The sequence below is a fragment of the Phaeobacter sp. JH20_08 genome (assembly GCF_048056635.1).
Taxonomy (GTDB): domain Bacteria; phylum Pseudomonadota; class Alphaproteobacteria; order Rhodobacterales; family Rhodobacteraceae; genus Phaeobacter; species Phaeobacter bryozoorum.
In genome coordinates this window covers 1-56,956 of the sequence record NZ_JAYMVV010000001.1, presented here as the reverse complement: position 1 = coordinate 56,956, position 56,956 = coordinate 1, and the positions used below count along the sequence as shown (strand labels likewise).

The following is a 56,956-nucleotide window of genomic DNA, read 5'->3' as shown; positions in this document are numbered from 1 at the left end:
CCTATGGCATTTGAAGGGGTAACCATGGATATCAGTCAACTCAAGACCTTTGTCACAGTGGCAAGGGAAGGCAGTATCACGCGCGCGTCCGAGCTGTTGTTTCGCAGTCAACCGGCCGTCAGCGCCCATATCAAAACGATGGAAGACACGCTGGGCCTGACACTATTCCAGCGTACACCGCGCGGGATGAGTGTCACCATCGACGGACAGCGGCTTCTGGTAGAGGCTAGGCAGCTGCTTGATAATCATCAGAAATTTCTGGAAGAGGCCTCCCGGTTGCGTGGGCGTTTGGCCGGCCAGCTGCGAGTCGGCGCCGGGCGCAACCTGGGGTCGACCGAGGTGAGCCGCCTGCTCGCTGATCTTTCAAAGAACTTTCCAGATCTCGAAGTTGCCCTGCAACATGGCACATCTTCAAGTGTGTTGGACGATATCCGCAATGGTCGCCTGGATGCAGGTTTCTTTATCGACCCTGACGAAGCCCAGAATGACCTTGAAACCCTCGAAATATCGCGTTTCAGCGTCTACCTTGCGGCCGCTCCTGATCTGGTCCCGCCGGGTCCGGACCTCGACTGGGACAAGCTGGCGGCTATGCCTTGGATCTACCCCACTTATAGTTCGTGTTGTGGACGCATCGCGGAGCGCCTGTTTAAGGAAAACCGCATTCAACCCGCCCGGATCATCAATGTCGATGATGAGACTATTACACGCGCCTTGATCGCAAGCGGTGCTGGCATCGGTCTGGTTCACGTCAGCAGCGCAGGAACCGAACCCCCGAGTGGAGAGATCGCTCTGCTGCGAGAAGTCCGCAAATCGACACGCGTTCTCTTCGCTCATCTCGCCAACCGCACTCAAGACCCCATCATCAGCGCCGTTCGCGATCTGCTGGATACAGATAGGATGGCCATCTCGGCCTGACCAGCTCTATTGCCAGCCAAATGGTTTCACCCGTTGAGCCAGCATCACAAATAGAGGCCATGTTATTTCATCAAAATACTATATTGATGAAACCATAATGAGACGTAAGGTTTCATTATATATAGCAGCGCGATTCGAAATCAGCCGAAAATGTTAGATGCTAACTTCCCAGACAGGAGAACCTCAGTGGACCGCAAACTCTATAGCCTTTGTGGCGAAGATCGTAAACGTCACTACTCGCCACATGTCTGGAAAGTCATCATGGCTTTGGAGCACAAGAATTTGAAATATAATCTTGTCCCTGTTTCATTTGGCGACATCACTGCTATTGAGGATGGTCGCTTTACCAGTGTGCCAGTCTTACGTGATGGAGAAACGGTGCTGGGAGAAAGTTTTGATATCGCTCGGTATCTGGATGAAACCTATACCGATACTCCCAATCTTTTTGATGGCAAGGGAGCGATCGCCTTGACCCGTTTTGTCGAAAGCTACTGCAAAACGGTCCTTCATCCCAGCCTTGCCACGATTGCTGTCATGGATATGCACAACCTGATGTCGCCCGATGACCAAGCCTATTTCCGCGCTGCCCGTGAGCGCAGGTTTGGCATGCCACTGGAAGCCATGGCCGAAGGCGCCGACGGCGAACGCGCAGCGCTGCCAGAGAAACTAGCGCCTGTCCGTGACTTGCTCGGCACGCAGGATTGGTTGTCAGGCACAACGCCTGCCTACGCCGACTACACGCTCTTTGGAACACTGCAATGGTGTAACGTCTGCACATCTAACCCGTTGCTCGAGCGTGATGATATCGTTGGCAGCTGGTTTGAGCGCTGTCTCGACCTCTTCGGCGGGATTGGTCGCGACCCGACCCGGTCCAGCTGAGACCGCAACCGGCTGTCGGCTTCCTCTCATCGACGACCGTCACCGCTATGATACCGCCTGCACGTCGGGAAGCTCGCCCGGCGTGCGAGATATGGCGCGCAGCTACAGCCTGTTTCCAGACCGTGGGATGGAGGCGGGCTGCTTCGGTTTTTATGCACCACCTTACTGGTCAGGCCTGTCTGGAAGATTTCCGCCTGTAGGTGATCGAGCCTCAGCTATAACCGCGTGAGCTGAGCGACCAGTTTCCTGCTTTTCATGTCATTATTCGAGTTATGGACTGTTCCTCACCATAGCTGAGGAACAGCATCAGTTTTTTCGAATTGTTCGGCGAAGCCATTGCCGCTTCGATGATGTCAGTGAAATGAGATTCGGCGAGCGCATATGAAGTAGAGTTGCCGCGATAAAAGGCAAAAATCAAAGTCACATATAAAATATAGTTCGAGTAGATGTTCAAATACTTATTTGAGCAAATGGATGAAATTTGGTCATTGCAAAGTTAGCATCGACACATAGCGGAAAAGATACGCAATGGATCTCCAAATCGAAAATAGCGTTAACGCTGATTATATTCCGCAATCTGAAACCTTTGGTTGGGTTAAACAGATCCATACGCTTGGCCCTACCGGAACGAATTGTGAGCGAGCAGCTATTTCCTGGGCATTACGTCGGTGTCACGGCGCCTCGGTTAAATTGCACCGGACGATGGAACAGGCCGCTGAGAGTGTAGCCTGCCAGGACGGAGCTGTATTGGTCGGGGTTGTCGCCTACCCCCATCTCCACTCCATCATCTACGCACACATCCAGAAAATGAAATTGCTGGATGTATTTATCATGAATACCGACAACATGGTTCTGGCCTCCCGCACCGGGGCTGAGCCAATGACCTGCGCGACCCATCCTGCGCCCGAAAAACTGCTCCCGGCCACGGTTGAGCGACGCTTCGTCTCCAGCAATGTCATCGCGGCACGCGACTGCGCGGCGGGCAATGTCGACGGCTGCATCACCACGCTTTGCGCGGCCGAGAAATTCGGCCTTTCCATCCTGCGGAAATTCGGCCCCGTCCCGATGGGCTTCACAATCCACGGACCGCTGGAAAAGCGGGCCTGCCAGGATTGCACCCAACACGCCTGAACCCTCGCTACATCGAACCCCAATAGGAGAGACCCCATGTCCAACAAAGCCTTCGAAACACCCGTAGAAATTCGTTACCGCGATACCGACTCGATGGGTCACGTCAGCAGCCCCGTCTATTATGACTACATGCAGTCGGCATATCTGGAATACATGCACGACCTCCTAGAGCTGCCCAAATCCGAAAAGCTGCCGCATATCATGGTCAAGACATCCTGCGATTACATCTCGCAGGCGCTCTACGGTGACAATCTGGTGGTTTGCAGCCGTGTGGTCAGCTTCGGCGGCAAGAGTTTCGAGATGGAGCATGTGATGCACATTGATGATGCAGATCGTCGCGTGGTCGCCAATGCCAAGTCTGTTCATGTCATGTTCGACTACGGCAAGCAGGCCACCTACCCCGTGCCGGATGCTTTCAAAGAAGCTGTTGCTACGTTTCAGGAAAGCGCCTGACCCCCTGTATTGAGGACGATGATATGAATTTGGAATGGACAGCCGAACAGCAGCAGACCCGAACTGCCTTTGCCGCGATCGGCAAAATGGCCGACCGGGACGAACTGCACCTTGGCCGCCGTGCGTTTGACCAGCGGACCTGGGATCGGCTGACCGCCGCAGGTCTGTGGCGGATGATCGTACCACGCGAATATGGTGGCGATGGCCGGGACTGGTGGGGCTTCACCGCTGCGTTGGAGGGGCTTGCCGCCACTCTGCGCACCCCTGGCATGTTGCTTTCGGTGATCGCCCAGGCAGGCATGGTCCGGGCGCTCGATCTTTACGGCAGCGACAGCCAGAAGCGCGAATATCTGGGCCGTATCCTCAATGGAGAGCTGAGCGCTACCGCGATTGCTGATCCGGATACTGGCACCGATGTACGTGCGACTTCCTCCTTGCTGACCCCCGGCCCGAATGAGACATTCCGTCTGAGCGGGGCAAAATACAATATCGCACATGCGCCGGTCGCAAGTTTCATTCTTGTGGTCTGCAAGCTGAGTGATCACGGCCGTGAAGGTATCTCATTGGTCCTGCTGGATGCCGACAGCCCCGGCCTCAAAATTGGCGCACAGGATCGCAAGCTTGGCAATCTGGACCTGCCGACCGGTCAGATGACTTTTGACGATGTTCCGCTGCACTACGGCCATCTTCTGGGAGAACCGGGAGCCGGGCTTCGCAATCTGGTCAATATCGTCTCGATGGGGCGCCTCTACTACGGGTTGGTGGCGGCCTGGCTCATCGAACCAATGCTTGCCGAAGCCTTTGATTTCTCTAAGAAACGCAAAACCTTCGACGTGCCGATTATTGAACATCAATACATCCAGAAGAAGCTGACGGATATCCGTATCGGCACGGAAAGTGCAAAATGGGTGTCCTACGCTGCCCTGCACCAGCTGCTGAGCGGTGCGCCTGAGGCCGCGATGACCTGCTCGATCTCGAAACTGGTCGGTGCAGATACGATCGTGGAAGGCGCAATGGAGTTGATGAAGCTCTATGGCAGCAAAGGCTACCACGAGGGCCAGGTGACCACATTCCTGCGGGACGCACTGGCCTTTTGCAGCGTTGGCGGCACCGAGGAAATGCACCGTCGCAACATATTTGGCCAGATGACGCGGCTGCATGCAAAAGCCCGGAAAGTCGCAGAGTCTACGACGTCGAAAACTCTAGAGCCCGCATAGCTGCGGGTGACTATTCAATGCACACTACTTGGAGAGAGATGATGCCCTCATCCACCTGCGCGACCGGCCTGCGCGTGTTCCCGTCTGCCGCCCTTGCCCTGGTCCTGATGTCTCTACCAGCCTTAGCGGTTGATAAACCGCAGGAGCAGGCCGTAAACCGCGTCGTCAATACCATTGATTGGGGCGCGGCCAATACCGCGCAAGCGGAAGGAAGCAAGAGCGACCAGCGATTGATCGCCGCATTTATCGACACCGCTCCTGCCGGACTGGACGATGTGACCTTGCCCGTCCTTATCCTCGGTACCGATGCAAAGGTTGAACTGCCCGCGTTTCGCGGCCAGGAAAATGCCTATAGCGCCTACTATCGGCTGGATGGCGCCCAGCTCAGTGTGATGGGCGCTCGTACACTTCTGGCAGAGGTTCCGGGCCTGTCATTCAAACATGAGGCCCGTACATATGAGTCCACCGGCGACGGTGCAGATCATATGTTCAGCCGATTTGGCGGTTTCTATACCTTGCGGATCACCTGTGATGCCCCAACCGAAGATGTACGCTGTATTGAACCCGGTTATCTCGCCGAACTGGCGCAGACCGTCACTGTTGTGAAGGGGGCGGTACAATGATGCTTCGCGCAAATAGGCTGGCGGCTGCCGCCTTCGCCATTGCAATGCTTGCCGCCGTTTCACAGGCACAGGCGGACGATCGGTTCAAGGCGCCGGGCGACCTGATCAAGGATACCGGGGTTGGCCTGTCAATTGGTGCCGTTCTTTATCCAGAGATGCGTTTCCCGCTGGAGGATGGCCCGGCCTATGCCAACTCCCATGTCTACGCACCCGGTGGTTTCAAGGGCAACGGCGGAAGCCAGTGCGACACTGTCAACTACAGCTATCCCTGGCGCGACAATTTCTGTGAACTGCGCCGGTCAAATCTGCCGGTCTGTGCGTCAGGCGGTCATCAGGGCCAGGATATTCGTCCTGCCAACTGTCAGGCCGACACCCATTGGGCTGTTGCGGTTGAAGATGGTGTGATCGCCCATGTCGGGCGGTTTGCCCTGACCCTGCAAACCCCATCCGGCACTCTCTATCGCTATGTCCACATGAATATGGACGATCTTGCCGTGGCCCCGCTGGACAAAGTTTCCAAAGGAGATCGCCTTGGAAAAGTGTCGAATGCCTGGATTTCGGATTTGCCGATCCACCTGCATTTCGACGTCAAGGACACCGTAAAGATCGGCGATGAAACGCGTTCAGTCTTTGTCCCCCCTTACAGCAGTCTGGTGACCTCGTATCGCCAACTGACAGACTGATCTGCCTGGCGGAAGAGGGGGCCCCTGACCTCTTCCGCCGTTTCCAATTCGGGGGTTTCAGCGCGACCGCTTCAAGGAATAAGAAAATGTCCGATACACTTTGGGTCTTTGCCTATGGATCGCTGATCTGGGACCCCGGATTTGAACCTGCCGAGCAACTGCCGGCACAGCTGGCCGGATATCAAAGACGGTTCTGCCTGAACTCTCTGAGATATCGCGGGACTTTTGCACGACCGGGTCTGGTCCTAGCATTGGACGCCGCGGATGATGCGATCTGCAACGGCGTCGCTCTCGCTGTGCAATCCGGCCAGGAAACCGAGGTTCTGAAGGACCTTCGCGCACGTGAGCTGTTCAACCCCGCGTATCGCGAGATTACGGCCCCGCTGACACTCGTCGACGGCCGCGTGGTTGAAGCGCTCACCTATGTCGTCAATCGTGACCACGAGCAATATGACAATCACAGCCTGGCCCGCCAGGCCGAAATCATTGCTCAGGCAGCCGGGGAACGCGGCCCCAACTGCGACTACCTGTGGAACACTGCCGATCATTTGCGCGCGCTTGGTATTGCCGATAAACACCTCGACTGGCTGTCAGCCGAGGTCAAGACCCTGCAAGCACAGGGCGCCGGCAGCCACCTGCTCTAAGCCACCGCTCCCATAGGGCTGAGCCGCAGCTCACCGTCCGATAGAAACCGAATGTCGTGACCCAGGGCTGCCGCCACCTTGGGATCATGCGTAAACACGACCAGCGCAAGCCTTTCGGTCACCATCAGACTTCGAAACAGGCGCACGATAGTGTCGCGGCTACCGCTGTCCAAGGAGGCAGTGGGTTCATCGGCAATCAGGCAGAGCGGCCGCGCCAAAAGCGCGCGTGCAATGACCAGGCGCTGTGCCTCACCTCCGGACAAATCCGCCGCGCGCTGCGACAGAAATCGATCGCTGTGCGGAAGGCCGACCTTATCGAGCTGAGCCTGCACATCGTACCGGTCGCCAACTGGTCTGGTCCGCAGATAGAGCCGGACGGCGTCTTGCATGACCTGATCAACAGTCATGTGGCGGGCCAGCGCCCGATGGGGATGCTGCGACACCAACGCCAGTTCACACATCCGGCACGCTCTGGGCTGCGCGGCGTTTGCCTCGCGCCACATGACGCGACCCGCCTGCAGCGGCTCATAGCCAGAAATCAGACGCGCCAATGTGGATTTGCCACAACCGCTCGGACCTGAGACAGCCAGACAATGACCCGGTCTGACCAGAGTAGAGATGCCGCGCAACAGGGGCGTTCCGTTGCGCCAGTAGGACAGGTCCTGCACGACCAAGCCCGATGGATCCGCTGGAAGCGCCTGAGGACGTGGGACCAACGGAGCAACTCCTCGACCCTCAGGCCGTCGTGGAACGGAGGCCAGATTGCGCCGCCGTCCGCCGACCCTGGATCCAATAATCGCCCTATCGTGATCGCGCAATTTGCCATTTTGCAGCGTCACCGTCCGGTCTGCCATTCTGTCGGCCAGATATAGGTCATGGGTTATGAGCAATTGGCTTCGTCGCGGTCTGCCCTGCTCCAGCGCGGCTACGGCCAACCCCATATTGCCATGATCCAAGGCCGCTGTAGGCTCATCGAGGATCAGAACCGATGGATCGCGAGCCAGCGCAAGCACTGTCAGCACGCGCTGAATCTCTCCGCCGCTGAGATTGGCCGGATAACGATGTAAGAGACGCTGAGGAATATTGAAGCGCTTACAAAACCTTATCGCCAGCGATCTCCGATCGCGAGAACGCGGCAGCAGCTCCGCAACATGTTGCAAAACTGTCTGATGAGGGTTCAGCGCGTCAGACAGCGCCTGCACAATGAGGCCTATGTCTGTCTGGCGCAGCCGACGCCGCTCGGCCACCGTCGCTCGCAGCATATCGACGCCCAGGACTTCAGCCCGTCCCGACCAACGAAATCCGTTGCTGTTGCGGACGGCCTGCTCGACGTGACACCCGGGAAGGATCCCCACCAGCAGCCGCGCCAGACAGGTCTTGCCGCTGCCAGAAGCCCCCAGAAGCGCAAGCGTACGTCCGCGTGGCACCTCAAAAGAGACACCCTTGAGGATTTCCCGACCATCGTGCCAGAGGCAGAGATTTTCGACCCGTATCACAAGGAAAACTCCGGCACAGCAGCGGAGCGTAGACTCCTGTCGCCCATGGTCAGCGTGACATGCAGCAGCAGCGACAGGAGTGCGGCCGGCGGCAACAGAAGCCAGACCCAGGCGCCACTATAAAGTTGGTCCATAGCCGATTGCATCATGCTGCCCCAGGTTAACAATCGCGGATCGGTGAGACCGAGGAACGCCAACCCGGACGATTTTAGTGCCGCTTGCCTTATGTTCTGGACCATCAATACCCCGCATAAGGGACGCAGCGCGGCAAACAGATGCCAGCGCCAGCAATAGAGCCACCCTGCCCCCATAGCGCGCGCATATTGAATGTTCTCGCGCTGTCGCTCCCGGCGCAAGACCGCAGCGGCGACACGCACGTCATCGCTCCAGCCCGTTATAACCAAAAGCAAAAAAAGAGATAAAAACCCAGGGTTTAACAAGGCTGCGAAGAGCAGAAGAACCAGCATTGTCGGCACGACCTGCACCGCATCAACGATCCGTAGCACCATTCCAGACAGAAACGGCCCGGAAAACACCACAAGGCTTGCTGCACCAATCGCAAGAGTGGAGGTAACCATGGCTGTCGCCACAGCTAGAACGAGCGTCGTTGGTGTGGCGAGTATCAGCCCGGTCAGTACATCCTGCCCGAGCTCGTTCGTACCCAGCCAATGCGCCGATCCGGGAGCAATCAGAACATCACGGCTGCTGCGATAATCAAGAAGTCCTGCCTGCCCAGCAAACCAGATGCCAAGGCAAACCACCATGACGCTGGCGGGTAACCACCATTGCCGAAGGACCAACGGCATTCAGCCACGCCTCGCGAGATGGATCACCAGACCATCGACAATCCAATTCGCCAGAAGCACGAAAGCCGCCATGAAAACGACTGCGCCCTGCAGCAGATCATAGTCACGGTCCAGGATCGCACTGTAGATGAGATAACCTGTACCGGGATAGGAGAAGACGATTTCCACAAAAAACACAGCTGTGATCAACCCGGTCAGCGTGTCGCTCAACCGTGAGAGACACGCAGGTATCAGGCTGAGGCCAATATAGGCCCATCTCAGCCTCCATGGTGAAATGCCCCGCGCACGCGCATTCAGCACGAAATCCCGTTGCGCCAGCGTCAGCGTTTCGGCCCGCGCTAAGAAATAGAACCGTGCCAGTTCATGCAGGGCCAGCGCAAGCGTCGGAAGGATGGCGTGGCGCATAATGTCCAGAGCGCCGCCCACAGGTCCGGCAGCAGGAAGCAGCCGCTCAGCCCCGGCAGTTGGCAGAACCGGCCAGAGGATGCCAAAGGCCAGGAGGAGCAGGACTGCACCGGTGAACGGCGGCAGGCTCGCCAGTAACGTGACCACCGGTGTGACCCACCGATCGACAGTACCACCCGGCAACCGACCCGCTTCGATCCCCGTCAGCACACCCCCGATAACGAAGATCGGAGTTGCTCCGAGGATCAGCAATCCGGTCCAGGGCAATGCCGTGAGCAGAAGTTGCAGAACCGGAGCCGCATGGGGAATTGAGTAGCCCAGATCACCAGCCCAAAGGCCCTTTGCATAACGCCAGACCTGGGAGGCGATATCTCCAGTCAGGCCCATACGACCCTGCAACCGGTCCAGTTCGCCCGACCCAAGACCGCGTGCCAGATCCGTTGACAGCATGACCTCCAGCGTATCGCCGGGCAACATCCGCGTCAGGATCGCGCATAGTACCAAGACAACGCAGAAAATCAGAAATCGCAGCAGAAGCCCGCTCAGAAGCCGCGTGATTATTCCAGCGGCCGACGGTCCGGCATCCAACGACTCTGCCGGTGCCAACTCCAGCGGCCTGGAAAAGACATTGGCCACCTGATCACTCCAGGAATATGGACTTATGCAAAGCCGACGGAACCCCGATTGCCACACCGCCGGGCATGAATGGCGCAGACAGTTTGTCGTTAAAAACAGTTGCCATCAGCGGGTTCACCAGCATGTAAGAGGGAAGATTATCGGCGTAGAGTTGCTGGAACTTGGCCAGCACTTTGCGGCGTTCATCCTGACTCTGTGCTACGGCTTGCGCCTTGATCAATGCCGCCATTTCAGGATCCGCCGCAAAGCGGTCGCTGTTCCAGCCCCGACCAAAGACGCGGCGCTTGATATTGCCCGGATCTCCCAGCGTACTGGACGAGAACACCGTCAGGTCATAGTCCCCGTCAGCAACGAGGCTGTGCAAAGAGGCAACCTCCATAACCCGCAAATCGACTGAAAACCCAAAAGCTTCCAGCTGTTCGGCAATCACTCTGGCCGGTTTCACCTCGCGCCCATCAGTGATCAGTCGCAGGCGAATTTCATCCCCCTGAGCCAGCCACCTGCCTGCACCGTTACGGATCCATCCCGCCGCCGTCAGCATCTTGCGGGCCAGAGCCGGATCATAGGTGTAGGCAGCGGTGGTCTCATCGCTGTGCCACCTGGAGCCGGATTGGAAGTATCCCGTATCAGCAAGTTCCGCGCCGCCCGGATATGCGATGGCGAGCAGCGCGTTACGGTCAAGCGCATAGGCAATCGCCTGACGCAGGTCCTTGGATGCAAACCGGCCGCGATGATTGAAACCCAGCCGCAACACATGATGGCTGGGGGCTGTTGCGACATGGAAGCCAGCAGTTGTCGCCTCGTCGACCCTCTCGGGAGGCAGGTATGAGATCACGTCAACTTCACCGACACCCATCGCCTGCAACGCGGCATCTGGCCCCATTCGGACGATCCGGATCTGCGAAAACCGGGGCTTACCAAGAGGATGCTCTTCGGTCGCCTCAAGCAGGTAACGCCCCTGCGCCTTGTCATAACCTGTCAGGCGATAGGGGCCGCTTCCGATCGCAGCCTCTGGCGCTGCAAACCGGAAAGGATCCGCGACGCCTTCATAGATATGCTTGGGCAGGATCGGCACTGCGGAAAACAGGCCCTCAATCAGACCGTATTCTGCGCGTTTGACGTGCACCCGCAGGTCGTGCGGTCCGCTAACGTCGACCCGGTCAACGGATTTGACCGATCCAAATATATAAGGATGTTCAGCCATATAGCGGAAAGTAAACGCAACATCCTCAGCTGTGACCGTGGTGCCATCGTGCCATGCCGCGTCCCGCTGGAGGTCGAAATGATAGCTTAATCCATCTTCGGATCGGCTCCAGGCTCTGGCGAGGCCCGGAGCCGGATTTCCGTCCGTGTCTTGCCCGATCAGCGTATCGAAGATGTAGCTGGTATAGAGATAGCCGATGCCATTTTTGCGATGAACATAAGGCGCCAGCATACCGCGATCACCTTTACTGTCAGTGATGACCAGGTGCCCAAGCCGCTCCGGCTCCGCGGCCTTCAGCTCTCCCGCGACAAGGGTAGACCAACATGCGAGCGCGAGCCCGATCGCGGCAATACGAGCAGGGCAAAGATGGCGTACAATTCGGTAGACTGAAAACATGGCATCACTTTCTTCGTTACCGAAACACTCGCAGGAGACGCGCTACCAGCCGATGGTCGCGTCTGGGCGGGCATCTTCTTCGGGAACAACAGGTTTCAGGTCGATAACCGGGGTTCCGTCGATGCAGTCCAGTCCGCTGATCGTCAGCACGCCATCGGACTGATCCAGCAGTTGCACCGCGCTCAATCCAATGGGATTTGGCCGGTTTGGCGCGCGGCTGGCAAAGATCCCCCTTGCGACCTGACTGCCTCGCGCCTGGCGTACCAAAGCGCTGCGGTCGGACTTATGCAGCCAGTAGAGAACCCAAAGATGAGAGGCGAGCTCGATGTTATACAATGCAGCCTGATACTCGGGCGCCACTTCAATCCGGCTGGTTGCCGGGTTGCGACGTCCTGACATCGGGCATTCTTTGACCTCTGCAAATCCAGTGCGGATCACACCGATCGGTCTGATTTGAAACGTGTCGGATGGCACAGTCAGTAATTGCATCACATCAGTCATGGCGTCTCGCAATCGGTCTTGGGGAGGGAAAGGGCTGGCGGACCTGAAAGCACAGGTCTGGGCGGGCCACCGTCGAACGGTTTCCTTCTGATATGACGCAGTCCGGGCATCGTAAAATCGAAAGACCGGATGCGTGACCTCCATTTTTCTGAGGGCACGCTCTAGTTGTTGTGGAACCTTGAGGTCAGCGGAGCCTTTGGAATTCATGAGACCCCTTCTCCGATAAAACGATTGGCTTCGCACCCTGATCCGGCGGCATATCGTGTCCTGATAAGCGACCAGAGGACCCTCAGACGCATGACCGATCAAAGCCACCCCGCAGCCCCGAAATCCACACCGCCAATGCCGCCGACAAGCCACACGCTACCGCAGCTGCTTCGTAGGGGGCGATCACTGTGGACATTGCTGCTGATCTTCGCCTGTGCCGGACTCGCGGCGCTTGCGACCTGGGTCCACCTCGCCCCGGATCTGGCCATCGTCGCGGCACTCGCGGTGAGCGCAATCGGTTTGTGGGCGACTGGCCTCGTCCCTGAATATTGGACCGCTCTGGCGTTCTTTCTCGTCGCCGTCGTATTGGGAGTTGCTGCACCTGAGACGATATTCTCGGGCTTTCACTCTTCTACGTTCTGGTTGCTATTCAGTGGCCTGGTCCTCGGTGCCGCGATCAAGCACACGGCCCTCGACAAGCGGGCCGCCAGCGTGCTGGCCCTGTTGCCCCTGCGCAGCTATGGCGGCCTGCTGAGTGGCATTGTCGTCTTCTCGGTCGCGCTGGCCTTTGTCATGCCATCCTCGATTGGGCGGATCATGATCCTTCTTCCGATAATCTCCGCCTTGGCTGAGCGCGTCGGTTTTGGTCCGGCATCAAATGGCCGGACCGGGATGCTGGCGGTTGCTACATTCGGCACCTTTGCTCCGGCCTTCACCATCCTGCCTGCAAATGCTCCGAACATGATCCTCGTCGGGATGGCGGAAACCATTTACGGACTCAATATCTCCTATTTCGATTATCTCCTGCTGCATTTTCCGGTGCTTGGCGTTGTGAAATCGGCAGTCTTGGTCGGGCTTGCGCTGATGATGTTCCCCGACCGGATACCGCCCCATAGCGTCGCGCCGACAACCACATCTGAACCATTCAGCCGGCAGGAGCGGGCGCTGAGCCTGGTACTGGCGCTTTGCCTGTTGCTGTGGCTCACGGACCAGATCCATATGGTGTCACCCGCATGGGTGGGTATGGCAGCTGCACTGATCTGCCTGCTGCCTGGTGCAAATCTCACACGCAAGGGGTGCATCAACACCGATCTGAGCTATGGGGCCTTGCTGTTTGTCGCCGGCATCATGGGGCTGGGCGCCGTCATTTCGTCGGCGGGGCTGGGCGAAGCCGTGGTTGGTGCGGTCACTGGAACGGTTGCCTTCGCCGCAGATTGGCCGGTCTGGAACACATCTATCCTGATCGGGCTGTCGACACTGGTCGCGATGATTACCAATCTGCCCGGTGTCCCGGCCGTAATGACTCCGCTCGCCGGTGAGCTGTCAGAAGCCACCGGCCTGCCGTTGGAAACCGTTCTGATGACGCAGGTTGTGGCTTTCTCAAATGTCTTCCTACCCTTTCAGGCGCCGCCGCTGGTCGCTGCCATTCAGGCCGGAAACCTTCCAGCCAAAGCAATAATCCGTCTTTGTCTCAGCCTGTTCTTCATCAGCCTTCTGCTGCTTGCCCCACTGGATCTTCTGTGGTGGCACCTATTGGGCATGCTCTGAGTTGCTGGCCATCTGACCGCGTAGAAGGCGCCCCCAGAAGAAAACCTGAGGGGCGCCTTCGGGACTTTCGATTTGTACGAGCGGCCAAAGCATTTCTACCTATAGCTGCACTTATCACGGACGAGGTACTCCGATGTTGACCCTGACCCCTTGGCGCTACCAGTTGCTCTCTCATGCCTCTATCGCAAGTTTGGCAACAGCCGCTCTTTTCTCTTTTAGCGGACCGGCGCAGGCTGAGCTGGCTGCCGATTGGCAAGAAACCGCGATGCGTTTCGTCGTTGAGGAAAAATGGCCCGGCGCGCAGCGCCAGCGCACGCTGGCGCTGCTGCATGCCGCCATGTTTGACGCTGCAAACGCCGTTGATGGCGCATACCATGCCTATGCCTACGACGGTGCGCAGGATCCGACTGCTGACAGACGCGCAGCGGTAACGCAAGCGGCCCTGACCATAATGCAGCAGCTGATGCCCGAGCGCGCAGCAGATCTGGCATTGGCGGCTGAGACTGTCCTCGCCGAGGTGACAGATGCAACCGCCCGCGCAGCGGGGATCCGGCTCGGTACCGCAGCTGCGCAGGCGGTGTTGGACAAACGCGCCGCCGACGGCGCTGATTTCGCAAACGACTTCACCCCCGGACCAGGCGAAAATGGCATCTATCAGCCGACCTCCGAACGTCCGATGGTTGCTCCGAAAATTCGACATATGCAGCCCTTTGCACTCACCTCCGCAAAGCAATTTGATGTCCCGCCGCCGCCACAGCTCGACAGCATGCAATTCCAGCGTGATCTGGCAGAAGTCGCGCAACTCGGCGGCTCCACCTCGCAAACCGATCCTGATCTTATCGCAATCGCGAAGCTTCACGCCGGGTCTGGATCAGGCGCCTGGAACCAGATCGCCCGTGACAGCAGCCGCGCCTGCGCCCTGCCACTGGTGGAGGAAGCGCGAACCCTGGCGCTGTTGAATATCGCATTGACCGACGCTCTGATTGCCGGGTTCGATGCCAAATACACCTACCAGTTCTGGCGGCCGGAAACCGCGCTGGCCGCGGTTGGCAACGGGTACGATCATCCGCAGCTCGACACCATGGACGGCTGGACGCCGCTGGTGGCGGCGCCGATGCACCCGGAATACCCCTGTCAGCATTGCACCAGTGGCAGCGCTGCCCAGCAGGTGATGGAAGCGGTATTCGGCGCCGATGAGTTCACCTTTAGCTTTGAAGGCAAGGATGGCTATAGCCGCAGCTATCAAACCTTTGCCCAATTTGCGGAGGAAGAAGCAGAATCGCGGGTCATCGGAGGGGTTCATTATCGACGCTCCAACACGGTCGGCGACATGCTGGGTTATCAGATCGGCAGCTATATCAGCGCTGAGTTTCTGTCACCCGTAGCCTCCGCACAGGCCGTGAGCAGCGGGGGCGGTGCCGATTGCGCCGGTATCCTCTCAACCAAATTGTCGCAATAATCCCTCCCCCGCAGCAAGTAATCTGCCTGCTGCGGGGCTACGGCCGCGGTGCTTGATCCGGTCACCGCGTGTATCCAGCCAAGGAGCCAGACCATGGCGCAGCCTAATTCTGCACAGATGGCCGCTTTCTTGAGCCTTGGGCTGGTCCTGATCGGCGATCCAGCCATCGCCCATGAACCCTGGCTGCTTACGCCTGACGAAGTTCTCTCGCTTTCTCAAGCGACGGTACCGGACCTGTTTCGCAGTCCGATCCTGCTGATCGGCTTTGCGTGTCTTGCCGCAACCGCCATCTTTGCGATGGTCCTTGCCGGGCAAATCCTGCGCCCATGGGAGGACCGCATCTGTAAGCCCCTGCAGAAATGCAGCGCCGATTGGGGGACCTTATGTCTGCGGATCGGACTGGGAACGACGGTCGGTCTGAACGCGCTTGGAGGTTTGCCGCGCCACGGAACCGAGATGTGGAGCACGCCAACGCTCTTCGTGCCAGACATGCAGTTGGCTCTGATCCCAGGTTGGGACTGGCTGGCCCTGCCTGCACTGATTTCATCGGTCTTTCTGGTGCTCGGTCTCGGCACACGGTTCGCCGCCTTCGGCATCTTATGTCTTGTCGCCCTTGGCAGTCTCCTCTTCTCGCTCGATTTCATCGCCTACTACGGCTTCCATTTCGCCGCCCCCGCGCTGTTGCTGCTGCATTTTGGCGGCGGGTCACTTAGCGTCGATTATTACTTGCCGCCAGGTTTCCCTGCACTTCTGCCCAATGCCCCCGGTTTGGTCTGGTGTCTGGTTCAAGTCACCATGGGCGGAACTTTTGCAACCATTGCCATCCTAGTGAAATTCCTTCAACCGACGCTGCTGATCGCCATACTCGAGCACGGCAACATGTGGTTCTTTGGACTGCCGCTGCCGTTTGTCGCGCTGATCATGATGGCAATCGAGCTGGTCGCCGGTGTGCTGTTGGCGCTGGGGCAGCTCATCCGGCCAATCGCAGTATTCCTGCTGTTCGCCTTCACCTTCTTTGCCGTCAGCCTGGCAGAATCTCCGCTGCTGCACGGCAATCTTTACGGCGTCTTCCTGTTTTTCCTGCTGCACGGTGGGGCGCCTGTCGACCTATTGAGACGGCCGCATCGCCTTGGTGCACCCCAGACGGTATGAGAATAGATGTTGAAATTCGTCTTCAGCGTCAGCATGCTCGCCTCGGCCCCGCTGATTGCCATTTGCGCCGGTCTGCCTCTTGTGGCGATGATCGACGAGCTGCCGGCAGCACTCTTCGCCACCCTGCCAGACGATCACCCACTACCCGAGCTTGATGTTACAGCGAGCTACACGCCAGTCGAGGGCTGGCATGTGAAAATCGAGGTTGAGAATTTCGTGTTTACCGATCTTTGCATCAGCGAGGCCAAGGCTTTGGCCCGCGGCCATGCCCATGTCCATCTGGGCGCTGAGAAGATCGTAACCGCCTACCAGCCTCATATCGTGATCGGGCATCTGCCAAGCGGGACGCATGAGATCACCGTCTCGCTGCGGGCGCAGGACCATCGCGTTCTGGGGCGACCGGGGGGAGGCATGTTTGTCAAGACGCTGTTGATCAAAGCTCCCTGACAGGCACCAAACGGCGCAGCAGGTGCTGCACCGTGTCACCTCAGATTACATGCTGCAGGCTAACAAGCCGAAGGCAAACGGCTTTGCAGAATCTGCACCACCTGCTCCGGATCAGGGAGCGAATGATGCCCATGCTGGATCTTTAGCAAGGGATCGTAGTTCTCGCGCCATACCGGCTCAAAAACCTCATAACCGTCCTCGCGCAATTGCATCACGTTCCGGCGGACCGCGGGTTTTTCCCACATGGGGCCACCCATCACAGGAAAGAGCAGAACCGGGAAAGTCGCCGCAAGGACGACGGTGGTCAGCCGGTTCTGCGAGGACCCGTGCGCAATCGCCGAAAGCGTGTTCGCTGTAGTCGGCAGGATGGCGAGAATGTCATGATCCGCTACAATACGCCCCGGCTTGTCTGTCGGCCAGTCCTTCGGGTTATCGCCACTGATCACCCGATCAAGGAACAGTGCAACCGCGTCCATGTTTACAAATTTCGTCGCTGTCGGAGTGAACAGCGCGGTCAGTTCACAGTCGATCTCATTTTTGATTGCTCGCAGATAGAGCGGCAGCATTGTGGCATCCAGAGAGCCGGTAACGCCAATCAGAATGCGCGGGCGTGACGGGGTGTCGATCTCGGTGTTCGTCATCGAAAATATCCTATCTCAGTTGAATGTCTGACTATTCAGCGGGCTGTGTGACAGACGCCTCTGGCCTATCCGATGTGACAACAGCCACAGCCGCGGTGCCGGTCCTCTCCTGCGGAACAGGCGGCCAGGTCTTCATCACCAGCGTCAGCAGATCAAAGCGCGCCACGACCGCACCGCAGGCATTCAGCACACAGCAATCCCATCGCACATCGCCAAAAGGCGCAGAGGCACGCGGCGTGATCTCCTTGCAGGTCACGCGAACATGCAGGCAGTCGCCAAAATATACCGGCGCATGAAAGCGCAGATTGTCGGAACCAATATTGGCCAAGACCGGGCCCGGTGCCGGATCGACAAGCAGCCCATTCGCAAAGGAAACGACCAGCTGGCCATGCGCCACACGGTCGTCAAAAAACGGATGCGCACGCGCGGCCTCCCGGTCCATATGAGCGTAGAAGACATCACCGGTAAAATGGGCAAACTGCTCAACATCCTGTTCGGTGATCTTTCTTGTCTCGGTGATTAGCTGGTCGCCGATGCGCAGTGTTTCCAGTGACTTGCGGAACGGGTGACCATTGCGTCTGGTTTCAGCGCCCTCGACCCAACGCCCCGTCAACGCCGTCAGCAACTGCGGCGGTGCGTGAATTTCTGTCCGCATCATATAGGCCGCAACTGCGCGGCGAATATCCTCGGCACCGCAGACCTGACTGTGATGCGTAGCGGAAAAGAGGCGCGGAACGGTTGGATCGGTTGACAGCTCCAATGCCTGACGCGCCATTTCGCTGCCGCAAATTCTGACCTGGCCTTCTGCGGAGGTCAGACAGGCGGCAGCCTCCTGCGCCAGCGGACTGTCGTTGGTGAAGACGGTCGAGAACCGCGAACAGGGCGCCAGATTGGCCAGGGCAATCGCATCACATAGGCTATCATAGGCCATCATGGTTGCAACCGGCCCCTGCACAAAGGTCTCGTGGATGACAGAGGACTGGGCAGGCTGGCGACAATGCAGCAGCACTGGTGCGAGAAATGCCCCCCCTCCCGGTGCCGCCGCGAGGATAGGACCGGATATCACATCGGCGGCGCGGCGCAGCTCGGCAAGCGCGTTCTGAGCCGTCTTCAGATGCGCCCGCGACACCAATGGGCCCATCTGCGTAGCGGGGTCATCCGGCTGTCCAATAGCGATCTCGGATAGGGTTTCGACCAAACGCTCCACCACTTCATCCTCGCGGTAGCGCGGCAGCAGAATGCGACGCACCGCGTGACGCCGTTGACCCGCCCGCAGGATCAATTCGCTGCGGATCTCGCGGAGGAAGAACTCAAATTCCGGGCTCCCGGGTGCGACATCACTGCCTAGAATCGCCGCAGACAGACCTGTCTCACAGGATTGAAAGCGTACCAGACCTGCGGCAATCCCTGGGTGCTGTCGCAACTTCCGGGCGACGTCGCGCCCTCCGGCAAAGCTGACCGCATCACCTGCGGCCAGATACTCCAACACCCCGAGGGGCGGACAATAGAGCAACTGCACTGCGCCGGTTGGCAGCGTTTGGCTCTCATGGATCAGTTTTACCAGACGTTCGCTCACACAGGCGGTGGCGGGATCAGGGCAGATGATGCAGGGCACACCGGCGATCAGCGCGGGCGCGATCTGCTCCAGCAGCCCCGATACGGGGCTATCCAACGCGGTGATATGCACGGCAACGCCAGCAAGCGGGGCCAATATCTGTTGTCGGCCGGTTGCGCCGGCCGGTCCGATAGCATCTTCAAGATGCAGCACAGGGGCATTGGGCAGGGATTTCAGCGCCTGACCTGCCAGCGCCGCAAGACGCGCAATGCCAGCGTCGACGTCCAGCAGGCAATCGTGCCGCGTCGCGCCGATCGTCAGGCTCTCACGATATAGCCCTGCGCGGCTGTCGTTCAGAACCCGTGCTAGAGACCGCAGCCGTTGCGCGCGATCGTGGAATCCCATGGCGCGCAGCGCCGGCCCGCCAATCGCACGTGCATAGTCGACCGCCTCTCGCCCGTCATCAGCACTGAAGGACAGGATCGCATTCGGTCGATCGGTCGCAGCATTGGCAAGGCTCAGTGTCTCACCCGGGCGATGCTCCCATTTATCCGCAACCAGACTTTGAAGAAAACGGGGTCGTTCTACATGATCTGTCAAGTCAAAGCCCTCTTGCTGCTGCATCGCGGGAGTTTCCGGCGACCTGACAGCAGGACGCCACATGGCTCATCCGATCTGCATCAGGAAAGTCCGGTCATTCCGTCCTAAGGTCTCAGCCAAAGCCGGTGCCACATCCAATCGAAAGTTTGAAAACAGCGCCTCAGGATTTCTGAGGCAAACCTGGGCAGCCGGCTTGATCAACGGGGTTCCAAAACGCGCCGAGGGGAAGCCTCAGGATTTTCGATGTGCAATTTCGACCGCCCGCTGCCAGCCTGCGCAGGCTTAAACAAGCGCCGCCATAATCTACCTATTAATCCGAGGGAACAGGCAATGACCGGAACCGGAGCCTCTCGATACACGCAGGAGACAACCATCCCCAGCAGGCCGACAGGTCCCCGGCATATCTGTGTCGCAGGCGCCTCCGGTCTTGCAGGCGCGCATATTACCCGCGCAGCCCTTGCACTCGGTTGGCGCGTGACCGGTACACTGCGAGATGCGACGGACAGCTCAAAAACCATTCATCTGATGGCCCTGCCCGGTGCCAAGGAGCGGCTCCGACTAGTCTCAGCAAATACTGCTGATCCTGAGAGTTTTGCCCCCGCGCTTGATGGTGCCGACACATTGGTGATCACCTGCCTGCCCTCCATCCGCAAGGCGCCTGATGGGACTGCTGCGGGTGACCTGGATCGGGAAACGGGCCTGGAGCATTGCGTAATACCCGCACAATCAGCCTGTCACAATCTGATCGAAGCAGCACATCTGAGCGGTATTTCCGATATCGTCCTACTGTCGAGCACGGCATCCGCCGAGCCAGCGAGCGCGCCCCGGATCAAAAATGAACTGCGACACCACTCCGATTTCGAGCTTCAAATCCAGCAGCGGAAATTCATCGCCGCACAGAAAACGGCAATGGAAGTTGCGGCGGCGCGCCTTGCACAGGACCGGGATCTGCGTCTGATCATCTTCCTGTCAGGGATGATCGTCGGACCCGGTGTTCTGCCCTGCCATGATCAAGGGCATATTCTGGGGCGCCTCCGTCAGATGGCGTTCGGGGCGCATCCTTGGCATCATCAGACGCCAAAGGGGTCCATGTCGCTGATCCATCCGTCCGATCTGGCGGCGCTCTGTCTGGCCGCCTTGCAAAAACCGGGGTCCGAGGGACGTTATTTCGCAGTCGCCAGAAGTTGGCAATGGACCGAAATCTACAGCGAAATCGCCAAATTTGTTCCAGTAGGTGCCTTGCCAACCGCTGTCCCCAAGGGGACAGATCCCGTGCCGCCGACGCAGTTTGACTTCACCAGACGCGACAGTCTTGCAGTGCCACGGCACGGGTTGGCAGCTATGATCGCCAGCTTCTTTCACTGGTTGGATCGTCATGACCATCCAGACTTCGGCAAGGTTACCGCCGGCGCGCATCCGACAGGGGCTACCAACCGGTAGCGGCTATCACCGGGCAAGATCAGACCGCATCGCTGAGGTCGGGAAACATGTGGCCCGCCGCCCAGCCGCCTCTTGCCAGCGGCCGATCGAACGACGGGTCTTGAACCCCGCGAGCCCGTCGGCGCCGCCGACGTCATGGCCAAGTCGCTCCAGCCCGCGCTGCATCGCCGCGACGTCAGATCGCAACATGTTGTCGACCTGTCCCCATTGACCTTGGAAATCTCCGACGCCAAACTGAATGCGGTCACCGACATGCCCCACAAAAAGCGCATAGAGGTCGCTCTTGTTGTAGTCTTTCAGCACATAAAAGTTCGGGGTGACCAGAAACGCGGGACCATTCCGCCCAGCGGGCAGCATCAGAAAGGCAACGCCGTCTTGTTCATGCTGCGGAAAGGGCCGTCCAGAACTACGCCGGACACCCAGCGCTTCCCAGTCACGGATGGTTTGCCCCTGATCCGGGCCTTCTAGGGCACATGAAACCGCATCCGGTAGGGAAACCTCAAACCCCCAGTCTCGCGATTTGTCCCAGCCATGGCGCGCCAGATAACCACCGATAGACGCAATTGTATCTGCCTCGGAACGCCAAATATCAGCACGACCATCGCCGTCGCCGTCTTCGGCAAACTTGAGAAAACTGGAAGGCATGAACTGAGGCTGGCCCAATGCGCCAGCCCAGCTGCTCTTCATCACATTGCCCGGCGCATGCCCGGCCTCGGCGATCTGCAGGGCTGCAATCAATTCCTGGCGAAAATAGGGAGCGCGGCGGCTCATGAAGCCCTTGGTGCCCAACACCTCAAACACATTGTGAGGGATCTTCACCTGACCATAGCCGCTCTCGCGCCCCCAGATCGCCAGAATAATCCGCCCCGGTACCCCGGTACGGCGTTCGGTCTGTTGCAGGGCAGCTGCATGTCGCTTCGCCATCCGGCGTCCGACCGATGTCGCACCGTCAACAGAGCCGCGATTGAAGTAGCGCCCCGGCGCGCCAAATTCCGCCTGACGCTGGCGACGGGGAGGGTTGGCCTTAGTGCCCGGGGGGACCAGATCCGGCAGATCCCAGTTTAGTTTAACCCCGGAAAACGCAGTATCGAAGGTCGTCCGTCGAACGTCGGCAGCCTGTGCCTCGGGCCATATCTCCTGCAGCAGCCAGCGCTGAAACTGGCCCTCAACCTCTGCACGATCCATAGCCGATGCGGCCCCCAAGTGGAGCACGCAACAAAACAGAAAACACAGTAAACGAGCCACCACGCTCAACCCTCCCGCCAATCGCAAAATGAACGCGCAACAGGCTGCCCTATTGCCGTCGGGACTCGTCAGACGCCCGCAGCCGCCAGTGGTCATTTCATCCGGCGGAGACCGGAACTTCAAGGCTGACTTTCTTGCGCCCCATTACAACCGAGGTCCGGAACCGTCGCACATTTGAGTCTTCGAAAAACAATCGTTTGGTCAGTTCTTCAAAGGCCTCCATATCAGATGCGGTGCAAATCAAACAGAAGTCCGCTTCGCCGGTCAGATAGTAGCACTGCTGGACCATCGGTTCGGATCCGGCCCGGCGGGTGAACGCGTCGATCTGATCGAGGCGCTCACGCTCCAGCTCGACCATCACCACAAATGTCATGGGCATACCAACCTTGGCTGGATCGACAAGCGCGATCTCACCGGTGATCACCCTGCGCTCGCGCAGTGATTTCAGCCGCCGCTGAACCGAGGCCGCAGACAACCCTGCCTGAACCGCAAGTGATTCCAGCCCAAGCCGTGTATTGCGCTGCAGGAGTGTCAGCAGGGTCACATCAGCCTTGTCGAGTCTTTCCCCCATACTTGCCCCTCATGATGCAAGAATTTCTCGTAATGTACCCAAATTTGATCGGAATACAGCAACAACCTTTCCTAGACTGGCCCCATGAACAAGATCAATGTCACGCTCGACCCCGCCCAGCCTCAGCAGATGCTGACCGCCTGCCCGGCCTATCGCCCCTCGCCGCTCCTCCAGCACGAGGTCGACGGTCAGCAGGTGTGGATCAAGGATGAAACCAACAGAATGGGTCTTGGGGCCTTCAAGGCGATGGGCGGTGTCTATGCGGTAGCGCAGTTGCTGATACGCGAAACCGGTCTGACAGCGGCGGATCTGGCCAGTGATCGCGGGCGGGCCGCTGCTTCAGGGGTCACCTTCGTCTGCGCCAGTGCCGGGAACCATGGCATGGCCGTCGCCGCCGGGGCACGTCTTTTTGGCGCTAAATGCCGGATCCACCTGGCCGAGACTGTACCTGAGGATTTCGTGCAGCGGCTCCGAGCAAAAGGGTCTGAGGTGATACGCTCCGGCGCCACCTACGAAGAGAGCATTGCAGCGGCTATCAAGGATGCCGCAGAAAGTGGCGCAGTTCATCTCGCAGATGGTTCCTGGCCCGGCTACACCGAGCCACCCCGACTGGTGATGGAGGGCTATACGGTCATTGCACAGGAAATGCGCGACAGTTTTGCGCGCTCTGCTCAATGGCCGACCCATGTCTATTTGCAGGCCGGCGTCGGCGGTCTGGCCGGTGCTATGGCTTATATGATCCGTGCAAACTGGGAAGTTCAGCCTGAAATCATCGTTGTTGAGCCGGATGCCGCGCCCTGTCTTCAGCATAGCGCGCGGGCGGGCGAGATGGTGACGGTTGAGGGTCCGGTCTCCAATATGGGGCGGCTCGACTGCAAGACACCCTCAATGCTTGCCTATGAGATTCTGTCAAAGACCGCTGATCGCTATTCCACTATTTCCGATAGGGCCGCTCTCAGCGGCGTTGATGCCGCCGCAGACCTCGGAATCCCCAGCACCCCGTCGGGAACAGCAGGCCTAACCGCCCTATTGCATGACATCAAGGTTGGCACATACCCTGAGATGCGCCCATTGGTGATCCTATCAGAAGGCAGGGTCGAAGATGCCTGATCTGGATCTTGTCGCCTTTCGTCGCGATCTCCATATGCACCCGGAGACCGGGTTTGACCTGAACCGCACCTCCGATGCGATTGCGAAGGTCCTGGAAACGGCAGGATTGCAGGTCACTCGCGGGATCGGCGGGACGGGGGTTGTCGCCACGCTCCGACGCGGCGGGGACACCACGGGGGTTGCACTGCGTGCTGATATGGATGCGCTCCCGATTGAGGAAGCCACGAACCTCTCCTATCGCTCGCGAACGCCCGGGCGATTTCATGGCTGCGGTCATGACGGGCATAGCACGATGCTCCTGGGCGCTGCCCTTCGCCTTGCAGCTGACCCAACATTCGACCGCACCGTCCATTTTCTGTTTCAACCAGATGAGGAGAACGGCACAGGCGCGGCCGCGATGATTGCCGATGGTCTATTCGACCGCTTTGACATCAGCCGGATCTACGGACTGCACAATATGCCGGGGCTGCCAATCGGCCAGTTCGCAACCCAGGCCGGTCCGTTCTGTGCCTTTGAAGATAACTTTGAAATTAGGATTACTGGGCGCGGCGGCCACGCCTCGATGCCTGAAAAAGCGATTGATCCGATTGTGACCGGGGCCGCAATCGTGACCCAGCTGCAGACCATTACTTCGCGCTCCGTTTCTGCCCGGGATCATTGCGTTGTCTCCGTCACGGATTTTGAAACCGATGGTGCGCGTAATATTCTGGCGAGTAACGTCGTAATATCAGGGGATTGTCGTGGTTTTGAGGCAGATGTCTCTGCCAGGATCGAAGAGAGGATGCGGGCCATTGCCAATGGGATCTCCATGGCACATGGGGCCGTCTGCGAAGTGGACTACTCCACGTCGTTTCAGCCTCTGGTCAATGAGCCGGAGGGCACAGCGCGTGCCGTGGCTGCGGCTGGACGGGTCGGCAGCGTTGACCCCGCTTACGGGCGTGTCGGGTTTTCGGAGGATTTCGCCGCGTTCCTACAACATCGGCCCGGGGCATTTCTCCTGATGGGCAATGGCACAGAGGGTCCGCACGCCATGCCGTTGCACAATCCCGGGTATGATTTCAACGATGATGCCATCGACGGGGGCGTCTCCTATTGGTGCGACTTGGCCCGCTCAGGATAATCCGCTGCTATTGCTCGGCTCAAACGGCAAGGTAAACACAACCCGCATGCCATTGGAGCCATCCACCTCCGTCGTGCCCGCATATTTCCCAACCATGCTGCGGATCATCCGCCAACCGAGCGACCCGGACCGCTCGGGCCTGGCATCACCCTCAGCCAAACCATGCCCATCATCAGCAATCACCAGCCGCAATGCCTCGTTCTGCTCTGTCAGTTCGATCAGGATTTCCCCATGATCCCGCCCGACAAAAGCGTGCTTGTAGGCATTTGTCAGCAGCTCGCCCGCCAGAAGGCCCAGGTCAATCGCCATCGAGCTCGGGATTTCGATGTCATCGCCGCGAACTTCGACCGCCACCTTCAGGGCCTCTGAGTTGAACGCCCCTTCGGCATTGGCCGCAACCTCCCGCAGGAAAGGCAATGCCTGCAAGTGATCGACCCGCGCGGAGCGCTGCAACTGCTCATGCACCCGGATGACGGATTGAACACGTGCCTCCAGATCGGACAGCACAGAAATCGTCTCCTCAGACTCGGCCCCACGTCGACTCATTCGGATAAGGGCACCGATCAAGGCCAGATTGTTGCCGGTGCGGTGATGCACTTCCTTCATCAGGAGATCACGCTCCGTCAGTGCCTCAAGCAACATACGGTTCTGCTCCGCCAATTCTGCGGTCGGATCTGCGCCGCGTATCTTGCTGATGGCCTCTGTCGCGGCCTGCGTCGCCTCGCTCATCTCATTGCTTCTCAACGGGCTGAGAAACAGCAGCTCTATCTCCGTACCCTCCGGGTTGCTGCGCACCGAATGATGATCCGCGAGGCGTGACAGACCGCGCAACCCCAGCCCCAGACCCGCCCGGGCTGACGCTGCTGCGGCGCGCCGTCCGCGCATGATATCATCAAGTCCCTCTATCCCCGGCCCCTGATCCGTGATGGCGGCCCGTAGCGCCACCTTGTTGCTTTCGTCCCTCAGGCCGAGCCGAACCCGCCCGCCGCTGGCATGCTGCTGTGCGTTGCGCGCAGCCTCAAGCAGGGCCGTTACCGCCCGCGTTTGGGCAAACGTGCCGAAATGCAGCGCTTTGGTAATCGCCATCGCAATAAATCGCAGCCTCAGAACATCCTGTTCCGTGTCGATTTTCACCGTTATCAATGCTGTAGACACGAGGTTAGCTCTCTTTCGCGATTTTGATGACCGCCAGACCCGCGTCGTCGCGTCCACGGAAGTTCTCAGCCATAAGTTTCCCCGCAATCAGCAAGGCTGAACGCATCAGCAAAGCGGGTTTTTCGTGCAGGTCTCGTAAAGTCAGAAGACCGTCACTGTGCAAGATAACCGTATCACCGGGCAACAGGTCTATCTCGTCCGAAAACGGCGCAACCGGACCGGCACCAAGACGACCGTCACGGGTCGCAAATCGCTTTGTTTCGCCCAGTCGGGCGCGGATTGTCGCGATATTTCCAACGGCGGCGTAGGACATGCGCCGACCGTCCGCAGCCACGGCGACACAGGCCGCAACCGCCCCGCGTGTGGCGGCGATTTCATCTGAAATATCTGTCAGCGTTGTCGCAGGGGTCCGGCCTCGCCTCTGGGCAAACCCATGCACCACGGCATCGGCGGCGTCAGCAGCGCGATGTCCATGGCCTAGACCATCACAGAGGATCAGATCCAGCCGCACGTCCGACCGCGCATTGTGACGTACACAGGCCAGATCCCAGCCGTCCCCGCAGCGCGTTTCCGCCGGATGTGTCACCAAAAGCCCCGCAACCTCCATCGCGGCAGGTCGATAGGGTGTCTGCCGGAACTCACAGGCGACCACCGTGCCTTCGTCGCGGGTCGAATAGATATCGAAATGGTCCGACAGGCGCTGCATGGCGCCAAGACCAAGCCCCGCCGAATCCTCGCTGCTGATACCGTCCCGCATCATCTTTTCCAGACTGTCGATCCCCGGCCCCTGATCGACAACAATCAGCGCCAGACGCGGGCCCTCGACCCCCGGCATGACCTGCATCAGGCAGCGACCGCGCTTGGCATAGCGCAAAACATTGGTCGCCGCCTCGCTGGCAACAATTGCGATTTCCTCAATCCGGGCGCGTGAAAACCCGGCCGTCTGCGCCAGCTGACGTGCTGTGCGACGACAGACCGAAACATCGCTTGGATCGGCAAGGGGCAGCCAGTGGGTCATATGCGAGCCATCATTGTCACGCGTGTTCCTCTACCATATTCGGTCACGACGTCGAACACATCAGCCAAGCGCTGCGCACCGCCAAGACCGCGCCCCATACTGCCTGCGGTGCTGAACCCGTCCCTGAGCGCCGCGTCCAGATCAGCGATACCAGGTCCATTGTCGATACACACCACGCTGATTGCGGTGGGGTCACTGTGCATATAGATACGCGCTTCGCCGCCGCCACCGTGCATGATAACATTTCTTGCAATCTCGCTGACCGCTGTGACAAATCGGGTTTTCTGACCCGCGCGTGCACCGCGTCGTTCCATCTCTCGGCCAGCCATTCGGCGCACATGAATAACGTCACGGTCCCTAATCAGCGCACATACGCCAACCAGAACACCATCCGTGGGCATCATCCCCGGCTCTGCGCCCGCAGATCACGCAGGGCATGTGTGAGGCTCAGCGCGGTCTTGCTTTCAGAAAGATCCATACCCAGCTCAACCAGGGTCATCGCGACCGCCGGACGCATACCCACGACATAAGTCTGCGCATCCAGCAGCTTGGAGACACCGGCCAACTGCGCCAGAATACGGCCAACAAATGTATCGACAATCTCCAATGCGCTGATGTCCATCACAACAGCCCGAGCCGCATCAGCCACCACACGTTCGGAGAGCGCTTCCTGCAGATCCAGAATATCGGTATCCGAAATATCTTCCTGGATTGCCACCAGCAGCACACCTTCGACAAAGTAGATGGCCGATGCCGCAGACATGTCAGTGGTCCTTCTTTTTGACGATCGCGTAGCCGACCCGATCCAACGCATCTGCCAACCCGTTGCGAATGGTCGAGCGGGTGGTCACTTCACCGACATCAACGCCCAGCTGCACCATCGTCTGGGCAATGGTCGGGCTGATGCCGCTGATAATACATTGCGCGCCCATCAGCCGCACAGCCGCTGCCATACGCAGCATATGCTGAGCCACCTGGGTATCGACGGTCTGCACGCCGGTCAGATCAACGATCACCACTTCCGCCTCACGACGTAAAATGGTTTCCAGCAGGTTCTCCATCACCTCCTGCGCGCGCGCTGAATCCATCGTCCCGATCAGAGGCAGCGTCAGCACCTTGTCCCATAGTTCGACCACAGGCGTGGACAGCTCCTGCATCTGGTCGCGCTGCTGTTCGATGATACGATCCCGCTCGGCGATAAACACTTCGGCGCAATAGACCGCAAAGGCATCAATCACCCGGCTGATGAACCAGATTTCTTCGACAAGCTGGCTGGGAAAATCGGCGAGTTTATCTTTCAACCGGTAAAAAATCGGCGCTTTGAGCGCCAGCACAAAGGAGGCCATATCACTGGGCGTCACACCCCGTGAACTGCGCTCCTGGGTGACTTCGACCAGCACGCTGCGCAGCTCTGCCCAAGCGTCGCTGGAGAGATCAAATCGATCACCGGTCGCACCGTTTTCGATCCCCGAGATCAACGCGCGCATCAGGCCACTGGTCTGCTCGCGCCCCTCTTTATGGCTGAATAGATCGGTCCGCTGCACACCTTCATCGCTCTGGGTCGTGATCCAGGCGCTGACAATCTCTTCAAAATCATGCTGCAAGATTGTGAGTACAGTTTCAGTAGCGGTTTCTGTCATCTCTACCTCGTTTGGGCTGGGACCCGGTATCTGACGACCCGGAAGCTCCGCTGAATTGGTCGATTGATAGCGCTCCCTTCCCCGGTCTGTAAACATAGATATTCTGCAATAACTGAGACGGCAGTGGAAATTTTCCTTTTTTTCTGTGAGGATAGAAGACTATGATTATATCCCGACACACCCGATGATCTGTCGCTCCACAAAAAAGGCAAAACATGTCCGCGCCGCAAACAGCCGCTATGATCGCCTTCGACAGCTTTCTTCTGCGCTGTTGTCTTGCCGTCGCTCTGGGGCTGCTGATCGGACTGGACCGCGAGATAAAGCACAAACCTCTGGGCGCGCGAGCCTATATGCTGATCTGCCTGGGCTGCTGTGCATTGACCATACTGACGCTTAACCTCGCCGCAGCCGCTGAAGAGGGGACCGCAGCCATTGATCCGTCACGAACCATTCAGGGTATCGTCGGCGGCATCGGGTTTCTTGGTGCTGGTGCCGTTATGTCTACGACAGAAGCGGGCAGACTTCGCGGTGTAGGGAGCGGTGCCGCAATATGGGTTGTCGGCGTCGTGGGGATTGCGGTTGGTTTTGGCTTCCTTGCCGAAGCCACAGCGGTTGCGGTGCTGTCGTTTCTCATCCTGACGATCGTGGATTGGGCGCAACAGCACCGGCCAGATCTCGACAATGCCAAGGATGACTCCCAGGACGACAACTGACCACCGCCGACCGGGCTGGCGCAAATACTGCACCAAATCACCGATCTGACGCGAGCGGCAATTGCATCTTCTCCCCTGCACCATATCTTGAAGCAAACAAAAGGGAGCACTGCGAATGACCACTCGGCACCCCGGTCAGCCCTCGGACCGCACAAGCGGCCATACCTCCGGGCTGAGCCGCAGCGAGGCACGCGCCGCGCAAAATGCTCGCGATCTCGAAAATCACCTCAGCTGGCTCGACAGCATCACCGGCACCGCTCTTGGCGTGCTGGCTGTCGCCTCGGGGATCTACACCTATCTTGGGGTTTCTTCGTTGCTGGATGATACCGGCGCGTTCTCGGTGATTGCGGCGCTCGCCTATTCGGTTGCGGTCTCGGTCGGGATTTTCGTGTTCTGGTCCTACATGATGCGGCTGGTTCCAACCGTACGCACGGCGGCCGCCCGCATTGGCCTTGTGCTGTCAATGGCGCTCGGTTCGCTCGCGATAATCGCCATGTCGTCCTGGCTCAACGCCGCAGCGCTCGCCGGTGCAGCCGCGGTTGAACAGCATCTGGCAGTAACTGTTCAGGACTACCAGACAGCCCTGGAACGTGCGGATGAAATCACCCAGAGCGGCCAGAGCCTTGCCCGTGACGTCGCGCGGGTGCGCCAGACCTTCGTCGACCTGTCCGAGCAGGAAGCAACCGGTCAATTGTCCGGTTTTGCCGGTCAGGGCGCGGTCTTCCGGTTGCTCCGTCAGAAATCAGATGAGCTTGCAGCGCTAGAAACCCAGATCACCAGCCAGCAACCGCTGGTCGAATCCGCCTTTGATGAAGGCAACGCGATCCTGTCTCGTATGCGCGCCCTGACGGTGGAACAGGGGCCGGTCGCGCAACGGTCGGTGCAGTTTTCCGAGGAAGCGGTTCGTCTGGCAAATGTGATCACCCAGTTGCGACAGCTATCGGTTGCCCCTCTGGTGCAGCGCGCGGCGCGGGATCTCTCCGATAGCGTCGTCACCCCCGAGCTGGACGGATCGGATGCCGCCACGCGGCAGGGCCAGCAAGCCACCATCGACAGCGTCCGACGTGTGCTGGCGCAGCGCGCCGACGGGCTGGGCGCTGCTGCTGCCGCCGTATTGGGCATGACGCCCCCGCGCGATACCACATATACGCCGGTCTCCGCAGCTGATGCGGTTATCCTATATGCGGGGAACTTTGTGCCTTCCTGGGCCGGCGCTATCGCGATTGATCTGCTTCCGGCCGTCCTGGTTCTGATTATCGCCATCACACAGGCTGCTATCCGCGCCGGACGCGAAGGCGCAGCAACCGAAGACACCATGACGCTGGCCGAGTTGCGGGCCGCCGTTGCAGCCATCCGCGATATCGACACCTCTCTCGACCGGGCTGCATCAATCACCCCTGCCCACCCCACTTCGACCCCAGATGTGACCTCTGGCAGCTCAGCATCGGATATAGCCAATCTGGACGATAAACGCCGTGCCGACTGACCGGGCAGACCATCAGCAGGACTTGGCAGCGACAAGGCGCAGACGGTTGCCGGAAACCTGGCGTGTGCTGCGCTGGGTGCTGGCGGCGCAATTTGGGTTCGCTGCCGTATTGCTGGGCACAGATCTCGCAAAGATCGTCCCGCAGCTGGCGTGGCCATCATCGGCACCCGCGCTGACAGCACCGATTGGTCCGGGCGACCAAACCCGGCGGTATACGCCCGATCAACTGCCGGATCGCGCCCCAGCGCCGGGCAGCAGACCGCTACCCGACACCCGGGACATGCCGGACCGATTGGACATCGCAACCCCAGAATGGGAGGGTGAGCCGGTATTGACACTTACAGGGCGGATCGCCGAAGGCGACGCCGCACGGGTCGTTGCCTATCTCGACGCTCTGGAACGCCTCCCGACAGAGACGTACCTCAACAGCCCCGGCGGGTCAGTTTACGACGCGCTTGAAATCGGTCGCGCATTGCGTGCGCGCGAGATCGCCACCGTGATGACCGCCAGCGACATATGCCTCTCGGCCTGCCCCTATATTCTGGCCGCAGGTGTCACGCGACATGCTGATCCGGATGCGATGATCGGTGTACATCAGCACTATTTTGGGCAGAACACCGTGCTCCCGGCGTTTGTCGCGGTGGAGCAGATCCAGCGCGGCCAAGGCGAGGTCATGGAGTACCTTCAGGACATGGGGGTGGATCCATTGGTCATGCGCCATGCGCTGGTGACGCCATGGGATGAAATCTATCTGCTGACCCCCGCCGAGCGCGCGACCTACCGGCTCGCGAGCGAGCCTGAAAGCCAAGGGTAGGTATGCCTTTTTCCAGCGGATGGGCTGGCAAATTATCGCCGTCGAAACCTTGCAGGGCGTCGATGATCCGCTAGTGTTGTCCCAAATGAATAACCAGCAGGCAGGCAGATGAGCATTTCACGACGCGGTTTCGGAATTGGACTTATGGCGCTTGGCCTCGGGGCTTGCAGCGGTGGCACGACCAGTAGCGTGACGTCAGGCAGGGCCAGCGGTCTGCCTGCCGATCTTCGCCCGGTACCAAACGCAGCCTACGACGCTTGGGTCGCAGAGTTCCGCCAACGCGCTGCGGCTTCAGGGATCAGCAACAGCACGCTCAGCACCGCCTTTCGCAGCGCAGGCTATCTGCCAGGTGTCATCAAACGCGACCGCAACCAGACCGAGTTCAAGCGCAGCCTCGAAGACTATCTCTCGATTGCCGCCTCGGACGAACGGGTGAGCAAAGGACGCGCGGCCTATGCACGCCACCGCAATACGCTCAACGCGCTGGAGCAGACCTATGGCGTCGATGCCGAAATCATTGCCGCAATCTGGGGTCTGGAGAGCTTCTTCGGAGAGCGCCGGGGCGACGTGCCGGTCATCTCAGCAACATCAACCCTGGCATTCGACGGTCGGCGCGGAGCGTTTTTTGAGAAACAGCTGATCGCTGCCCTGAGAATCTTGCAGAATGGTGACATCTCGGCAGCCCGCATGACCGGCAGCTGGGCTGGTGCCATGGGGCATACACAGTTCATTCCCACATCCTATCAGGCCTTTGCCGTCGATTTCACCGGCGACGGCCGCCGCGACATCTGGTCGGATGACCCCAGCGATGCTCTGGCCTCAACAGCGGCCTATCTGGCCCGCAACGGCTGGACACGGGGTCAGCGTTGGGGCCGGGAGGTGGTCGGTTCTGCGCCAACCAGTGGCACTATCATCCAGCCGCAGGCAGGCGGTCCAAGATTTGCCGTCACCAGCAACTTCCGCGCGATCAAGCGTTATAACAACTCTGACGCCTACGCGATTGGCGTCGGCCACCTCGCTGATCGTATCGGCGGTGCGGGGCCGTTGCGCAGCAGCTTTCCGCCCGATGCCAATGGTCTGACCAAGGATGATCGCATCCAGCTGCAGAAGCGCCTCACGGCAAAGGGCTTTGACACAGGCGGTGCAGATGGTGTCATCGGACCTAACAGCGAAGACGCCATTCGCGCCTACCAACGCAGCCGCGGCCTGCCAGCGGACGGCACCCCATCCCCGGCACTGCTGCGCGATTTGGGTTAGGATATCGCCAGCTCGCAGGCATGTGCACAGCCAGTCGGGATGTGCTTCGGCGGCAGAACGTAGATGCACCGCCGAAGCCGCATATTGTCAGAATATAAAATCACCGGCATCGAGGTCGCCGATATCGACCCCGAGAAGGGTGATCGTGTTCCCAAGACCATCCGCAATCACGGCGTTATTGCCGTCCTGCGTCAGATGGTTGTCACGAAGATCCGAGAGATCCGAAATTTCGACGACAGCTCGCAGATCAATTTTTTCTGCATCACTTCCCGCAGCAAAATCACGGACCGTATCATCGCCAAAATTACCACGGAAAATGAAGTAATCCGCTTGCGCGCCACCGATCAAAAGATCGCTTCCATTGCCGCCGAACAACCGATCGATACCTGCTCCACCCAATATGGTATCATGGCCAGAACCGCCTACCAGCCGATCGTTACCCGATCCACCATCCAGCCTGTCGGCACCGCCTTCACCGTATATCGTATCATGGCCTTGCGCACCGTTCAGAACATCCGCCTGACGTCCGCCCTTAAGCAGGTCCGACCCCCAACCACCGCGCAGCAGATCTGCTCCGCTACCACCGAATAGAACATCCTGGCCGGATCCTCCGTTGATCGTATCATCACCGGACCCGCCACGGATAGTGTCGTCACCGATATCTCCCTGCCCCGCGATGAAGACATCATCGCCAGCCGACAGAGCGACCTCATCGCTGCCGATAGTACCGGTGAGGATATCATCGGCTTCAGTTCCAACGGGCGTTTCACCGCCCGCGATATTCATAGCATCTACAACAAGAGTCCCGCTATTGATGCCTGCAAACTCGGCGCGCAACAGGTCAAACCCCTCGGTAATATCCGAGGGTTCAATCATCGCCACAGCGTCAAGAATGGCCTGTTTTTCTGCGGCCGTAAGCTGGTCAGAGACAAATGGCGTGTTTAGCAGCTCCGCGATCTGATTGATCAGATCCTGCCAGTTGATCGACAAAATCGCCTGCTCGGCCGCGTCGATGATAATCAGAAATTCTCCAACAGTCAGCTGCGTCACATTGCTCGCGTTGAATGCTGCAAGCAAATCGGCATTACCACTATAGGCGAGCGTACCACCAACGTACTCGAGCCACTCTTCCAGTTCCAGAATATCATTCAATACTGCGTTCAGCATCTTTACTCATCACTCCAGTATCGCAAAAAAACGCGACCCCAACCGGTCAATATATCGCAAACTCAGCATAAGTGCGCGATGGTTCACATGATAAGATGCCTCGAAAATTTTAGTCAAGGATCGATAAACGCGCGTTTCACCCGTATCGCGCTCATCGAATCCTTTCGGGCATCGCATCTATCCGGCCTACCGCCTGTGGTGACCGATCCCGGGCGAAGCAATTCTGATACCTCATCTGAGCTAATCAGTGAAGAATTGCCTGCCGGGGTTGAAAGCTTGGCTCGCACGGCCCAGTTAGTGAACGTACGTTCATTCAATTACGGACTTGGAATGCAACCTTTATCCACCGCCCGTCTGCAAGGCCTAGATCTTGCGCGCTATTTTGCCTTCGTCGGAATGGTCATCGTGAATTTCAAGATTGCCATGGGGGCTGAGGGGGGCAGCGGCCTCGTTGCGCTACTCAGTACGGTGCTTGAAGGGCGCGCGGCGGCCTGCTTTGTCGTTCTTGCCGGTGTCGGGCTTGGTCTGGCGGCAAGGAGAGCAACCGCCAGCATCACTGTGACGACGTTAAGGCGTGCTGCATTTCTGCTTAGCTTGGGGATGGTGAACATGCTGATCTTTGAGGCAGATATCCTGCACTATTATGCTGTATATTTCTTTTTCGGAGCGGTCTTACTCGGTGCGTCCACAGTGCGCCTCGCCTGGCTCATCGTGATGCTGATCCTGATGTTTCCGGCAATGATCCTCGTCCTGGACTACGACACCGGCTGGGACTGGCAGCTCTACTCCTATGCCGATCTCTGGACGATCCGTGGTTTCCTGCGCCATTTGTTTTTCAACGGCTGGCACCCCGTCGTACCGTGGCTGGCGTTTCTCCTGGCTGGCGTTCTTCTGTCCAGAATGCCGCTGCAAAACCGGCGGTTCCAGATCTATCTGGTCTTCTTCGGAGCCATCACCTATGCCGCAGTTGAAAAGACGAGCGCCATCGCCGTCCAAAGCCTGCGCCAAGTCGACCCTGACCTGGCCGATTTGGCGACGACACTGCCAATTCCTCCTATGCCGCTCTATATGGTTGCTGGTCTTTCCACCGCATGTGTGGTGATCGGTGGCTGTCTCCTGCTTGCACCAATTCTGACCCGCATTGGCGTGATGCAGGCGCTCGCGCCCGCTGGGCGCCAGACACTGACGCTCTATCTGGCTCATATTCTGATCGGTATGGGCATATTGGAAGAGATGGGGCTATTGGGCGGCCAATCCCCCGAAACGGCCGTGTCAGCAGCCCTTGTTTTTTGCGCTGCCGCGACGGTTTACGCTTATCTCTGGTCACGCTACGCCAAACATGGCCCGGTCGAGATGGCTATGCGCAGATTGGCCGGGTAGCCGACGACACCAACAACGCCTGCCAGAAGCAGCGCCTACGATTTGGCAAGCGCATTGACCAGATCGGCTTTGGACATGTCGGAGCGCCCCGAGATCCCCTGATCCTGCGCCCGTTCATAAAGCTCCGCCTTCGTATGGGCGTTCAAGGCAGCCTTGCTGCCCTTGGCGCGCCCGTTCTCATCCGTTGCCTTGCGGATCGCCATCATCAAGGCATCCTTGTCCATATCCGAGCGACCTGCGATATCAAGATCCTGTGCCCGCTCATAGAGCATGTCATAGGTTGGGCCACTTTCCTTGATACGCGCTACCTTCTCCTGCACATCCTCTGGTTGGTCGGAGAATTGTTCCTGGCCATCGCGGGTATCGCTCTGCTTCTTTCGGGTCGAGCGCCGGTATTCTTTTTCGGTCAGGATCATCCTCACCTCTTTTGGCAGATACCGCTCTCCGGTCTCGCTGCTATCGGCCCCGGATTTGGTCCCCCAGTCCTCCTCGCTCCATTGATTGAGGTCAGTATCTTCCTGATCGGGACCATCTTCGGCATAGGTACCACCACGGCGCTTGTATTCCTGGACGGCCAGCTGTGCCTTGCGGGCCGACCATTCCCCCGGTTCGCCGCCCTTGCCGCTTTTGGTGAGGTCTTCTTTCACTTCTTCCCAGAGTTCAGGGTCGTTTTTCTTCGCTGTGGTCATTGGCCTCTCCTATGTCAGGAACACCCATCGGATTTCAACGGATCATGCCCCCAGTTCATCAGCGAGTATCGCCACCGGCTGTTTTCAATGTCGTCCTCGGGTCCGCCCTGGGCGCAATGTCGTCTGACATAGCCAACAACCTTAGCCATGTGTTCATAGTCTTCCTGACTCAGGTCATCCTTGTTCGTGCGTTTGATCTTGACGATCCGACGTCCAGACGCATGTCCCGTCGACTCGCCGTTGTCACTGTCGCCAACCGATTTGCTCTCTTCGGTCTCCAGCCAGCGCTCCAATTCAGCAGGCGCCATATTGACGGCTGTTTTCCACTGGTCCCAGATTTCGGCTTTGCTTTTGGATGACATGACCCATTCTCCCAGATCCGCTCGATGAGAAACGCGCAAGAGCTGGTTTCGTTCCGATGGCCGGTACAGCCCGCCTCAGGTGGAGATAAACCTGACTGTGCCGAGATCGATTTCAGCAGCTGTCAGCCGCCCGGTTGCGAAGGCACCAGTATCCAAGGCGATCCGACCGTCGGCAACAGTAGGCTCAGTGACGATCCAATGGCCATGAACAACCCAAATATCATCCTTGCGGCGTCCCTTGCGGGCATCTGGGCAACCCCATAGCAGCTGTTGCCGGAATTGTTCTGACACAGGAGCGCCCGGATCCGCACCGGCATGGGCAATGAATATATTACCGGATTGGCAACAGGTGGGCAGACCCTCTACCCAAGCGATCATCTCTGGACCCATCGCTGCGCGCAGCGCAGCTGCTCCCTGCTCCAAGCTGGCGGCCGATGAATGCTCCGATATGCCGGTGACACCAAAACTCGCAAGCGTTTGCAGCCCGCCATTGCGCAGCCAGATTGCGGCATGTGCAACCGGGTCGATCAGAAAATCCAGCAGCATGGCTTCATGGTTTCCCATCAGGGCAGTTGTATCCGGCCGGTTCATGAGACGGCGCAGAACTGCGGCGCTCTGTTCGCCTCGGTCGATGTAATCGCCCAGGCAGACCAGAGGCAGCGCCGGATCAAGCTGCTCCAGAAGGCGGGCCAGCAGATCGTCGCATCCGTGAACATCGCCGATAACATAAAAACGCAATTCTGGATTGAGAGCTGCAAAATCTTGTGGTTTTCGCCGAATTCCGGTAATTAACCTTTTGAACATAATCGCTGCTCCCTGGGGGCCTGATGCTGTCATAACCGGCAAATCTGCTGGTCTAGTGTTAGGCGGGGTTGGGAGCAGTGTGAAGAAGCACCGCCGAAAAAGGTGGGCACGACGAGGCTGGGTGGGAATGCGGGGACACGCAATTCTTATGATTGGCTGCCTGGGTACGCTCAGCGGCCCGCTGGGTGCCATTCAGGCTCCGGCCCAGACACTATCGACATATGGAACGCCCGGATTGGTCGATATGCCGACCGCAGAGGTTCTGCCCGACGGAACCATCGCGCTGACCACCTCAAACTTCGAGAACACCAGCCGCAACACCCTGACGTTTCAGATGTTGCCGAATATCTACGGCAGTTTTCGCTATAGCTTTCTGCGCGGTTTCGACGCCGGCGTCGACCTTAGCCGGTATGACCGCAGCTTTGATATCCATTTTCAACTGCGCGATGAAACAGCGGCGGGACCGGCTATCGCCCTTGGCCTGCGGGATTTCGGTGGGACCGGCGTCTACGCCAGCGAATACCTCGTGGCGACAAAACATGTCACTCCCGATCTGACCGTCACCGGCGGGATTGGCTGGGGTCGGCTTGCCGGGCGCGGCGGGCAGCGCAATCCACTGACGGCACTCGATGGGCGGTTTGATACACGACAAGATTCAAACGCCGGCGGCATATCCACAACCGGACAACTGGACTTTGGCAATTGGTTCCGCGGCGACGCCGCATTGTTTGGCGGTCTGCGCTGGGATGTAACTCCGCATTGGTCGCTTACCGCCGAATATTCCTCCGACACCTATTCAGCCGAAGCTCAACGTGGGCTGAATGACATCCGTTCACCTGTCAACATCGGCGCATCCTACCGCTTCGACAACGGAGTCACTTTGGGCGGCTCTTATCTCAACGGATCGGCCCTCGCCGTTCAGCTGAGCTATGCGTTTGATCCGCGCCGCGCCGCTGCTCCCGGCGGTCAGGGAGCCGCCGCGCCTGCGCTGAAACCGGAAGAACAGGTCGCCCTGGCCAGCTGGAACCTCGCCCAGGGCGAAACCGGATCCGCCGAGCCTGCCCGGCTCTACGGCGTGCTGCAATCCCAGCTTGAGTCCGAGGGCATCCGGCTGCTCAGCTTCGAACGCGTGGGCAGCCAAGCGCGGATCACGGTGGAGAACATGCGCTACGGCGCCTCCGCGCAGGCTGTCGGTCGGACCAATCGCGTTATGGCAAATACCCTGCCTCCGCATCTGCAACAGTTTGAGGTCACGCTGGCCGAGAACGGCCTGCCCACGACCCGCGTCACCACGCAGCGCAACGACCTCTACGAGCTGGAAGGCGATCTGGATGGCGCCTGGCGGAGCCTTGCCCGTGCAGATATCGAAGACGCCCCAGAGCCGATCCCCAACAGCGCTGGCATCGACGCCTTCCCTCGGTTCACCTATCGCTTCGGGCCTTACACGCAGCTGTCTTTCTTTGATCCAGATGAGCCGCTGCGCTACGAAGTCGGGGCGGAACTGCGAGCCGCCTATCAACCTGCGCCCGGCCTGACCTTTGCCGGACAGCTGCGCCAACCAGTGATCGGCAATCTCGACGCCTCCTCCCGCCCATCAAATTCGGTCTTGCCGCGGGTCCGCTCGGACTGGGCCCGCTATGCGTCGGAATCCGATCTGCGCCTCAGCCATCTGACAGCCGATTACGTCTGGCGCCCGCACCAGGATCTGTTTGCGCGCGTCACTGCAGGCTATCTCGAGCAGATGTTTGGCGGCATATCGGCAGAGGTGTTGTGGTTCCCCGTTGGCAGCAGCCTGGCGTTAGGAGCCGAGCTTAATTATGTCCGGCAACGCGATTTCGACGTCCAGTTCGGATTTCAGGACTACGACGTCGTGACCGGTCATGCCTCGGTCTATTACAAAACGCGCGGCGACTATCATGTTCAGATCGATATGGGTCGGTATCTGGCTGGTGACTGGGGCACCACCGTCACCATCGACCGTGAATTCAACAACGGTTTCAAGGTTGGGGCCTTTGCAACGATGACCGATACATCCTCCGAGGATTTCGGCGAAGGCTCCTTTGACAAGGGCATCCGTGTTGAGGTGCCCGTTGCCTGGCTCACCGGCAAACCGTCGCGACAGAGTATCACGCAGGTTATCCGCCCCGTGCTGCGCGATGGCGGCGCGCGGCTCAACCTGCAGACACGTCTCTATGAAAAAGTGCGCGACAGCCGTGGGCGCGCGCTTGCCGCACAATGGGGGCGTTACTCCAGATGACGATCACCCGACAGCTCCACCACCTGGTCATCAGCAGCGCTGCTATTGGCTGCCTGATCCTCGCAGCCTGCACAAATGACGAGCGTGAGATCCTGACCCTTCAGCAGCTGCGGCAGGGCGGTCTCTCCTCTGCCATACCTCACGTCGCGGAGCTGGCCGAGGCTGGCGCAGAACAGATGCAGGTTGGATTTCTCCAGACAGGAAGAAGCGGCGTGATGCTTCGGGAGACGGAGCGGGCGGGTCTGGTGACCTGGCTGTCCTCGGACGGTGCCAGCCTGCAAACCGACCGGGGTCTGCTGCACGCAACCCGTGGCTTCGGTATCGGTCTTATGGCCGTTGAACAGGATCAATCCCGTGGACGGATTTTTGCACATGCAGAAGGTCCGGCGCTGCGCTTTCACAGCTATCTGACCGGAAACGACCAGGTTGAGACCCGGACATATCACTGCGAAATCAAGGATCGCGGCCCCCGCACCCTGACCATTGGCGACCAGCAGATTGCGAGCCGTCTGATGGTCGAAAACTGCCAAAACCCTGAGCAGCGGTTCCTGAACCTCTATTGGCTGCGGTCATCAGACAACAGGTTGATCCAAAGCCGCCAGTGGACCGGGCCGTTTATCGGCAATTTGACAACGCGACTGCGGGGAACGCCATGATCCGCACACCCCTATCGCATCCGACCAACACCACCCCACCCCGACCGGAGGAAAGACCTTGCGCCTGATTTCTATGATCTGCTGCGCCACAATTGCGCTGGCAGGATGCTCGACCATCTACCGCAGCTCTGACGTTATCCCCGGCGCCGGGGATGGCACGCAGGTGCGTGTGGTTCCGCTGAATGGCGAAACCGTGATCCAGGCCAACCGCGCGCCTTATGCGCCGCAATCCCTTCCGGATGCCTATGCACGATCAGCGGGAACCGGCGCGGGCCTGGTTGGCCGCGGGGCGGGCCGCCTGCCTGAGGCACCCTCAACTCAGGAAGGTGCGCGCAATCAACGCCTCGCCCTGAAGCCCCCCCCTTCCGTACCGCAGATGCCCTATCAGATCGGGGTTGGTGATGTCGTGATGCTGGCGACACCGTCCACGCGCAACACGCTTGAGCAGCTCACCGGCCTGCTTGCCGCGCAAAACAGCCGCAACGGTTATACCGTGCAGGATGATGGCTCTGTCAATATACCCGACGTCGGCCGCATCCGCATCGGCGGGCTGACCATCGAAGATGCCGAAGAGCTGCTGTTTCAGAAACTGGTCGAAGCGCAATTCGATCCGACATTCAGCCTTGAGATCGCCGAGTTCAATTCACGCCGCGTTTCGGTTGGCGGTGCCGTCGGCAAACCTGGCGTGCTGCCGATCACATTGACGCCGCTCTACCTCAGCGAAGCCCTTGCCGCCGCAGGCAGCGTGTCCGTCCCAGATATTGATGTCAGCTCGGTGAGGATTTACCGCGACGGCGACCTCTACCAGATCCCGCTGACGGATTTCTATGCCAGCCCCGACCTGCAGAACACGCGTCTTGTCTCCGGCGATGCGGTATTTGTCGACACGGACTTCAACCTAAACCGGGCCGAACGCTTCTTTGAACAGCAAATTCGCCTGAAGCAGACAACTCTGGCTGCCCGCGCGCAGGAGCTGAGCGAGCTGAACACCGCGATCACCCTCCGCCGCAATGATAATGCCGAGCAACGCAGCACCTTCGAAGCCCGCGAGGCTCTGGGTGCCAATGGTCGCGATTACGTCTATCTGGCCGGGGAGGTCGACAATCAGACACGATACCCCCTGCCGTATGAGCGTCAGGCCACGCTGGCCGATGCACTCTATGATGCGGGCGGTGGAATAGCCCGCGAAACCGGTGACGTCTCGCAGGTCTATGTGCTGCGCGCCTCCAGCGATCCGCGCGAATTCGGCGCGGTTACCGCCTGGCATCTGAATGCCAGCAGCGCCGCCAATCTGACACTCGCGACGAAATTTCAGCTGCGCCCCGATGACGTGATCTTTGTGGCCGAAAACCCGGTCACAAAATGGGGTCGCACCCTGCGCCAGATCACCCCGTCGCTGATCACCACACCTGTTGCGGCAGCAGTCAATTGACCGGCCTGACATCGACAGGACCGGTCACCCGCCTCATGATCATCACTTTGATGGTCCTGTCTTTGCTCGGGGCACCCGGTGCTGCTCAGACCGTTAAGCAGGACGATGATCAGCTGAAGTGCGAGGATGAACAGGATGCGGAAGAGGACGAATGTCTGCTGCTCGTTGAGCCGGTCGTGGGCCAGTTTGCCCCAATGATCGCACCTGCTATGGGCCTGCTGGGGCTTGCCTTGGTGGCGGGACTTGCGGCCTCCGGCTCGACCAGCACGACCAGTACGGATTAGTCGCGCCGATGCTTCACCGCATCTATGCGCAACCAATCGGCAGCCAGGCGAAGGTCCGCGCGTAGGCTCTCGGTGTGACGGCTGCGCTGCTCAGGATCTGGGCTCCGCAACAGATACGATGGATGCAAGGTGATCAATACCGGCGTGCCGTCGGTGCGATGTTCGATGGTTCCGCGCCGCCGCCGAATGTCCGCACCTGATCCCAACAGAGCCTGCGTCGCGGTGGCACCAAGCGCGAGGACCAACCGCGGCCGGACCTGTTCCAGCTCGGCCCAGAGCCAGATCTTGCAGTGCTGGATCTCCGATCCATCGGGCCGCTGATGTATCCGCCTGCGCCCTCTTGGCGTGAATTTGAAATGTTTGACCGCATTGGTGACGTAGGCTGCCTGTCGCGGCAGGCCGGCCTCCGCGGCCAATTGGTCGAACAGTTGCCCAGCGGGGCCAACAAATGGACGCCCCGCCAGATCCTCGTGATCACCGGGCTGTTCGCCGACGATCATCAACGCGGCATCTGTCGGCCCTTCACCGGGCACCGCCTGCGTGGCCGACCGGTGGAGCGGGCAGCGCGTGCAGCTGTTGATGGCCTCCGGCAGACCCCCAGCTGCTCCTTGCCAGACAGGGTTGGCCGCAGGTAGTCGGGCCTGTACCCGCACAGCCCGCAACGGTGGCAGAGTTGCCGCCGCCTCAGCCATCGCGCGCGCCCGCGCCGGGGCCGAGGCGATCAGGTCAGGAATAGCGACGGCCTCCGGCATGTTCTGCCAATACTTCTTGGGCATTTCCGATTGCATCGCCTGCACCTTCAACCGCGCCGGATTGAATATATTGCGGAAATAAGTGATCCACAGCGCCTCGCTCGCATCCTCCGGCAGGTCGGGCCTTGGCTGCCCCGGCTCAAACCTGAGTTGCCCACCCTCGAATATGGCCGACACGTCAGGTGTCAGAATGCGCCAGTCCATATCGGCAAAGCGGCGGGCAAAGAATGTAGCGGTCGGCTCCACCGTGTGATGTGTCGGCTCAAACCACGCCGCAAAAGATCGGCGCGGCGCGTCAGCGGCACCCAACTCCCGAAACCGCACAAAGGCCTTCATCTTGTGCTGACAGCGCGACACCGATTTTTCCATCTGGCGCAATCGCGCCAGATCCGCGTCAGCCCGATCGCTCATCAACCCGCGTTCACTGCGCAGGCGCCAGAGAAACCGGTAGAGCCGGGCAAACCGGTTCGGATCACTATGCCAGACGACCTTATCGGCGAGGGTAACAAAGCTGCGCGGGACCTGGACCTCTCCGCCTGAAGGCGGTCGCGCCTCTGAGGCGAATAGATCCGGCGCGGCGCATTCATTGTTCCACAGGATGGCGTCAGGTGGGATATTCTGCGCCAGAAACCCTCGCGCTGCCCGACGCCAGGCCTCTGCCGTCCCGATCTGGGGCATCTCGGCATGATACATCAAAACAGGGCCAATTGTTCCGGCGGCGGCAGAAACCGGGCCCGCAAATCCGCGCTGTCGGTCAAATCGCCCGGTGTCCACCCGCCAGCAACGACAAAGGCACGCGCCTTCTTCATCGAGGCCCCGATACGAACCAGATCTTCGTATCGCAGCATCCGATGCCGTCGCGTGCTGAGGATCCGCGTGACCGTTTTGACCCCGAACCCCGGAACCCGCAGCAGCAGTTCCCGGCTGGCCCGGTTCACATCCACCGGAAAGATCTCGCGATGTGCCAGCGCCCAGGCCAGCTTGGGATCGACCTGCAAATCCAGATTTCCATCCGGCGTGACCGATGTGATCTCATCGAGCTGAAAATCATAAAACCGCAGCAGCCAATCGGCCTGATACAGCCGGTGTTCACGCTGCAACGGTGGCGAGATCAGCGGCAGCTTGGCCGAACTGTCGGGGATGGGCGAAAACGCGGAATAATACACGCGCTTCAATTTGTAGCTTGCATAAAGCCGGGTCGATTGCCCCAGCACCGTCGCATCATTTGACCCATCCGCCCCTATGATCATCTGCGTCGACTGACCTGCGGGCGCAAATCGCGGCGGACGCCTGCCCGTATAGCTCGCCTCCCTGGCTGCATCAGCGCGCATCCGGACGTCTCCCATCGCCTTGCGGATCTGACCGGGATCTTTCTCCGGCGCATGTTCACGCACGGCGGCATCGCTTGGCATCTCGACATTGATCGACAGCCGATCCGCCAGAAGCCCAGCTTCGGCAATCAATTCAGGGGCAGCATCGGGAATGGTCTTGAGATGAATATATCCGCGAAAATTCTCCTCATGCCGCAGCTTTCGCGCGATCTGCACCATATCTGACATCGTCGCATCCGGGGACCGGATGATACCGGAGGACAGAAACAGACCTTCTATATAGTTGCGTCGGTAGAATTCTATCGTCAGCTTTACAACCTCATCGACAGAAAACCGCGCGCGCGGCACATTGGACGACACCCGGTTCACGCAGTAGGTGCAGTCGTAAATGCAAAAGTTGGTCATCAGGATCTTCAGCAGGCTTATGCAGCGACCATCCGGCGTGTAGGCATGGCAGATGCCCGTACCCTCATTCGAGCCCAAGCCCTTCCCATCGCGGGAGTCACGTTTTGTCGATCCCGAAGACGCACAGGACGCATCATATTTTGCGGCGTCGCTGAGGATAGCGAGCTTTTGATCCAGCGTTTGTCGAGTCATATGTTCTATATATGTTCCCGCCACAAAGAAGGCAATCCAACCAGCAGCGCATCTTAGGTCAAACCAGCAAAAGACAACCGCGACCTCACGTCCTGGCGATTGACGGGAACCCAAACCACCAAGCCACGTTGATCTTGCAAGCCACAGGCAAAGAACTCCCCTCCTGCCGTCAGAGAGAAAGGTCAACCATGTCCGACACCATTCAAACCGTGAACCCAACCACTGGAGAAACCCTCAACAGCTATTCCCTGCTGAGCGACGAGGCGATGGAAACTGCAGTACAAAGCTGCCATGAGGCCTTTCTCAGCTGGCGCCAGACCCCGGTAGAAGAGCGCGCGAAGGTCATCAAAGCCATCGGGGCCGCCCTGCGTGAGTGCAAGGATGAGCTTGCCGAACTGATGACAAAAGAAATGGGCAAGCTGCTGAAACAGAGCCATCAGGAAGTCGAGCTCTGCGCGGCCATCTGCGACTACAGTGCAGGAGAGGCCCCCTCGGCATTCGCCCCCGAAGAGCGCGATATCCAAGGTGGCAAGACAGGGCATATCTTCTATTCCCCCATTGGTGTCGTCTACGGCATCCAGCCCTGGAATTTTCCAGCCTACCAGGTGGTGCGCTACTCAATCGCGAGCTTGATCGCCGGTAACGGCGTACTTCTGAAACACGCCTCCAACGTGACCGGCTCGGGCCAGATGCTGCAGGAGATCTACGAAAGCGCGGGCCTGCCAAAGGGCCTGTTCCAGGCTCTGGTGATTTCCCACGATCAGTCGGACGCGCTGATCAGCCACAACCTGGTGCGCGGCGTGACACTGACCGGCAGCGATGGCGCCGGCCGCAAAGTTGGCGCGAAGGCGGCCGAAGCGGTGAAAAAGACCGTGCTGGAACTGGGATCCAACGATGCCTACATCGTCCTGGAAGATGCGGATATCGACGCAGCTGTCCAGACCTGCGTGCAGGGGCGGACCTATAACAATGGCGAAACCTGTATTGCTGCCAAGCGCTTCGTCGTCGTCGACGCAATTTACGACGAATTCCGCGACGCCTATGTTGCCTCCATGAAAGACGTGACCCCGGGCGACCCGATGGGTGACGATGCCGACATTGGACCGATGGCACGCAAAGATCTGCGCGATGACCTCCACCAGCAGGTCAAGGACAGTGTCGCAGGTGGTGCCAAGATCCTCTGCGGCGGCGAAATGCCAGAGGGCAAGGGTTTCTACTATCCGGCGACCGTTCTGGAAAACGTGACCCCGGGGCAGCCTGCCTATGACGACGAACTCTTCGGCCCGGTGGCCGCACTGATCCGCGCCAAGGACGCAGAGGATGCGATGCGCATTGCCAACGACAGCCGATTTGGTCTCGGCGGTGGCATCATGACCAAAGATACGGACAAGGCGATTGCCCTCGCCCGCGATCATTTCGACACCGGCATGATCTTCATCAACGGATTTGGCCTGGCAATCCCCAACATGCCTTTCGGCGGCGTCAAGGACTCCGGCTATGGCCGCGAACATGGAGGCTTTGGCATGAAGGAATTTGTGAATGTAAAATCCGTCATGGTGATGAGCTGACGCCACTCGGGCCGCCTGCACACCTGGCGGCCCGCACATTGCGGGTCCGAAGTCCCGCCAAACGTGGATCGACCTGATGAAACTGGTCTATTGCAAGGATGATCAGCCCGGGATCTCGCGCCGACGTCGCGGTCGCGGGTTTTCCTATCATATGCCTGATGGCAGCCACATCGGGGACCGTACCGAAGTGGACCGGCTCAACCGGCTTGGCGTGCCCCCTGCTTATACGAATGTCTGGCTCTGCCCATTGGCAAATGGTCACCTGCAGGCCACCGGGCGCGACGCGCGCAATCGCAAGCAATATCGCTACCATCCCGCGTGGCATTTGTTGCGGGCAGAACAGAAATTCGACAATTTGGTCAGTTTCGCCGAGAGCCTGCCGCAGTTGCGCAGGTGGATCAGCGACAGGCTGAGCGGCAACATAGGCGAAGAAGAAACGGCGGTCGCTGCTGTCCTTGCCCTGATGGATCGCGGCTCACTCAGGATTGGGAACCCGCAGTACACAGAGGACAACGGCAGTTACGGTGCCACGACCCTGCGCCAACGGCACATCGAGTTCTCCGGTCAGTCGATACATCTGCGCTATACCGCAAAAGGCGGCAAGACAGTTGAGAAGTCGATCCGGGGCGCGGCCCTGCAACGCATATTGGAGCGTTCACAGGACCTGCCCGGACGTGAACTCATCTCTTGGCTCGATGATGGCGGCAGCGTACGCGCCGTCCGGTCAGAGCAGGTACAGGAGGTTCTGACCAACCTTTGCGGTGACGGCGTCTCCGCAAAAACGCTGCGCACTTGGAACGGGACCCATGCAGCCTTTCGCACGGCGCTGCATGCCCCCAAGCTCACGATTTCAGCCATGGCGGAGGCAGCGGCGGAGCGGCTGCACAATACACCGACAATGGCGCGCAACAGCTACATTCACCCGAAGGTCATCGCATTGGCCGAACTGCCCGACGACACGCGCACCGCACGGCTCAAATCGCTCACCCGGCATAGTATCGACGGACTTCGCATGGGTGAAGGCAGACTACTCGAACTACTGACGACAAACTGATCGGGCTGCCCTCACTGACCCACCAGCCCCGTCTTGCGGCCGACATAATAAGCGCCCGCCACAGCCGCCAAGTTCGCAATGACCGCAGCGCCCAGAATTCCGGCATAGCCGAACAGCCAGACCCCCAGCCAGGCCAGCGGCACATAGACCACAAAGATCCGCATCAAGCTCAGCCCCATGGACCAGAGAGCCTTGGACCGGGCATTCATCGCGGCATTTGCTGTCACCAGGACGCCGTAGCCCAGAAAACTCCAGCTGACGACGCGGAGATATTGCGCGGTCTTCTGCGCCGCTCCCTCGTCCGAGGCGATCAGCCCGGCGATTGAAGGCGCCAGAACCGTCAGGAGAAGCGCGACAGCCAAGCCGTAACCGATACAGAATTGCCAGGACCGCCAGACCGCCAGCCGCGCACGATCCCGTTCATCTGCACCCCAGTTCTGACCGACGACCGGTCCGATGCCCGCAGAAAGGGCCAGCAGGGGTACCAGCGCGACCGACTGCACACGCTGAGCCGCCCCCAGCCCAGCCACAACCGTATCGCCCAGCGTGGCAGCAGCTGCGGTGACCATCGCCATACCGGCGGGGTTGATCGCATTGGAGAAGGCCGCCGGCAGTCCGACCCTGACGACTTCGCGTATTGAGCTGACAATGCCATCGGCGAATTCCTGCGGAGGACGAATAACGCCAATCCGCAGCGCATAAGTGAAGGCTCCCACCAAGGTCAGGACGCGCGCCAGAGCCGTCGCAAGCGCCGCGCCCGCCGTGGACATCTCAGGCACAGGACCGAGCCCATAGATCAGGATCGGGTCCAGCGCGATATTGAGCACCGCAGCAACCAGCATGATCACCGCCGAGGTTGCCCCGTCGCCATGGGCCCGAAACACCGCATTCAACAGCGCCATGCCGACCAGAAAAGGAAACGACAGGGCCCAGAATGGCACATAGGATTGCGCCTCCTCCAGCACGGCGCCCCCTGCTCCCATGAGAGAGAACAGCGAGGCAGCACCTAGATAAAACAGGATGGCGACCAGCACCGCCACAACCATACCCAGAACAATCGCATGCACCGAGAGCCTGTTGGTCTCTGCCTCGCTGTCGCCCCGGCCCAGGCTCTGGGAAATCGCCGCATTGGCTCCAGCGGACAGGCCGATGGACAAAGACGTCACCGCCGTGGTCACCGGGTAAATGAACCCGACGGCCGCCAGCGGAGCCTCCCCCAGCTGCCCGAGGAAATACGCGTCTGCCAGTCCAACGCTCAACACGCCCAAAATCCCCAAGGACATTGGAGCGGAGACCGCAGCAAGAGCGCGCGAAACAGTGCCCTGTGTTAAATCCTTCTGCGCCACGGGCCTTCTCCTCGGGTTGGGTAATAGCGGCAGCGCAGGAAACTGCGCCATAGCAGGCAAAACGCCTGAGCCTCTTGATGGTTCCACACTGGATGGCAAGACGTCGGCTCGCCAGCGTCGGCACGGTCTCCCCTTGCCCAAACCCCTGTTTGGCTTAACTTTCCTGGAACACCGCCTAGAAGTAATATGAAGGATCCTGCGCCGTGAATGCACCACGCCTACCGGAAGAGCTGCTGCATCCGCGCCCCGATGGGCTTTATTGTCCTGCTGGTGATTTCTACATTGATCCGGTCCGCCCGGTGCCCCGCGCGCTGATCACCCACGGCCATGCTGACCATGCCCGCGCGGGGCATGGCACGGTCTGGGCCAGCCCGCAGACATTGGACATCATGGCGATCCGCTATGGCGACGCGTTTTGCGACACATCGGTTCCAGTCGATGATCGCACGACGATCGCGGGTGTCGGCGCGACATTCACACCGGCCGGCCATGTCCTTGGCTCCTGTCAAATTACCGTGGAGGACGGCAACACGGCCATTACCGTCTCCGGCGACTACGCGCGGGTCGATAACCCTGCCTGTGCACCGTTTCAGCTCGCGCCATGCGATGTTTTCGTGACCGAAGCCACCTTTGGGCTGCCAGTGTTCAATCACCCGGACCCCCGGTCCGAGATCGAAAAACTGCTCCGCTCCGTTGCTGCTCAGCCGGAGCGATGCCATCTTGTGGGTGCCTATGCGCTCGGCAAAGCGCAGCGTGTCATTGCGTTGTTGCGCCAGGCAGGCTGGGATCGGCCGATCTATATCCATGGCGCACTTCAGCGCCTGTGCGACTACCACATCGCCCAGGGCATTGATCTCGGCGAATTGCGCCCGGCCACCACCAAGGAGGGCAAGGCGGCCTTTAAGGGGCAGATAATCCTCGGCCCTCCTTCGGCCTTTGCCGCGGCCTGGGCGCAGCGGTTTCCTGATCCGGTGATCTGCTTTGCCAGTGGCTGGATGCAGGTCCGCGCCCGCGCGCGGCAGCGCGGCGTGGAGCTGCCATTGATACTGAGCGACCATGTCGACTGGCCGGATCTCACCCGAACCATCAGGGAACTCGCCCCGAAACAGGTCTGGGTGACCCATGGCCGCGAGGATGCTTTGGTTCGCTGGTGTGAGCTGAACCAGATTGCCGCCCGTCCCCTGCGGCTGATCGGCTATGAGGAGGAGGCAGATTGATGCAAGCCTTCGCAGACCTTCTGGAGCAGCTCGCCTTTACCCCGTCTCGCAACGGTAAGACGGCGCATCTGCTCCATGCCTTTCAAGCCATGCCGGACCCTGAACGCGGATATGCGCTCGCAGCGATTACGGGTGATCTATCACTCCGCAATGTGACGCCTTCGCTGTTGCGCGGTCTGGTGGCGGAAGAGACTGACCCAGAACTTTTCCGCCTCTCCTATGATTTCGTGGGCGATCTGGCGGAGACCGTCGCCCTGATCTGGCCGCGCTCAGACGGCGAGGCATATCTGTCCTTGACCGAGGCGGTAACGGAGCTGTCCGAAACCGCAAAGGCCCAGCTTCCGGCACTGATCATCCGCCGCCTGTCGCAGATGACACCGTCGCAGCGCTATGCCTACCTGAAGCTGGCCACCGGCGGGCTGCGCGTTGGCGTGTCCGCCCGACTGGCCCGCAACGCCCTGGCACAATATGGCGAGGTCGATGTCGCGGAAATCGAGGAGCTCTGGCATGGGCTGACGCCGCCCTACCTGCCACTGTTTTCCTGGCTCGAAGGGGGTGACAAACCAAAAAGCCTTGCCGCCGCGCCGTTCCGACCGGTTATGCTGTCCACAGGTACAGATCTGAACGACCTTTCCAGCCTCTCTCCCGGCGACTTCATTGCAGAATGGAAATGGGACGGTATCCGCGTGCAGGCCGTGAATGACGGCGGCACCCGGCGGCTCTATTCACGCACCGGAGAGGATATCTCAGGCGCTTTTCCCGACGTCATTGAAGCGCTGAACTTCAACGGCACGCTCGATGGCGAATTGCTGGTTAAGCGCGACACCATCATCGCGCCCTTTGGTGATTTACAGAAACGGCTTGGTCGCAAGAAGGTGGGCAAAACCATGCTGGCAAGCCATCCCGCCGCGCTGCGCGCCTACGACCTGCTGTTCTGGGAGGGTGAAGATCTGCGATCTTGGACATTGGATGAACGCCAGGCCCGGCTGCATCGCTGTGTTGCGGACCTGAACGATCCGCGTATCGACATCTCTCACCCGCTCACCTTTGGCACATGGGAGGATCTGGCAGTTCTTCGCGCCAACCCACCCGAAGGCGTAATCGAAGGCGTCATGATCAAACGGCGCGACAGCGCCTACATCGCGGGGCGCAAACGAGGAAACTGGTTCAAATGGAAACGCGACCCTATGCTGATCGATGCCGTCATGCTCTATGCACAGCGCGGCCACGGCAAACGCTCAGGCTACTATTCCGATTTCACCTTCGGCGTCTGGGACGGCGATAAGCTGGTGCCCGTCGGCAAGGCCTATTTCGGGTTCACCGATTCCGAGCTGAAGGAACTGGACCGCTTCGTGCGCAACAACACGACGGACCGGTTCGGCCCAGTCCGCGCGGTGAAGCCCGAATTGGTCCTGGAAGTGGCCTTTGAAGGTCTAAATGAATCCAGCCGTCACAAAAGTGGTCTGGCCATGCGGTTTCCCCGTATCAATCGCATTCGGACCGATAAACCAGCGTTAGAAGCGGGAACATTGGAGGAGCTTCGGAGCTTTCTTTAAGACTAGATAAGCAAATCGGAATAGCCACAGATGCCGCCCTCAGTTGGCGCCTACATACGAAAGCGAGTTCGATATCATGAGCAAGCAGTCCATGGCCTATCTTACACTGGCCCTTGCCCTAGCCTTTGCCGCCGCGCCGCTGATAACCGACCCGTTTACCGGCTATACAGCTGATCAACTGCCCTATCCACAGCCCGACCCGGTCATTCAACCCATCGGTCCGGCCTTTTCAATCTGGATCGTGATCTACATCTGGCTGATCGTTGGAGCCGGATTTGGCGCGTTTCGCGCGCCGGAGGGCTCAACATGGCATGAGATGCGAAAACCCCTCTCTATCAGCCTGGCCATCGGGGTGTGCTGGCTTTGGGTTGCGAACAGCTCACCCATCCTTGCCACAATCCTGATCATCGCGATGACAGTCACCGCGATCCTGGCTATGCGCCGCGCAGGCCGCAACAAACGGGTCTGGAAACGCGGTCCTGTAGGGCTCTATGCCGGATGGCTGACCGCAGCATCAGCGGTATCCATCAGTATCATTCTTCCAGGATATGAGTTGATGAACCCGCAATTGGCGGGCGTAATCTGCCTGACGGCGGCGCTGGCGGTCGGGCTTTTGGTCCAGGCAGACAGCCCCTCAGCCTGGACTTACACCGTCGCAATCTGCTGGGCCATCGGCGGGATTATCATTAACCAATGGGGAAGCGATAATTGGCTCATTATTGCTTTGGCAGGTCTCGGCTGGATCGCTCTTGCACTGCGCGGCCTGTCCGGTGCCGGGTTGATAAATACTACTGAGTAGTATAATCTCCATAGTCACCCACAAGAGCCTCAGGTGCGCAAATGAGTGTAAAAGCCTCCATCTCCCTGACCGAAGCACAGGACGACTTTGCCCGCACATTGGTGGCAGAAGGGCGATATGCAAGCCTCAGCGCGGTGTTGCAGCAGGGTCTGGAACTGCTGCGCGAAGAAACGGAAGCCCGCCGCGCCGAGACATCCGCCCTGCGTGCATTGATCGCCGAGCGCCGCGACGGCTCTTTTGTCAGCGGTGCTGAGGGGCGTCGAAGGACCGCCGATCTTCTGGCGCGCAAACGGGCAGAACATGGTCTTTCGGGTTGATCGCGCCGAGGCGATTGATCAGGATCTTGACGCCATATTCGACTTTCTCTTTGATGCGGCAATCGGCTTTGGCGAGGATCCGGACACCGCATTCAGCAGGGCAGCCGCCCGCCTGAACGAGATTGACGCGGCCATTGAGGCACTGGGCAACGCTCCGCACCAGGGCACCCTGCGCAGCGATATCGCTCCGGAACTGCGCAGCGTGACAAAGGGGCGCGCCATCCTCTATTTCGACCTGAACGAAGCCGAACAGCAGCTACGCGTATTGGCGGTGTTCTTTGGGGGGCAGGATCATCAACGCCGGATGTTGCTCCGTGCGCTCGGCGACGAGCAAACGAACCCGATGCCCTGATCAGGCGCCAATCTGATCATGATTTGTCAGGCATTCGGAATGATCCCGCAAAACCTCCAGCACCCGGCACTCGGCAACGGTTCCCCCGGCACACTCACGGATCATGCGCTGTAATTCAGTCTGCAAGGCCTCCAGCCGGGCAATCCGATCAGCGACGTCTTTCAGCTGTCTCTGCGCGATGGAATCTGCATGAGAACAGGACTGACCCGGATGATCCGCGAGGTTCAGTAACTCCCGGATTGCCTCCAGACCAAAGCCAAGTTGTCGCGCGTGACGGATGAACGAAAGCCGGTCCAGATCACTCTCGCCATAGCGACGCTGCCCGCCTGCTGTGCGCCCCGCCTCCGGCATAAGGCCAATCTCTTCGTAGTAGCGAATGGTCTGCACCTTCGTGCCTGTCCGCTTGCCCAATGTCCCAATTGTCAGCATCTATCACCCTTCTAAAATCTACATCTTATGTAGGTTTTTGCGATAGGCTGAGCAACCATTCTGAAACGGAAAAGGGGCCACCAATGGCAGCCCCTTCCAGACCGATATTATCGACCTCGCGACTTATGCCGCAGCTTCACCGGGCCGCTTGCCCAGAATGATCATGCTCAGCAGGTCATCATCGGTGACATCGTCAATATCGACGGTGCCAACCAGCTGACCGTTCTTCATGACCGAAGCCCGGTCGCAAAGCTCCATCACCGCATTCACATCGTGATCAATGAGGAAAATACCGATACCCTGCGCCTTCAGCTGCTGGATCAACTCGGCAACCATCTGCGTTTCATGCGGCCCAAGGGCGGCAGTCGGTTCATCCATGATCAGGATCTTGGCGTTGAAATAGACCGCCCGCGCGATGGCAACCGACTGACGCTGACCGCCCGAGAGAGCCGAAACCGGTTCCGAGAATTTTTGAAAATTCGGGTTCAACCGGTTCATGATCTTGCGACATTCGGCCTCCATGGCGGAATCGTCCACCAGACCAAACGGGGTAACCAGCTCGCGACCCAGGAACAGGTTGGAGGCCGCATCCAGATTATCCGCCAGCGCCAATGTCTGATAGATCGTCTCGATGTTATGCGACCGCGCATCACGCGGATTGGTGATCTCAACCTTATCGCCATTGACCCGGATTTCGCCGGAATCCATCTGGTAGGCACCCGACAGCACTTTGATCAAGGTGGATTTCCCGGCACCATTATGGCCGAGCAATCCAACAACTTCGCCGGGATAGAGATCAACGCTGACGTGATCCACAGCCTTGATCCCGCCAAAGGAGATCGAAATATCTTTCATCTCGACCAGCGGCGTGGCGCCTGCGGCGCGCAACTCTTTTGCAGTGCTCATATCCGGGCCCCCACGCGTTTGCGGTAAAGAATATCGATCCAGACGGCTGCAACCAGCACGGTGCCCACGACGATGTTCTGGAACGGTGCGTCGACACCGACCATGGCCATCCCCGACTGCAGGCTCTGCATAATCAACGCCCCAAGGATGGCGCCATAAATCGTGCCAAACCCACCGGACAGTGCAGTGCCGCCAATCACGGCCGCCGCAATAACGCGCAACTCATCCAGAGTCCCGATATCATTGGAGTGATTGGCAAGACGGGCCGAGGCCACAACCGCTGAAAGCGCACAGAGAAATCCCATCAGGGCAAAGATCTTGACCGTCAGCAGACGGGTGTTGATGCCGGACAGCTCGGCGGCATCCGGGTTGCCACCGGTGGCAAAGATATAGCGGCCAAACCGGGTGCGCCGGGCGATAATCGTCATAATCACGGCAGTTGCAATCAGGATCAGCACCGAGATTGGCAAGCCATAACCGACAACCAGCCCCTCAGGCATGGTTTCGCCTTCTGCTTCCATCATTCGCGCCAGACGGCGCGCCGGGATCTGATAGGCATTCAGCACGGCCACAAAGCCAAGGATCGACGCCGCAATCGCACCTGCAATCACCGCTTCCGCCCAGGCGGGTTTCACCGGGAAACCATGGCCTTGTTTGCCGCGGCGGCTGTTCCACAGGGCAACCAACGCCAGAGCCGTGGCTACGATTCCGACAGCCCAGCTGAGCGTGGTGCCCAGCGTGCCCGAGGTGCCCCCGAAGATCAGGAACCTGCTGTCAAGCGGGCCAATGGTCTGCCCGTCGGTCAGATACCAGGCAACGTTACGCCAGACCAGAAAACCACCCAGGGTCACGATAAAGGCGGGAATGGTCAGGAAACCTACCATCCATCCCTGAAAAGCCCCGATCAGGGTGCCGATCGTCAGGCCAACCACCACGGTTATGATCCAGGTTGCCGGGTGGTTGAGTCCAAGCCCCAGCATATCCGGTAGCACATCGGTCTGCACGACAGCCATCACGGCCGAGCAGGTCGCCAGCAACGCACCGACGCTCAGGTCGATGTGGCGTGTCACGATCACAAAGACCATGCCCGTGGCCATGATCGCCACAGAGACCGTCTGGATGGTGAGGTTGAAAATATTGCGCGGCGTCAAGAAACGCCCATCCGTCAGGATGTTGAATCCAATGCACAAGATGACAAAGGCACCGATCATTCCCAATAGGCGGACGTCCAGTTCCAATTGCTGGAACAGGCCACGCTTGTTTTGTTCGGGGATCGGCTGAGACGTGGTTTCGGTCATATCCGAACTCCAGTGATCAGCGGTATTGAAAGGGGGACGCGCGCCCGATCCAATCGGGACCTTCTGAGGGCGCGCGCCGGTTTAGAAAGAAGTAGCCGAGAAACTCTCAGCAGCTGCTTAGTTGCAGGGCGCAGGACCGTTGGTCACACCCTGGCACAGCGCCTCCTTGGTGATCCAGCCGGCATCGACAACAACCGACAGGTTGTCAGCGGTCACCGGGATCGGCTCCAGGAACCGCGCCGTCAGCTCGGTGCCCGCTGGGGACGTCCAGGCGGCACCGCCCGCGACATCACCCATGGCAGCGCCTTCGGCCATTTCGACCGCGATTTCAGCGGCGGCCTTGCCCAGATCACGAGCGTCTTTCCAGACGGAAACGGTCTGCGTGCCTTTGGCAACACGGTTCAGCGCAGCGTGGTCGCCATCCTGACCGGACACAGCGATACCTTCCATGCCCTGCGCGGTCAGCGCGGCGACAACACCACCGGCGGTGCCGTCATTGGAGGCAACAACGGCATCGACCTTGTTGTCATTGGCGGTCAGGATCTGTTCCATATTGCGCTGAGCGTTGGCCGGCAGCCAGCCATCGGTATAGGCTTCGCCAACGATCTTGATATCGCCGCTATCGATTGCCGCCTGAATGACCTCTTGCTGGCCACCGCGCAGGAAATCCGCGTTGGGATCGGTGGGCGAGCCCTTGATCATCACATAGTTGCCGCTCGGCTGGGCCTCAAGCACGGCCCGGGCCTGCATCCGCCCCACTTCAACATTGTCGAAAGTGAGATAGAAGGCACGGCTGTCTTCAATCAGGCGATCATAGGCAACAACGGGGATGCCTTCGTCCGCCGCCGCCTGAACAGCCGGGCCAATCGCCTGAGCGTCCTGGGCCAGAACGATCAGCGCATCCACGCCCTGTGCAATCAGGCTTTCAATGTCAGCAAGCTGCTTGGCCGACGACGACTGTGCATCTGCCGATACATAGGTCGCACCTTTCGCTTCCAGCGCAGCCTTGATCGCCGCTTCGTCGGTTTTCCAGCGCTCTTCCTGGAAGTTCGACCAGCTGACGCCAACGGTCACATCTTCGGCAAGGGCCATGCTCGCGGTGGCGGCAAAGGCAAGTGCGGAGACTCCACTCAAGAATTTCATTGTTTTCCTCCCTCGGGTCGTTGCGGGCTGCTGCGGCAATCGGGTCCCCCCACGCCACATGCCCGTCCTGATATCCCTAACATTATTTTTTTT

At 59.4% G+C, this 56,956-nt stretch carries 56 protein-coding genes; 31 read left to right on the top strand and 25 right to left on the bottom strand.

All coding sequences use genetic code 11. From position 1 onward, the window contains the following. Positions 1-24 precede the first annotated feature (24 nt). The 8 genes from VWY75_RS00280 (at position 25) to VWY75_RS00245 (ending at position 6,545) form a co-directional block, all read left to right on the top strand. A complete protein-coding gene (locus VWY75_RS00280; protein WP_416537981.1) occupies positions 25-915 on the top strand; it encodes a LysR family transcriptional regulator in 891 nt (296 codons plus the stop codon). Positions 916-1,101: 186 nt separating this feature from the next. Then, on the top strand, positions 1,102-1,794 hold the full coding sequence (locus VWY75_RS00275) for a glutathione S-transferase family protein (protein ID WP_416537980.1): 693 nt from the start codon (positions 1,102-1,104) through the stop codon (positions 1,792-1,794). Positions 1,795-2,322: 528 nt separating this feature from the next. Further along, on the top strand, positions 2,323-2,925 hold the full coding sequence (locus VWY75_RS00270) for a prephenate dehydratase (protein WP_416535440.1): 603 nt from the start codon (positions 2,323-2,325) through the stop codon (positions 2,923-2,925). Positions 2,926-2,961: 36 nt separating this feature from the next. Beyond that, positions 2,962-3,378, top strand: a complete 417-nt coding sequence (locus tag VWY75_RS00265; RefSeq protein ID WP_416535439.1) for an acyl-CoA thioesterase — start codon at positions 2,962-2,964, stop codon at positions 3,376-3,378. A gap of 23 nt (positions 3,379-3,401) precedes the next feature. Next, positions 3,402-4,595 (top strand): acyl-CoA dehydrogenase family protein, encoded by a 1,194-nt coding sequence (locus VWY75_RS00260; protein WP_416537978.1) that lies wholly within the window; start codon positions 3,402-3,404, stop codon positions 4,593-4,595. Positions 4,596-4,636: 41 nt separating this feature from the next. Continuing rightward, on the top strand, positions 4,637-5,218 hold the full coding sequence (locus VWY75_RS00255) for a hypothetical protein (RefSeq protein WP_416539571.1): 582 nt from the start codon (positions 4,637-4,639) through the stop codon (positions 5,216-5,218). Then, a complete protein-coding gene (locus VWY75_RS00250) occupies positions 5,215-5,901 on the top strand; it encodes a M23 family metallopeptidase (protein ID WP_416537976.1) in 687 nt (228 codons plus the stop codon). Before VWY75_RS00255 ends, VWY75_RS00250 begins: the two co-directional genes overlap by 4 nt. A gap of 86 nt (positions 5,902-5,987) precedes the next feature. Then, positions 5,988-6,545 (top strand): gamma-glutamylcyclotransferase, encoded by a 558-nt coding sequence (locus VWY75_RS00245; RefSeq protein ID WP_416537975.1) that lies wholly within the window; start codon positions 5,988-5,990, stop codon positions 6,543-6,545. On the opposite strand, the gene VWY75_RS00240 is transcribed toward VWY75_RS00245, so the two are convergent. The 5 genes from VWY75_RS00240 to tsaA form a co-directional block, all read right to left on the bottom strand. Beyond that, on the bottom strand, positions 6,542-8,041 hold the full coding sequence (locus tag VWY75_RS00240; RefSeq protein WP_416537974.1) for an ABC transporter ATP-binding protein: 1,500 nt from the start codon (positions 8,039-8,041) through the stop codon (positions 6,542-6,544). The genes VWY75_RS00245 and VWY75_RS00240 overlap by 4 nt on opposite strands. Next, complete coding sequence (locus tag VWY75_RS00235) at positions 8,038-8,847, bottom strand: ABC transporter permease (protein WP_416537973.1); 810 nt, start codon at positions 8,845-8,847, stop codon at positions 8,038-8,040. Before VWY75_RS00235 ends, VWY75_RS00240 begins: the two co-directional genes overlap by 4 nt. Then, positions 8,848-9,888, bottom strand: a complete 1,041-nt coding sequence (locus VWY75_RS00230; protein ID WP_416537972.1) for an ABC transporter permease — start codon at positions 9,886-9,888, stop codon at positions 8,848-8,850. 4 nt (positions 9,889-9,892) lie between these two features. Further along, positions 9,893-11,323, bottom strand: a complete 1,431-nt coding sequence (locus tag VWY75_RS00225) for an ABC transporter substrate-binding protein (RefSeq protein ID WP_416537971.1) — start codon at positions 11,321-11,323, stop codon at positions 9,893-9,895. 207 nt (positions 11,324-11,530) lie between these two features. Then, positions 11,531-12,196, bottom strand: a complete 666-nt coding sequence (gene tsaA / locus VWY75_RS00220) for a tRNA (N6-threonylcarbamoyladenosine(37)-N6)-methyltransferase TrmO (protein WP_416537970.1) — start codon at positions 12,194-12,196, stop codon at positions 11,531-11,533. 90 nt (positions 12,197-12,286) lie between these two features. Here tsaA and VWY75_RS00215 point away from each other — a divergent pair, with 90 nt between their 5' ends. The 4 genes from VWY75_RS00215 to VWY75_RS00200 all read left to right on the top strand — a co-directional run bounded on the left by VWY75_RS00215 (position 12,287) and on the right by VWY75_RS00200 (position 16,802). Continuing rightward, a complete protein-coding gene (locus VWY75_RS00215) occupies positions 12,287-13,744 on the top strand; it encodes an SLC13 family permease (protein WP_416537969.1) in 1,458 nt (485 codons plus the stop codon). 265 nt (positions 13,745-14,009) lie between these two features. Beyond that, entirely contained in the window at positions 14,010-15,203 is a 1,194-nt protein-coding gene (locus VWY75_RS00210; protein WP_416537968.1) for a vanadium-dependent haloperoxidase, read from the top strand. Between the two features lie 48 nt (positions 15,204-15,251). Beyond that, positions 15,252-16,355 (top strand): hypothetical protein, encoded by a 1,104-nt coding sequence (locus VWY75_RS00205; protein ID WP_416537967.1) that lies wholly within the window; start codon positions 15,252-15,254, stop codon positions 16,353-16,355. A gap of 6 nt (positions 16,356-16,361) precedes the next feature. Then, on the top strand, positions 16,362-16,802 hold the full coding sequence (locus VWY75_RS00200; protein ID WP_416537966.1) for a hypothetical protein: 441 nt from the start codon (positions 16,362-16,364) through the stop codon (positions 16,800-16,802). 59 nt (positions 16,803-16,861) lie between these two features. On the opposite strand, the gene VWY75_RS00195 is transcribed toward VWY75_RS00200, so the two are convergent. Both VWY75_RS00195 and paaZ read right to left on the bottom strand, forming a co-directional pair. Further along, the gene (locus VWY75_RS00195) at positions 16,862-17,443 is read right to left on the bottom strand and encodes a flavoprotein (RefSeq protein WP_416537965.1); all 582 of its coding nucleotides are present in this window, start codon (positions 17,441-17,443) and stop codon (positions 16,862-16,864) included. Between the two features lie 31 nt (positions 17,444-17,474). Next, positions 17,475-19,598, bottom strand: a complete 2,124-nt coding sequence (paaZ, locus tag VWY75_RS00190) for a phenylacetic acid degradation bifunctional protein PaaZ (protein ID WP_416537964.1) — start codon at positions 19,596-19,598, stop codon at positions 17,475-17,477. Between the two features lie 330 nt (positions 19,599-19,928). Between paaZ and VWY75_RS00185 the strand changes: the two genes are divergently transcribed. Beyond that, entirely contained in the window at positions 19,929-21,038 is a 1,110-nt protein-coding gene (locus VWY75_RS00185) for an NAD-dependent epimerase/dehydratase family protein (protein ID WP_416537963.1), read from the top strand. Positions 21,039-21,044: 6 nt separating this feature from the next. Here the strand turns inward: VWY75_RS00185 and VWY75_RS00180 are convergent, their stop codons facing one another. Next, positions 21,045-22,286 carry a lytic murein transglycosylase gene (locus tag VWY75_RS00180; protein WP_416537962.1) on the bottom strand — a complete coding sequence of 414 codons (1,242 nt, stop codon included), beginning with the start codon at positions 22,284-22,286 and terminating at the stop codon, positions 21,045-21,047. A 94-nt stretch (positions 22,287-22,380) separates the two neighbouring features. Continuing rightward, positions 22,381-22,854 (bottom strand): Lrp/AsnC family transcriptional regulator, encoded by a 474-nt coding sequence (locus VWY75_RS00175; protein ID WP_340547613.1) that lies wholly within the window; start codon positions 22,852-22,854, stop codon positions 22,381-22,383. 84 nt (positions 22,855-22,938) lie between these two features. Here VWY75_RS00175 and VWY75_RS00170 point away from each other — a divergent pair, with 84 nt between their 5' ends. Continuing rightward, on the top strand, positions 22,939-23,964 hold the full coding sequence (locus tag VWY75_RS00170; protein ID WP_416537961.1) for a pyridoxal-phosphate dependent enzyme: 1,026 nt from the start codon (positions 22,939-22,941) through the stop codon (positions 23,962-23,964). After that, positions 23,957-25,084, top strand: coding sequence for an amidohydrolase (locus VWY75_RS00165; RefSeq protein ID WP_416537960.1), 1,128 nt, complete (start codon positions 23,957-23,959; stop codon positions 25,082-25,084). The genes VWY75_RS00170 and VWY75_RS00165 overlap by 8 nt, the downstream gene beginning before the upstream one ends. Here the strand turns inward: VWY75_RS00165 and VWY75_RS00160 are convergent. Genes VWY75_RS00160 through VWY75_RS00140 form a run of 5 tightly spaced genes read right to left on the bottom strand, consistent with a single transcriptional unit; the run spans position 25,076 to position 28,897 of the window. Then, the gene (locus VWY75_RS00160) at positions 25,076-26,239 is read right to left on the bottom strand and encodes a sensor histidine kinase (protein ID WP_416541658.1); all 1,164 of its coding nucleotides are present in this window, start codon (positions 26,237-26,239) and stop codon (positions 25,076-25,078) included. The two genes, VWY75_RS00165 and VWY75_RS00160, sit on opposite strands and share 9 nt — an antisense overlap. Before the next feature lie 4 nt (positions 26,240-26,243). After that, positions 26,244-27,257, bottom strand: a complete 1,014-nt coding sequence (locus VWY75_RS00155; protein ID WP_416537958.1) for an ATP-binding protein — start codon at positions 27,255-27,257, stop codon at positions 26,244-26,246. After that, entirely contained in the window at positions 27,254-27,661 is a 408-nt protein-coding gene (locus VWY75_RS00150) for an ATP-binding protein (protein WP_416541657.1), read from the bottom strand. Before VWY75_RS00150 ends, VWY75_RS00155 begins: the two co-directional genes overlap by 4 nt. Then, positions 27,658-28,020: an STAS domain-containing protein gene (locus VWY75_RS00145; RefSeq protein WP_416535420.1), complete on the bottom strand. Its 363-nt coding sequence runs from the start codon at positions 28,018-28,020 to the stop codon at positions 27,658-27,660. Before VWY75_RS00145 ends, VWY75_RS00150 begins: the two co-directional genes overlap by 4 nt. 1 nt (position 28,021) lies before the next feature. After that, on the bottom strand, positions 28,022-28,897 hold the full coding sequence (locus VWY75_RS00140) for an STAS domain-containing protein (RefSeq protein ID WP_340547606.1): 876 nt from the start codon (positions 28,895-28,897) through the stop codon (positions 28,022-28,024). 215 nt (positions 28,898-29,112) lie between these two features. On the opposite strand from VWY75_RS00140, the gene VWY75_RS00135 reads away from it, so the two are divergent. The 4 genes from VWY75_RS00135 to VWY75_RS00120 all read left to right on the top strand — a co-directional run bounded on the left by VWY75_RS00135 (position 29,113) and on the right by VWY75_RS00120 (position 33,167). Beyond that, positions 29,113-29,610 (top strand): MgtC/SapB family protein, encoded by a 498-nt coding sequence (locus tag VWY75_RS00135; RefSeq protein WP_340547605.1) that lies wholly within the window; start codon positions 29,113-29,115, stop codon positions 29,608-29,610. Between the two features lie 115 nt (positions 29,611-29,725). Further along, the gene (locus VWY75_RS00130; RefSeq protein ID WP_416537956.1) at positions 29,726-31,096 is read left to right on the top strand and encodes a hypothetical protein; all 1,371 of its coding nucleotides are present in this window, start codon (positions 29,726-29,728) and stop codon (positions 31,094-31,096) included. A gap of 46 nt (positions 31,097-31,142) precedes the next feature. Further along, positions 31,143-31,910 (top strand): ATP-dependent Clp protease proteolytic subunit, encoded by a 768-nt coding sequence (locus tag VWY75_RS00125; RefSeq protein WP_416537955.1) that lies wholly within the window; start codon positions 31,143-31,145, stop codon positions 31,908-31,910. A 108-nt stretch (positions 31,911-32,018) separates the two neighbouring features. After that, a complete protein-coding gene (locus VWY75_RS00120; RefSeq protein ID WP_416537954.1) occupies positions 32,019-33,167 on the top strand; it encodes a lytic murein transglycosylase in 1,149 nt (382 codons plus the stop codon). An 87-nt stretch (positions 33,168-33,254) separates the two neighbouring features. On the opposite strand, the gene VWY75_RS00115 is transcribed toward VWY75_RS00120, so the two are convergent. Beyond that, positions 33,255-34,334, bottom strand: coding sequence for a calcium-binding protein (locus VWY75_RS00115; protein WP_416537953.1), 1,080 nt, complete (start codon positions 34,332-34,334; stop codon positions 33,255-33,257). Positions 34,335-34,412: 78 nt separating this feature from the next. Between VWY75_RS00115 and VWY75_RS00110 the strand changes: the two genes are divergently transcribed. After that, complete coding sequence (locus VWY75_RS00110; protein ID WP_416537952.1) at positions 34,413-35,714, top strand: DUF418 domain-containing protein; 1,302 nt, start codon at positions 34,413-34,415, stop codon at positions 35,712-35,714. Positions 35,715-35,749: 35 nt separating this feature from the next. Here VWY75_RS00110 and VWY75_RS00105 read toward each other — a convergent pair whose 3' ends face one another. The 3 genes from VWY75_RS00105 to VWY75_RS00095 form a co-directional block, all read right to left on the bottom strand. Continuing rightward, positions 35,750-36,403, bottom strand: coding sequence for an aspartate-semialdehyde dehydrogenase (locus VWY75_RS00105; RefSeq protein ID WP_416537951.1), 654 nt, complete (start codon positions 36,401-36,403; stop codon positions 35,750-35,752). Positions 36,404-36,417: 14 nt separating this feature from the next. Further along, complete coding sequence (locus tag VWY75_RS00100) at positions 36,418-36,765, bottom strand: DUF3140 domain-containing protein (protein WP_416535414.1); 348 nt, start codon at positions 36,763-36,765, stop codon at positions 36,418-36,420. Positions 36,766-36,840: 75 nt separating this feature from the next. Further along, a complete protein-coding gene (locus tag VWY75_RS00095; protein ID WP_416537950.1) occupies positions 36,841-37,602 on the bottom strand; it encodes a metallophosphoesterase in 762 nt (253 codons plus the stop codon). A 94-nt stretch (positions 37,603-37,696) separates the two neighbouring features. On the opposite strand from VWY75_RS00095, the gene VWY75_RS00090 reads away from it, so the two are divergent. Genes VWY75_RS00090 through VWY75_RS00075 form a run of 4 tightly spaced genes read left to right on the top strand, consistent with a single transcriptional unit; the run spans position 37,697 to position 42,198 of the window. Next, positions 37,697-39,826: a YjbH domain-containing protein gene (locus VWY75_RS00090; protein WP_416537949.1), complete on the top strand. Its 2,130-nt coding sequence runs from the start codon at positions 37,697-37,699 to the stop codon at positions 39,824-39,826. Beyond that, positions 39,823-40,482: a YjbF family lipoprotein gene (locus tag VWY75_RS00085; RefSeq protein ID WP_340547595.1), complete on the top strand. Its 660-nt coding sequence runs from the start codon at positions 39,823-39,825 to the stop codon at positions 40,480-40,482. Before VWY75_RS00090 ends, VWY75_RS00085 begins: the two co-directional genes overlap by 4 nt. 58 nt (positions 40,483-40,540) lie before the next feature. Beyond that, a complete protein-coding gene (locus VWY75_RS00080; RefSeq protein WP_416537948.1) occupies positions 40,541-41,914 on the top strand; it encodes a polysaccharide biosynthesis/export family protein in 1,374 nt (457 codons plus the stop codon). A 35-nt stretch (positions 41,915-41,949) separates the two neighbouring features. Next, positions 41,950-42,198, top strand: a complete 249-nt coding sequence (locus VWY75_RS00075) for a hypothetical protein (RefSeq protein ID WP_416537947.1) — start codon at positions 41,950-41,952, stop codon at positions 42,196-42,198. Here the strand turns inward: VWY75_RS00075 and VWY75_RS00070 are convergent. Beyond that, the gene (locus VWY75_RS00070; protein ID WP_416537946.1) at positions 42,195-43,643 is read right to left on the bottom strand and encodes a UdgX family uracil-DNA binding protein; all 1,449 of its coding nucleotides are present in this window, start codon (positions 43,641-43,643) and stop codon (positions 42,195-42,197) included. The genes VWY75_RS00075 and VWY75_RS00070 overlap by 4 nt on opposite strands. Continuing rightward, positions 43,643-44,878: a putative DNA modification/repair radical SAM protein gene (locus VWY75_RS00065; protein ID WP_416537945.1), complete on the bottom strand. Its 1,236-nt coding sequence runs from the start codon at positions 44,876-44,878 to the stop codon at positions 43,643-43,645. Before VWY75_RS00065 ends, VWY75_RS00070 begins: the two co-directional genes overlap by 1 nt. Before the next feature lie 188 nt (positions 44,879-45,066). Between VWY75_RS00065 and VWY75_RS00060 the strand changes: the two genes are divergently transcribed. Further along, a complete protein-coding gene (locus tag VWY75_RS00060; RefSeq protein ID WP_416537944.1) occupies positions 45,067-46,446 on the top strand; it encodes an NAD-dependent succinate-semialdehyde dehydrogenase in 1,380 nt (459 codons plus the stop codon). A gap of 76 nt (positions 46,447-46,522) precedes the next feature. Next, positions 46,523-47,500 carry a DNA topoisomerase IB gene (locus tag VWY75_RS00055; protein ID WP_416537943.1) on the top strand — a complete coding sequence of 326 codons (978 nt, stop codon included), beginning with the start codon at positions 46,523-46,525 and terminating at the stop codon, positions 47,498-47,500. Between the two features lie 11 nt (positions 47,501-47,511). Here the strand turns inward: VWY75_RS00055 and VWY75_RS00050 are convergent, their stop codons facing one another. Continuing rightward, positions 47,512-48,846, bottom strand: coding sequence for an MATE family efflux transporter (locus VWY75_RS00050; protein ID WP_340547588.1), 1,335 nt, complete (start codon positions 48,844-48,846; stop codon positions 47,512-47,514). A gap of 203 nt (positions 48,847-49,049) precedes the next feature. Between VWY75_RS00050 and VWY75_RS00045 the strand changes: the two genes are divergently transcribed. The 5 genes from VWY75_RS00045 to VWY75_RS00025 all read left to right on the top strand — a co-directional run bounded on the left by VWY75_RS00045 (position 49,050) and on the right by VWY75_RS00025 (position 53,087). Further along, positions 49,050-50,063: a ligase-associated DNA damage response exonuclease gene (locus VWY75_RS00045; RefSeq protein WP_416537942.1), complete on the top strand. Its 1,014-nt coding sequence runs from the start codon at positions 49,050-49,052 to the stop codon at positions 50,061-50,063. Next, a complete protein-coding gene (locus VWY75_RS00040) occupies positions 50,063-51,619 on the top strand; it encodes a cisplatin damage response ATP-dependent DNA ligase (RefSeq protein WP_416537941.1) in 1,557 nt (518 codons plus the stop codon). The genes VWY75_RS00045 and VWY75_RS00040 overlap by 1 nt, the downstream gene beginning before the upstream one ends. A 76-nt stretch (positions 51,620-51,695) precedes the next feature. Beyond that, entirely contained in the window at positions 51,696-52,418 is a 723-nt protein-coding gene (locus tag VWY75_RS00035; RefSeq protein WP_416541655.1) for a tryptophan-rich sensory protein, read from the top strand. A gap of 41 nt (positions 52,419-52,459) precedes the next feature. Beyond that, positions 52,460-52,735 (top strand): ribbon-helix-helix domain-containing protein, encoded by a 276-nt coding sequence (locus VWY75_RS00030; RefSeq protein ID WP_416537939.1) that lies wholly within the window; start codon positions 52,460-52,462, stop codon positions 52,733-52,735. Continuing rightward, positions 52,719-53,087 (top strand): type II toxin-antitoxin system RelE/ParE family toxin, encoded by a 369-nt coding sequence (locus VWY75_RS00025; RefSeq protein WP_416537938.1) that lies wholly within the window; start codon positions 52,719-52,721, stop codon positions 53,085-53,087. Before VWY75_RS00030 ends, VWY75_RS00025 begins: the two co-directional genes overlap by 17 nt. Here VWY75_RS00025 and VWY75_RS00020 read toward each other — a convergent pair whose 3' ends face one another. The 4 genes from VWY75_RS00020 to xylF all read right to left on the bottom strand — a co-directional run bounded on the left by VWY75_RS00020 (position 53,088) and on the right by xylF (position 56,863). Further along, complete coding sequence (locus tag VWY75_RS00020) at positions 53,088-53,516, bottom strand: MerR family transcriptional regulator (RefSeq protein WP_416535399.1); 429 nt, start codon at positions 53,514-53,516, stop codon at positions 53,088-53,090. It lies immediately after the preceding gene. A gap of 123 nt (positions 53,517-53,639) precedes the next feature. After that, positions 53,640-54,422 carry an ATP-binding cassette domain-containing protein gene (locus VWY75_RS00015; protein ID WP_416535398.1) on the bottom strand — a complete coding sequence of 261 codons (783 nt, stop codon included), beginning with the start codon at positions 54,420-54,422 and terminating at the stop codon, positions 53,640-53,642. Next, positions 54,419-55,720, bottom strand: coding sequence for a sugar ABC transporter permease (locus VWY75_RS00010; RefSeq protein ID WP_340547580.1), 1,302 nt, complete (start codon positions 55,718-55,720; stop codon positions 54,419-54,421). Before VWY75_RS00010 ends, VWY75_RS00015 begins: the two co-directional genes overlap by 4 nt. A gap of 117 nt (positions 55,721-55,837) precedes the next feature. Continuing rightward, a complete protein-coding gene (gene xylF, locus VWY75_RS00005) occupies positions 55,838-56,863 on the bottom strand; it encodes a D-xylose ABC transporter substrate-binding protein (protein ID WP_340547579.1) in 1,026 nt (341 codons plus the stop codon). Between the last annotated feature and the right edge of the window lie 93 nt (positions 56,864-56,956).

Coding starts and splice junctions, on each gene's coding strand:
- VWY75_RS00075 (WP_416537947.1), top strand. CDS start 41,950: ATGATCATCACTTTGATGGTCCTGTCTTTGCTCGGGGCACCCGGTGCT.
- VWY75_RS00195 (WP_416537965.1), bottom strand. CDS start 17,443: ATGACGAACACCGAGATCGACACCCCGTCACGCCCGCGCATTCTGATT.
- VWY75_RS00215 (WP_416537969.1), top strand. CDS start 12,287: ATGACCGATCAAAGCCACCCCGCAGCCCCGAAATCCACACCGCCAATG.
- VWY75_RS00085 (WP_340547595.1), top strand. CDS start 39,823: ATGACGATCACCCGACAGCTCCACCACCTGGTCATCAGCAGCGCTGCT.
- xylF (WP_340547579.1), bottom strand. CDS start 56,863: ATGAAATTCTTGAGTGGAGTCTCCGCACTTGCCTTTGCCGCCACCGCG.
- VWY75_RS00090 (WP_416537949.1), top strand. CDS start 37,697: ATGCGGGGACACGCAATTCTTATGATTGGCTGCCTGGGTACGCTCAGC.
- VWY75_RS00280 (WP_416537981.1), top strand. CDS start 25: ATGGATATCAGTCAACTCAAGACCTTTGTCACAGTGGCAAGGGAAGGC.
- VWY75_RS00060 (WP_416537944.1), top strand. CDS start 45,067: ATGTCCGACACCATTCAAACCGTGAACCCAACCACTGGAGAAACCCTC.
- VWY75_RS00070 (WP_416537946.1), bottom strand. CDS start 43,643: ATGTATCATGCCGAGATGCCCCAGATCGGGACGGCAGAGGCCTGGCGT.
- VWY75_RS00120 (WP_416537954.1), top strand. CDS start 32,019: ATGAGCATTTCACGACGCGGTTTCGGAATTGGACTTATGGCGCTTGGC.
- VWY75_RS00135 (WP_340547605.1), top strand. CDS start 29,113: ATGTCCGCGCCGCAAACAGCCGCTATGATCGCCTTCGACAGCTTTCTT.
- VWY75_RS00265 (WP_416535439.1), top strand. CDS start 2,962: ATGTCCAACAAAGCCTTCGAAACACCCGTAGAAATTCGTTACCGCGAT.
- VWY75_RS00030 (WP_416537939.1), top strand. CDS start 52,460: ATGAGTGTAAAAGCCTCCATCTCCCTGACCGAAGCACAGGACGACTTT.
- VWY75_RS00155 (WP_416537958.1), bottom strand. CDS start 27,257: ATGACCCACTGGCTGCCCCTTGCCGATCCAAGCGATGTTTCGGTCTGT.
- VWY75_RS00170 (WP_416537961.1), top strand. CDS start 22,939: ATGAACAAGATCAATGTCACGCTCGACCCCGCCCAGCCTCAGCAGATG.
- VWY75_RS00020 (WP_416535399.1), bottom strand. CDS start 53,516: ATGCTGACAATTGGGACATTGGGCAAGCGGACAGGCACGAAGGTGCAG.
- VWY75_RS00250 (WP_416537976.1), top strand. CDS start 5,215: ATGATGCTTCGCGCAAATAGGCTGGCGGCTGCCGCCTTCGCCATTGCA.
- VWY75_RS00025 (WP_416537938.1), top strand. CDS start 52,719: ATGGTCTTTCGGGTTGATCGCGCCGAGGCGATTGATCAGGATCTTGAC.
- VWY75_RS00015 (WP_416535398.1), bottom strand. CDS start 54,422: ATGAGCACTGCAAAAGAGTTGCGCGCCGCAGGCGCCACGCCGCTGGTC.
- VWY75_RS00035 (WP_416541655.1), top strand. CDS start 51,696: ATGAGCAAGCAGTCCATGGCCTATCTTACACTGGCCCTTGCCCTAGCC.
- VWY75_RS00235 (WP_416537973.1), bottom strand. CDS start 8,847: ATGCCGTTGGTCCTTCGGCAATGGTGGTTACCCGCCAGCGTCATGGTG.
- VWY75_RS00270 (WP_416535440.1), top strand. CDS start 2,323: ATGGATCTCCAAATCGAAAATAGCGTTAACGCTGATTATATTCCGCAA.
- VWY75_RS00130 (WP_416537956.1), top strand. CDS start 29,726: ATGACCACTCGGCACCCCGGTCAGCCCTCGGACCGCACAAGCGGCCAT.
- VWY75_RS00245 (WP_416537975.1), top strand. CDS start 5,988: ATGTCCGATACACTTTGGGTCTTTGCCTATGGATCGCTGATCTGGGAC.
- VWY75_RS00055 (WP_416537943.1), top strand. CDS start 46,523: ATGAAACTGGTCTATTGCAAGGATGATCAGCCCGGGATCTCGCGCCGA.
- VWY75_RS00255 (WP_416539571.1), top strand. CDS start 4,637: ATGCCCTCATCCACCTGCGCGACCGGCCTGCGCGTGTTCCCGTCTGCC.
- VWY75_RS00140 (WP_340547606.1), bottom strand. CDS start 28,897: ATGACAGAAACCGCTACTGAAACTGTACTCACAATCTTGCAGCATGAT.
- VWY75_RS00225 (WP_416537971.1), bottom strand. CDS start 11,323: ATGCTGGCGCCTTATGTTCATCGCAAAAATGGCATCGGCTATCTCTAT.
- VWY75_RS00095 (WP_416537950.1), bottom strand. CDS start 37,602: ATGACAGCATCAGGCCCCCAGGGAGCAGCGATTATGTTCAAAAGGTTA.
- VWY75_RS00175 (WP_340547613.1), bottom strand. CDS start 22,854: ATGGGGGAAAGACTCGACAAGGCTGATGTGACCCTGCTGACACTCCTG.
- VWY75_RS00065 (WP_416537945.1), bottom strand. CDS start 44,878: ATGACTCGACAAACGCTGGATCAAAAGCTCGCTATCCTCAGCGACGCC.
- VWY75_RS00260 (WP_416537978.1), top strand. CDS start 3,402: ATGAATTTGGAATGGACAGCCGAACAGCAGCAGACCCGAACTGCCTTT.
- VWY75_RS00145 (WP_416535420.1), bottom strand. CDS start 28,020: ATGTCTGCGGCATCGGCCATCTACTTTGTCGAAGGTGTGCTGCTGGTG.
- VWY75_RS00010 (WP_340547580.1), bottom strand. CDS start 55,720: ATGACCGAAACCACGTCTCAGCCGATCCCCGAACAAAACAAGCGTGGC.
- VWY75_RS00200 (WP_416537966.1), top strand. CDS start 16,362: ATGTTGAAATTCGTCTTCAGCGTCAGCATGCTCGCCTCGGCCCCGCTG.
- VWY75_RS00185 (WP_416537963.1), top strand. CDS start 19,929: ATGACCGGAACCGGAGCCTCTCGATACACGCAGGAGACAACCATCCCC.
- VWY75_RS00165 (WP_416537960.1), top strand. CDS start 23,957: ATGCCTGATCTGGATCTTGTCGCCTTTCGTCGCGATCTCCATATGCAC.
- VWY75_RS00115 (WP_416537953.1), bottom strand. CDS start 34,334: ATGCTGAACGCAGTATTGAATGATATTCTGGAACTGGAAGAGTGGCTC.
- VWY75_RS00105 (WP_416537951.1), bottom strand. CDS start 36,403: ATGACCACAGCGAAGAAAAACGACCCTGAACTCTGGGAAGAAGTGAAA.
- VWY75_RS00040 (WP_416537941.1), top strand. CDS start 50,063: ATGCAAGCCTTCGCAGACCTTCTGGAGCAGCTCGCCTTTACCCCGTCT.
- VWY75_RS00110 (WP_416537952.1), top strand. CDS start 34,413: ATGGTTCACATGATAAGATGCCTCGAAAATTTTAGTCAAGGATCGATA.
- VWY75_RS00210 (WP_416537968.1), top strand. CDS start 14,010: ATGCGTTTCGTCGTTGAGGAAAAATGGCCCGGCGCGCAGCGCCAGCGC.
- tsaA (WP_416537970.1), bottom strand. CDS start 12,196: ATGAATTCCAAAGGCTCCGCTGACCTCAAGGTTCCACAACAACTAGAG.
- VWY75_RS00150 (WP_416541657.1), bottom strand. CDS start 27,661: ATGATGCCCACGGATGGTGTTCTGGTTGGCGTATGTGCGCTGATTAGG.
- VWY75_RS00100 (WP_416535414.1), bottom strand. CDS start 36,765: ATGTCATCCAAAAGCAAAGCCGAAATCTGGGACCAGTGGAAAACAGCC.